Origin of the sequence: Bradyrhizobium sp. AZCC 2230, from assembly GCF_036924495.1 — a bacterium.
GTDB classification, from domain to species: domain Bacteria; phylum Pseudomonadota; class Alphaproteobacteria; order Rhizobiales; family Xanthobacteraceae; genus Bradyrhizobium; species Bradyrhizobium rifense.
The window spans coordinates 3,697,500-3,755,170 of sequence record NZ_JAZHRS010000001.1 but is presented as its reverse complement, the minus strand read 5'-3'; the positions used below and the strand labels follow the sequence as shown (position 1 = coordinate 3,755,170).

The window sequence follows — 57,671 nt, the reverse complement described above, 5'->3', positions numbered from 1 at the left end:
CACCTGGTCGAGGAGCAAGGCGTTATGGCCGGCCTCACTTCCTAGGAGCGTCAAAGCGCTTTGGCGAGCCTCGAAATTCCCTCTTCGATTGCTGCTTCCGAGAGTGCCGCAAATCCCAATAGAAGGTATCTGTCGCAATTTTCGAGGTAATCCGCGTCCCCGATATTCTGGTCGCGCAGTGTGTAGACGCCGATTTGCTGCTTCAACATCAATGCCTGCAATTTGACTGCACTCGGAAAATCCGGAGGTAACTCCCATACTAAGTGGGTGCCACAATGTACCGGGTTTATTTGGACGGATCCGATATGCTTTTGAAGCGCCAAGATTAGACAGTCGCGCCGCGCCATGTAGGTTTTGCGGATTTTTCTCAGATGCTTTTCAAAGGCACCGGTTTCGATAAAGTCGTTCAGCACCGCCTGCTCAAGCCAAGGAACACCCGTGCATGGAAAGCCGTGGTCGAGCAGTGACGCGGCGTGGACGGCAGGATTAACCAGGTGCGGCGGTAGGACCATGTAGCCCACTCTCAGCCCCGGACCAATGGAGGCCGCAAACGAGCCAACATAGACGACCCGCCCGTTGGCATCGAGGCTCTTCAGAGGCGGCGGCGGTGAGCCCTGATACCTGATCTCAGTGTCGAAATCGACTTCGACAATGTGAGAATCCGTTTGATCGGCCCAGCTCAGCAGAATGTCGCGACGGGAGGTCGACAGCATGACGCCCATCGGATACTGACGCGCCGAAGTGACAAAGGCTACGCCGTTCTGGGACTGCGGCAAGTGTCTTACAACGATCCCGCTTTGATCGACCGGAACAGGCGCAATATGCGCGCCATAGGCCCGAAAAAGGTCCGCTGTCGTCCGGCAGCCTGGCGCTTCCATTGCGACTGTCGTACCCGCGCGCACGAACAAGTGGGCGGCGACATTCAACGCCTGCTGAACGCCGGTCACGATGACGATCTGATCCGGATTGCATGAAATGCCGCGCGCAGCGCCAAGATAAGTTGCAAGCGTTTCACGCAAATCCCGAAGTCCCCTGGGCGTACCGGAATACGTCAAATTGAATTTTGACGATTGCATGCGCCAATTTGTTAGGCGGCGCCATACGCTACGCGGAAAGCAGGCCGGATCTGTGCTCTCGAGTGCAAAGTCGCAAACGATTTCACCGGGGGCTACGGATCGCTTTGCATCGTCGGCAACCGGAACGAACAAGTGAACCGGTTTATGGTAGGTGGCATTATGGTTCGTGCCGCTCGCAGCAGACAGAGAGTTGTCGGGAAGCGTCGTCGACACGTATGTTCCAGCGCCCTCCCGAGACTCCAGATAGCCTTCGGATGTCAATGTTTCATAGGCGAGTATGATCGTATTGCGCGAGACTCCGAGTTGCTCGCTGAGGGCACGGGTGCCGGGAAGACGTGCACCAGGTTTCAGGCGACCGGATACGATCAAGCCGTGGATCTGCTTGAAAACCTGGCTTTGCAGTGACGCGGCGGATAGGTCAATTTCAAGAGCTAACGGCATCGGCTGCTCCAATCGTTCGACAGTCGGTACTTAGCGAACATGCCGGTCCGCAACTGCGTCTGTCGCCTGCTCGTTGGGTCAAGGCTCGTGGGCAATTCGGGACGTGGCACTCCCGAGACGCGACGTTCGATGGTTGCCGCAAGAAGCCTACGGCCGGCCGGTGCTTGCTGCAAGCATTTCGGGAATTCTCGTGAATTTCTCCCGCGGCTTGCCAAAGGGCGTGCCGCGAGCCTTCTCGGCCCAATCGATCATTTCCCACTCCTGAAACGATACCGGTCGCATCGCCCGCTGCGCCAAGAGCAAAGCAAAGGCTTCGCGGCCCGGCTTCGGCTGGGGCATGAAGGTCGGCAAATCGGCAAGAAGGGTCGCAACCGTCGCCATACTGTCGGCCCGGTTGGTGCCGATGATGCCGGTTGGTCCACGTTTGATCCACCCGGCGACATAGACAGGGCATTCGCCGGCCGATGCCATTTCTGCGCGGCCATCCTTGTTCGGAATCGTACCGCGTGCATCATCGAAGGGAATTCCTTCCAGGGCGCGACCGCTGTAACCAACACTGCGGATCAGGAGCCCGGCTTTTATGGACAGCGTCTGCCCGGTCCCGACCGCCTCCTGGCGGCCGGCGGCGCCAATGAGTCGGGTTCGCTCAAGTACGAGTTCTTCGAGTTTATGCTCTCCCCGTGCTTCTCTTGGGCTCAGGAAGAAGTGGATCCGGCAGCACTTCGGCTTCTCCCGCTGGCGCGCGGAGAAGCTCCGGAATGTATCGAAATTTCGTGCGCGGGCCGGCTCTCGGACATCGGCCAATTCCGATTTGCACGCGTCGCTCAAGAGCAGGTCGTTGGGGTCTACAAACGGATCGCACTCAGACAGTTGACCGAGCTCGCGCAACTCTTTGGTGGTGAAGCGCGATTGAACTGGTCCTCTGCGGCCAATCAGATGGATTTCGCGAATGCGGCTTTCGGCCAAAGCATCCAACGCATGTGCTGCGATATCTGTCTTTCGCAGTTCGTCCGGCGATTTGGCCAAGATGCGGCAGACGTCGATCGCGACATTACCTTGACCAATGATAATGGCGGCGTCGCCCGACAAATCGAACACAAGATCGCGGTAATCGGGGTGTCCGTTGTACCATCCGACAAAAGAAGTCGCGGCGTGACTTCCCTGAATATCCTCGCCTGGAATACCAAGCTTCCGGTCGGTCGCTGCTCCCGTCGCAAGGATCACGGCGTGGTAACAATCGGCCAGCTCCCGTAGGGTGAAATCCTTGCCAAAGGTGATGTTGCCGATAAATGAGAGGCGGGGATCCCGAGCGATCTCCGCATAGGTGTTGGCGACGTCCTTCAAGCGCGGATGATCAGGTGCGACACCATAACGAACCAAACCATAAGGGACCGGGAGCCGTTCGAAAATATCGACCTCGGTTGTGTGTTCGGACTGCAGCAGCGCCTCGGCCGCGTAGAATCCGCTTGGTCCGCTGCCAATGATTGCTACCCGTAAGGGGTTGTCTGCTGTCCCAATTGCGTTCACGGCGACCGGCCCAATGTGCCTAGCTGGGACCGTAGCCGAGGGCGGCGCGCCGCTCCTCGGCGCCCGCCAAGGGCGTTTGCTTGCTCCGGATCACAGGTGTGCTGCCGGATTTATCAGCGTTGATTTCAATCCACATCTGCTGATCCTGCGAGAGATCCGCACTTTCGCTGATCGCGTGGACCGGGCAGGCCGGAACGCAGGCTGCACAATCGACGCACGCGATGGGATCGATGTACATGCGCTGATCGTCCCCGTGGAAGCACGCTACCGGGCAGACTAGAACGCAATCGGTAAATCTACAGTCGCTGCAGTTCGCTGTAACCACATGGGGCATGGTCGTTCCTCATTCGAACGTCGTTTTCGCGGTAGATCAGCCGCCCGTCGCGGCCATGATTCGTGAAATCTTCTCCGGCTTCTCATTGAACTCGTGGCGCTCCGGCTTTAGGCTCATGGCCGAGCGAAGCGCGTCCACGATCTCGTCGTCGCTGGCGCCGCGACGCAAGAGTGGCCCGAAAGCCAACTGCTCACGCTGACCGAGACAGAGATACATTGTCCCATCGGCGGCCAGCCGCACACGATTGCACGTGGCGCAGAAATGTTCAGACAGCGGGGTGATAAAGCCGATGCTCAATCGTGCATCTGGCGTTTTCATGTACCGGGCAGGTCCGCCGCCGGGCACCTCGGCTGCGACGAGACCGCGTTCATGCTGCAGGCGTCGCCGGACAGGTTGGAGGTCGAGGTACTGGGCATTCCGGCCTGTCGTGCCCATCGGCATCGCTTCGATCAGGCGAAGAACAAAGCCCTGCTCGATGCAGAAATCCACCATCTCATCGATTTCATCGTCATTCACGCCCCGCATCGCGACCATATTGATCTTGATGGGCGCGAAGCCGGCCTGTTTGGCGGCCTCGAGGCCGGCCAAGATCTTGGCGAGGACATCGCGCCCGCAGATTGCGGCAACACGCTCAGCACGAAGAGAATCCAAGCTGACATTGATGCGCTGCACTCCGGCCTCTCGTAGAGGGGCGGCTAGGGCCTGCAAGCGGGTGGCATTGGTGCTCAACGATAGGTCGTCGATGCCTGGTATTGCCGCAAGTCTTGCTGCTAGATTTGGCAAGTCGCGTCGAACGAGTGGCTCTCCGCCCGTAAGGCGGATACGCTTCAGTCCACGAGGTGCCATAATCGAGATCAAGCGCTCGATCTCATCGAACCGTAGCCAAGAGGTTGGTTCCTGAAATCCGCGGAATCCGCTTGGAATGCAGTAAGTGCAGCGCAAGTCGCATCGGTCTGTGACTGAAAGCCGCAAATATTCAATGCGGCGCCCGAAAGTGTCAACCAGGAGTGGTGCTTGCGATCTCATATGATGCCGCTGCGCTTTCATGTCGACACGCAATGCGCACAACCAATGTGCCCGACCAAGGATCAACCGATGATCGGCCCCCAGGCGCAGGTTGGTGAAGTACCGGTGTAAATGAAAGGTCTGAGTCCGGACGGAAGGGAAAAGGCAAGCCGGCACCAAGAGAATCGAGGCAACCGGTACTCAATTCGATTGAGTCGTTGGCCTTAACTCGGGAAGGCCGTTCTTGGCGACCGTAAGTCCCAAGCGCAGATTTCCCTTAACCGGACGGTAGAAGGAATATGCCGATGTCTGCCAGCATCCAAACAACGAAGGTGAATACCAAGGAATTCTTTGGCGGTTGCCCCCACGATTGTCCTGACACCTGCGCAATGCTTTACACCGTGGAAGGCAACAAACTGGTCAACGTCCGCGGAAATCCCAAGCACCCGATCACGCGCGGCGGATTGTGCGTCAAGCTCAACGACTACGCGGACCGGCATTACAATGCAGATCGCGTGCTCTATCCCCTGAAACGCAACGGCCCCAAGGGCAGCCGTGCCTTCGTCCGGATCAGCTGGGAACAGGCGCTCGCGGAAATCGGAGATCGCTGGACGAAGATCATTTCGAACAATGGTGCAGAAGCCATTCTGCCAGTCAGCTATCTTGGCAACGAAGGCCTGGTGCAGGGTCTTACGGTCGGCGATGCCTTCTTCAACAGACTTGGCGCGACCGTTTGCGAGAAGACCTATTGTGCCTCGGGCTCGTCCACCGCTTGGCTCCTCACGGTCGGACCCACGAATGCGCTGGATCCAGAAAGCTTCGCTCACTCAAAATATATCATTATCTGGGGCTGCAATTCCCTCAGCACCAACCTGCATCATTGGCCCTTCGTGACCGAGGCGCGTCAAAAGGGTGCGAAGGTTGTTGTTATCGATCCGTACCGGTCGCGTACTGCCAAGCAGGCCGATTGGCATATCGCGCCGAAGCCCGGTACCGATGGCGCTCTCGCCATGGCGATGATCCAAACGTTGATCGCCGAAGATCTGGTCGATCACGATTATGTCGACAAATATGTTCTGGGCTATCCGGAGCTCAAGGAACATGCGGCAACCTGCACGCCGGAGTGGGCCGAGAAGATCACAGGTATCCGCGCTGACGACATACGAAAACTGGCGCGCGAATACGCGCAATCGCGCAACGCCTCGATCCGCATCGGTGTAGCGCTCGAGCGTACTGCGGGCGGCACCCAGGCCATCCGCGCTGTCATCGCGATTCCTGCCTTGACCGGCGCCTGGAAGGATGTTGCCGGTGGCATCTATCAAGCACCGCTGTGGGAATTCCCTGTGAACTTTGGTGCGATCTGCCGCCCCGACTGGATCAAGCCCGGCACGCGCGTGGTGAATCTGCTCAAGTTGGGCGAAGCGCTGCTTGGTGAGACCAAGCTTGATCCGCCGATCAACTCGATCATGGTCTACAACACAAATCCCGTGACCCAGGCGATGGATGTCGACAAGATCGTCCGAGGGCTCCAGCGCGATGACCTATTCACCGTTGTCGCGGATCATTTCATAAGCGACACTGCGGCTTACGCAGATATCATCTTGCCGGCGACGATGGCCGCCGAACACGATGACATGATGTTCTCCTGGGGACATTACTACCTCACACTCAATCAGAAGGCCATCGATCCGCCCGGTGAGGCTTGCTCGAATGCGGAAATTTTCCGCAGGCTCGCAAAGACAATGGGATTGACCGATCCGGAGTTCCTGAAATCGGATCTCGAGTTGGCCGAAAGCACGATCGACTGGACCGCGCCGCAGGTGGCGGGCGTCGATATGGATCTTCTGCGAAAGCAGGGCTTCGCCAAGTTGAACTTGGGTCCGGCGGATACGCGAACACCTCACGCTGAGGGAAATTTCAAGACGCCGTCGGGCAAATGTGAGATCCTGCTCACCGGCGCCACAAATTTCGTAGCACCGCCGTTTCGTCAACTCTACAACGAAATGCAAAGCGGCGAGCCCATCGAACCGCTTCCCGGCTATACCAGGCCCTATGAGAGTGCGGCTGACGAACCTGAACTTGCCAAGCTTTATCCTCTGAGCATCATAGCCCCGAAAAGCCACGCATTTCTCAATACCAACTACGCCAATGAACCCAAGAAGCGGAGACTGCAAGGGGATCAGTTCGTTCTCCTTAGTCCGCAGGACGCCGCTGAGCGTATGATCGAGCACGGCGACAAGGTGAAGGTGTACAACAGGACGGGCGGCTTCCACGGCGTCGCCCATATCACCGATGACGTTCAGGCCGGGCTGGTTGTTGCGACTGTCGGCTATTGGCGGACGCATAACGAAGAAGGTACCGTCAATAGCGTATCCGCAGCTCGGTTCGGTGGGATGGGCAACTGTCCTACATTCTCGGACAATCTCGTTCAGGTGGAGCGGATCGTAGGCAGGAATGCCGCACGGAGCATGTACGAGCCTGAGCCGGTCGCGTTGGTGAGAGCCTAGCCGTCTGACAACATGCGCTTGTGGGTCCGCAGCTTGATAGTTGTGGGCCTGCTGGCGGGAATGATCAGCATGACGCCAAACCTAACACAGCGTTAGAGGAAATATCGATTGCCCAAGGCTCGCAAAATTGTCTGATCTCCGACCGCTTGGCTTGAGATCGACCAACCAGCCAATGTTCCGTTAGAAGCAACAGTGTCTTTCCAGTAACGGCTCTTCAAGTCAGTGACAACTCGCACTAGCGTGAAAGCTTCGATCTGCGTATGCGTGGCTGCTCGCGCCGCAGGTTCGTGTGAGCGTCTGGAGAGCTGCAATGCAGGAGAACGTGCCGCTAACGATCGGTGTCGATCACGTAGGCCTTACCGTAAAGGATCTTGCACTGACGCGGAAGTTCTTTTGCGATTGCCTTGGTTGGCGGGTTGTTGGAGAGAATCCAAGCTATCCAGCAGCCTTCGTATCAGATGGGAATGCCATTGTAACGTTGTGGCAAGTCGAGGATCCGGGGACGTGCGTGCCGTTCGAGCGCCACCGTAATGTCGGTCTGCATCACCTTGCGTTGAAGGTTGTGGATCACAAGGCACTTGACGCATTGCACGAGCGTGTCGCGGCATGGCCTGGTAATGAGATTGAGTTTCCGCCGGAAAGGTCGGGCAAGGGTCCGAAATTCCACTTTATGATACGAGAGCCAGGCGGCATCCGGATTGAGTTTGCCTGCGTATCTCCCGCCACCGGTTAGCCGAGTTCCGGTTGGTGAACGCCGCCCCGCCGATCGGTCAAGTGCCTCTCTAGTGATGCCCCGTTCCGTCGTGCCGAGCCCGGCGTGTCAAAAGGAAGACCTTCGTGAGTAGTCCTAAGATTTTGGTTCTTGGTGCCGGGGGTATTGGCGGCTACTTTGGCGGCCGTCTGGCCGAAAGCGGTGCCGATGTCACGTTTCTCGTCCGGGAAGGACGGCGCAAAATCCTCTCCGAGCAAGGGCTACGGCTCGAGAGCCCATTCGGGGATGCGCAGTTGGCGGTGAAGACCGTGGTCGCGTCCGAAGTGGCACCGATTTTCGACGGAGTGATTCTAACCTGCAAGGCATACGACCTCGATGCGGCCATAGCGACGATCGCGCCGGCCGTGGCACCGAGCGGCTACGTCTTGCCATTTCTGAACGGTATTGCGCATATCGACCTCCTGAACCAAAGATTCGGTCAGCGCCGCGTACTCGGGGGTACTGCCAAGATTCAAGCGACCCTCACGCCGAGCGGCGCGATCCGCCAATTCAACGATTGGCGGACGCTCACTTTTGGCGAGCAATCTGGCCAGATGACGGAACGCGTGACAACGTTGGCTGCTCTATTCGCTGCTGCGAAGGGCGTCGAGGCCTTTGCGGTAACCGACATCGTGCAACGGATGTGGGAGAAAATCGTCCACCTCTCGACGGCTGCTGCGATGACCTGCCTGATGCGCGCGAATGTCGGCGAGATTGTCCGCACTCCCTATGGCCGTGAGCTTTTCCTCGAGCAGCTTCGGAGCGGTGCCGCGGTGGCAGCCGCCGGCGGCCACGCGCCTAGCGATAGCTTTATGAAAGTGTGGGAAGAGACGTTCTCGCAGCGGGAGTCGCAATACGCGACGTCGATGCTGCGCGACGTCGAACGCGGTGGGTCGACAGAGGTCGACCACATCCTGGGCTTCATGCTCAACAAGGCGATTGACGCTAACATTGAGCATCGCACATTGATGCTTGCCTATACGCACATCAAAGCTCTCGAGCAGAGACGCGCGGCAGGCCGTCTGCCCTGATCCGCTACAATAGCGCACGTGAACTGGACTGCGAGTCAGCTGGTACGCGCCGGAACATCGCATCGCATGAATAGATCGGTGAAGCGACAAAGGACCAATCGCCTTCGGCGATAAGATGATCGCGTTTATTCGTTTGACCTTCGCGAACACGGCTGATGAAGTTCAATGAGGGCGTCTATCACTACCGACATCAGTTGAGCAATGTTCTAACGCCGGCCATCACATGCAGATCTGCTTGGATCGCACGCCGTTGGGTCTGCGCGGCGGTTGGCTCGCTCGCATGTTGTCAGAGGGGTCCGACGGCCGCTTCATTGGAGGTTACGTCTTATGTCTATGACGATGGCCGGAGAGGTCCAACTCGCCGCGAACCGGGAAGCTGTGTGGGAGAAACTGAATGATCCGGATGTTCTGAAGATGTGCATTCCGGGCTGCGAAGAACTCGTGAGGTCGGCGGACAATCAGTTTAGTGCGATTGCAAAGATGAAGGTCGGCCCAGTCTCGGCGAGATTCAAGGGACGAGTCACTCTGAGCGATCTCGTTCCCCCGAGCAGCTACCGGATTGCGGGCGAAGGTGAGGGGGGAATCGCAGGATTCGCTAAGGGCGTAGCCACGGTCGCGTTAGTGGCGAACGAGGAAGGTACGTTGCTATCCTATGGCGTAGAGGCGCAGATAGGTGGGAAGCTGGCGCAGTTGGGTCAACGCTTGATCAGCGGGTCGGCAAAGAAGATCGCCGACGAGTTCTTTTCGCGCTTCGCAGATGTAGTCAAAGGCTCACCCCGCTAACTCTTCAGCGTATCTGCGCTCCGTCGCTCCTAATGGGCCTGCGGCGATCGTAAGGGCCGCGCCGGTCATTCGACTTCGGACACGGCCTTGCGGATGGCCCTCTCGAACGCCTCCGGCGGCTGGGCTGGCGCTCACGGTTAGCGATCGCCTGCTCACGCCCGACGTTGTTTCTGCGAGCCACGTTGGCGAACGGCTCTCACTCGCCGGCGGGATGCTTGGATTGAGTTCGAAGGGATGGAAATGGATGTCGGCGGTCAGTTGCTCTTCGTCGGCACACGCATGCGCCTCCGGCCGGACGCGCATGCGGGTTCGGAGACCGGCCGGAAGCACACCACCTAAAGCGAGGCGTATTGAAGTACGCTGGAGGGACATGGCAGAAGCGATTTGATCAAAGAACGAGCAGTGCTCCAGTGCCACTTGTCGATCACGTCGATAATGGGGAGGGCGCGGCATCCCTGCTGTGTCCTCTCCGCCCGTGAGGGCGCGATCGCTAAGAAGATTGCGGTTGGCCGATGCCGGCGTATGATGGCTCTTGTATTGTCGACCCCGATCTTGCCAAGGAGCGAGATATGAGCGCGCCGCCAAGCGGAGATCGAGGCGCCGCGTACAATGGCGTGATCCATTGGCTCACGAGCGAAACGCACGATCAGCGCTTCATCGACAATATCTTCGCTGAACTGTGCGTTCGGCTGCGTCTCGCGGGAATTCCTGTCAAACGCGCGGCACTCCACGTCTTGATGCAGCACCCCCAATGGCGCGGCGCCCGGATATTTTGGGCCGACGGGATGCGGGAGGCAACAATTACGCGGGTCGACTACGATGTTAGGGAGCGGCCCGAGTATATCGGCAGCCCAGTGCAGGAAATTCATAACGGTGCTGCCGAAGTGCGCGAGAACCTTGAAGGCGATCCTTCGCGGGGCCGTAAGCATAGCGCCTATGACGGGTGGCGCTCGGAGGGCCTGACCGACTACGTGGCGTGGCCGATGTACCACACGCTCGGCAAGCGGCACGTCGCGGCCTTTGCGACCGACGGTCCCGGTGGTTTCGACCAGGCTCATATCGCAAGCCTTTCCGGACTGTTACCAATCTTGGCCCTCGTCAGTGAAATCCGCATTAAGAACCGGCTGGCGCGAACACTGCTCGAAACCTATGTCGGCACGCACGCCGGTGAACTGATCCTAGCGGGCGCCACCAGGCGCGGTAGCGGGACAACCGTCCACGCCGCCGTCATGATTTGTGATTTGCGCGATTTTACGGGGATCTCCGACAATTGGCCGCGCGATGACGTCATCGATATTCTGAACAACTATTTCGATGCGATGTCGGAGCCAATCGCGCGGCATGGCGGCGAGATCCTGAAATTCATGGGCGACGGCCTGCTCGCCATCTTTCCGCTGAGCGCGCCACAGGCCTGCACAAATCTGTTGCATGCCGTGTCCGAAGCTCGCCAGGCGATGGCCGCCCTGAACGAAAAGAACAAGGAGACCGGGCGTATGCCGCTCGACTACGGCATCGGCGTACACGTAGGAGACGTTATGTTCGGCAATATTGGTTCGCGCACGCGGCTCGATTTCACCGTCATCGGCCCTGCCGTGAACATGGCGGCGCGCCTCGAAGCACTCACCAAGCAATTGGGGAGGACAGTGCTGCTGTCCCGGTCGTTCGCCGACCTCGTTGAAAGTGACTTCGGCCTTGAACGTGTCGGGAAATATCCGGTCCGCGGGTTTAGCGACCCTATCGAGCTTTTCACTTATCACGCCAGCTAAGGCCGCCGGATACGCGAGTGTCGCGCCGATTCCGGCCATTTCCGCGACGGCATCCCAGCATCCAGAGCCAGAGAGGAAGCTTATGAAAATCACGCGCCTGCGCACCCACGTCGCCCACCTGCCTGTCGCAAAGCCCTTTTCGACGGGAAGGTACGACGTGCGGTCAATCGACTGTGTGTGCGTATTTCTGGAGACGGACGAGGGTCTCGTTGGGGAGGGAATGTGTTATGTGACGAACGGGCGCCGACTAAAGGTGCTGCGGGAGATGATCGTGAGCCTCGAACATCTTGTCGTTGGTCTCGAACTCGGCCAGAGCGGCGGCTTTGTTCTCAACGCGTTCAATGATGTTCGTGCCTTTGGGCGGCAAGGGATTTCAGCTCTGGCGATTTCTGCCGTCGAGGAGGCGCTTTGGGACCTGCGAGGCAAGCAATTTGGCGTCAACGTTTCTTACATCCTGGGCGCCTGTCGAACTACCGTGCCCAGCTACGTGAACTCATTGTGGCTATCGGCAACGATCGACGAACTTCACAAGGAAGCAGAGGGCCTCGTGTGCCAGGGCTTTCGTGCGATCAAGATGCACGTAGGATTGCCGGATCCTGGCAAAGATGTGGAGCGTGTCAGGGCGGTTCGAGAGATGTTGGGTCCCGATGTCGTATTGCTGGTCGACGCAGCGCAACTGATTGCGTCGCCTGAGGCGTCTATCAAGCTTGCGCGGCGTATCGAAGAGTTCGATGTCGGTTGGTACGAAGAGCCCATCATGGGCAGTAATCCGCATTCAGAAGCGAAGATTGCCGCCGCTATCGATATCCCGGTCGCCACAGGTGAGTACACGTATAACCACCAAGGCATTTTTGAACTGCTGCAGCTCAAGGCTGCTGATATTCTGATGCCTGATCTGCAAAGGATGGGTGGACCGACCGAGTTCCTGAAAGCCGCAGCCATTTGCGAGGCATTCGATATCCCCGTGTCGTCCCATGTCTTCCCCCAAATGAGTCTCGCGCTCATGGCGTGCCTGCCCAACGCGAGCTACCATGAATACATCAATTGGTTTGATGCGCTCTACCAAGAGCCCCTGGTGAGGGACGAAAGAGGCGCGAGCATCGTGCCTAACAGGCCGGGTTGGGGCTTCGCCATCGACCCGTCCGTATTGACGGACTGATGCTCCAGGCGTTCATCCCTCACGCGCTGGCTGCAAACAAGCTCCATCGACCGGGGATGCCTTTGAGTTCATATGCTCCCCGTTCGTCGAATTTCAGTGTGGCCTTCGCTACGAGATCCGAGACGACGCGCGATACCAGGACTTCCTCGGGCCCGGCCGCCGCGTGGACTGCGATGCCCCCGATATCGTGCCCCTGACCTCGATTTCTCCGTATGCAGACTCGAACGCAGAGGCAAGCCAATCTGCTTGGCTGCAGCCGAAAAGCCAGCGCGCAACGTACAGAACGACTTGGTCCGTCGAAGGTGGCGACAATGTCGGGTAATCTAAAGAGGAGATATGGCCATCTCGAAAAAGCGTTTGATGATGGAGCTGGTCGGCGCCTAGCGTGATGTCGTTGTAAAGGGGAATAGAATGACTGGGATCGTCCTCTATGGTTTCGACGGCAGTACGTATGTCCGGACGGTCCGGATGCTGCTCGCAGAGAAAGGCGCGCAATACGAACAGGTGGCGGTGAATGTGCTCAAGGGCGAACCGCGCCAGTCCGAGCACATGGCCCGCCATCCGTTCGGTAAAGTGCCGGTGCTGGACCACGATGGCTTCCGCATCATCGAAACGGGCGCTATCGCGCCATATTTGGACGAGGTGCTGCCTGGCCCGTCGTTGACGCCGGATACTTCAAAGGACCGAGCGCGAATGCGCATGGCTATGGGCATCGTTGATTCCTATGGTTATGGCGCGCTGATCGCTGTCGCTGGATATCACTTGTTTCCCGATTTGATCGGCGGGCCGGATGAGGAAGCGAGAAAGCATGCGATTGTTAGCAGCCGTCGTGTTCTGCAGGAGCTTATGAAAATTCGTGGCGGTAGTGCCTTTATTGCGGGTGAGCGTCCCTCACTCGGTGATCTCTATGCCGCTCCGATCTGTTGCCTCGTTTCGCTGACCCCGGATGCTAACGAAGTCTTCGCGGTGGACGGTTTCGCCAGGTGGTGGGAGCAGGTCCAAGTAATGCCGAGCTACCAGGCGACAGCGCCTCGGTTCGGTTGGGATTTGTTGTTTGCTGCAGCAGCGGCGGGTAGGGGCGTGAACTGAGGCGGGCGAGCCGACCTCAAAGGCTGCGCCGGATTTCGCGTACGCCGCGGTCGAGCTTCCGGCACAGCAGTGCTCGCAGCGTCACACCTTCAGCATGACCGACTTCAGCCGCGATCTGGTCGATGCTGGCTTAACTCGTCTTGAGCGAGTGCACGGCGCGCTCGATCCTGACGGACTCACGTGGCGATTTGCCCAGCACGACTTGCATCCGGCACGCCAGTGTGCGCTTGCTGATGGCGAGCGCCGCCGCGGCCGTACGGTGTACCGGTCAGGCGACTTCGGATACGGCCTTCCTGATGGCCTGCTCGAACGCCTCCGGCGGCTGGGCCCCTGTGATCAAGTAGCGATCGTTGACCACCACGGCCGGAACGCTGCTTATCCCCGCTCGCTGCCATTTTTCTTCGGCGTCGCGCACTTCGGGGGCGAAATGCCCTGAGGTGAGCACATCGCGCGCAGCGGTGCCATCGAGGCCAACAGACTCGGCGGCGGCGACGAGTACGCCGTAGTCAGCGGGATTCTGCATGTTGGTATGGTAGGCCGCGAGCAACGCGCGTTTCAGTTCTTCTTGTCGCCCCTCGATCTGGGCCCAGTGCAGCAGGCGGTGCGCGTCAAATGTGTTGTAGAACCGACTTTCGTCGGTGGTCACCATATCGAATCCCACTTGCGCGGCTAGAACGCGCTGGCGCTCACGGTTGGCGATAGCCTGCTCGCGCCCGACACCGTATTTGCGCGCCACGTTGTCGAAGCGGCTCTCACCCTCCGGCGGCATGGCCGGATTAAGTTCGAAGGGTTGAAAACGGATGTCGGCGGTCAGTCGTCCTTCGAAGCGCTTCATAGCCGCATCCAGGTTTCCCAGCCCAATCACGCACCAGGGGCATGACACATCAGATATGAAGTCGATCTTGATCGTTTCTGTCATGGAATTGTCGCTCACTGCTCGCGTTGTCAGGTTTGGCCGCGCGATGCGGCCCCTGAAGTCATGCGGTAGATAAGACGACTTGACCAACGGATTAACAACCGCTGGCGGGAAGACACACTTTCGCAGGTCGGTACAATCTAGCGGCACCGGCCGAACGCGATGGACGCTTGCGGGCGGACAGGAAGGCTATCAAACCGCTGATGCCAAGCGCGACCTCAAAACGTCCGACATTGCGCGCCGCGCAGGAACGCGCACACTGTTGATCTCCTGCACGGCTACGGAACAGAGCGCGAGTGTAGGATCTGATCCGCTTCCCAAGGGCATGCCAGTCTCAAATCTTGGAAAGTTTCGCCAAAGCTAAAACGCCCGCTCCGAGACGATGAGGTGCTCCGTGCCAAGCGTCATTGTAGAGTTCATGCTTGATGCAAGATGCGCTGCTCAGCTCAAATTCTCGTGGTCATCGCCGAGGAAATGGCTCGCGTAGGCGTAGAGGCCGGGACTGCCGCCCGTCATGATGAAGAGCACGTTGTCACCGGCCGCGTATTCTCCTGCGGAGATGTCCGCCAGCAAACCGGCGAACGCTTTCCCGCCGTAGACGGGATCGATCAGCAGGCCCTGGCGGCTCGCCATCAACCGTACCGCGTCGACCATTGCGGGAGTGGGAACGCCGTAGCCTTGACCTAACTGGTCTCCAGAGACCCTGACATCTTCGGGAGCCAGCGATGGGTCAAAACCCAAGAGAGCCAATGCGGCGTTGGCTTTCTCAACTGTCGCCGAATTGGCGCTCGCGGCGGACGCAAGTACCGAATGGGATCTCACCCGCGTCGTATCGAGCCTGAGCGCCCGATATCCCGCGACCAGGCCGGCCTGTGTTCCAGAACTCCCGTTGGGGACCACGATCGAGGTGAAATCGATGCCGAGATCGCTGGACTGAGCTTGGATTTCCAGGGCGCAGGCCACGTAGCCGAGGCTTCCGACCGCCGAGGACCCGCCGAGCGTAGCCACATAGGTGGTCCGACCCGTTCGACCAAGCTCCGCAGCTCGCGCGTTCGCAAAACGCGTCGAATCGCTTCCTGGAGGAAGATCGTGAATGCGGGCACCGAAAAGATCGTCGAGTAGGATGTTCCCATTCCGGTCATATTCGGGCCCCGCACGCGGGACCATGCGGGCAAGGACGACCTCGCACGCTAGGCCCAAGCGCGCCGCTGCGGCAGCAGCAAGGCGAGCGAAATTCGATTGCCGACCGCCGGTGGCAATAATCGTATCCGCGCCTTGCGCAGCAGCGTCGCCGAGCAGGAACTCAAGCTTCCGGAGCTTGTTGCCACCGCCGCCGAGCGACGTGAGGTCGTCGCGTTTGGCGTAGAGCCGAACACCTTTCAACGACGATGCCAGAGCATTTTCGATGCCGAAGAGGCGTTGAATCGGCGTCGGTCCCTCCAGCAGGTCACGGCGGGGCAAAAGACTCAGAGCTTGGGAAAGGGACATGATTACATCTCGGAAATGGCACGTCGCGCGTCGTGCAGCCTTATTTACTGAGTTCCTAGTAGCTCACCGCAAGGCCAATCGCCAGTGCGAGACAAAATCGCATCGATTTCTTTAGCTCATGTCGCCTCCGCAAGAACGTGAATGCACGCTATCCGGTGCACACTGTTTCGTTGAGCGACCGAGTGTGAGATCGACGTTGTAAGCTTGGAAGCGATAGATCTGTCCTATCATCGATTTTGCTTAGATAAAGCAGTCCATTTCCAGCTCGCTGACACGCGCGGGATGCGAGTTCGCAGGTTTTGACTTATGGCGCAGCCCGACGGTCTGCTCGCAATCTGCAGTCGAGATAGGTGCGATCTGAATTATTCGTTTTTCGGATCGACGTTGGGCCCTTACCAAGGAAACTCGGCCTTAAAAGAAGACTGGATCAACGCAGGGACACAGTCCTGAGTTCGTCAACAGTTCATCCACTTCCCGATTTTGACCGGACTAGGGAACCACCATGCGCATAGCGGTGATCGGTGCGGGAGGTTGTCGCGGTTGGGAACGCCCATGGTGCGGAGCTTCCGACGGACTATGCCGAGCGGCGTCTCGCGCTCACAGACGACGTGGCGCCCGACATGACGTCATCCATGCATGATCTGCACCGTGGCACGCCCTTGGACATCCGGGGGTTATCCGACGGGGTAGTCCATCTCGGTAATACCGTGGCAGCGGCGACGCCGCTTAACCGGGCCATTTCCGGTGTCTTCGCGCTATTTCAGGGCGGCGTGCTTGCCGCGTACGAGACAAGGTCAACGGAGAGCTCCGGTGCTACTTAATCAGGAGGCCGCGGACCGAGATATGAAGATTGCGATGATCGAGGTCATCGTAGTCGGTATCCCGTTCTCAGGGGGCAGTAAGTCAGCTGAATCGGCCTGGGGAAGAAAGAATGCCGGTAGCGCCGACTCATTGCTGGTCAAGGTAACGACCGAGGGCGGAATTATCGGCTGGGGCGAGGCGTTCGGCTTCACTGCAATTCCCGCTGTCAAAGCGGCGATAGAACAGGTTATCGCTCCCTTGTGTATCGGCCTCAGCGCGTTGAACATCGGATCGTTGATGCTCGACGTTCAGAAGCGCCTCCACATATTCGGGCGAAGCGGCGCCATCATGTTCGGGATTTCCGCGATCGATATTGCGCTATGGGATATCCTGGGAAAGGCAACCGGCCAACCCGTCCACCGGCTCTTGGGTGGCACGGCAGTATCCGAATTGACCTGCTATGCAAGTCTCGTTCGCTACACTGATCCGCAGCTTCTCGTCGCGAACGTCAACCGTGCTCTGGCCGATGGCTTCTCCCATGTGAAGCTCCATGAAATTACCGTGGATGCAGTTCGTGAGGCGCGAAAAGCTGCCGGCGATAACGTGGAAATCACGCTGGACGTCAACTGCCCATGGACCGTGCGCCAAGCCCTCGATATGAGTGCCAAGCTGCGACAGTTTAATCTGCGCTGGCTGGAAGAGCCCATTTGGCCCCCAGAGAACTTTGGTGGATTGGCTCGATTGCGTCGTGAGGGTGGAATACCCATTGCGGCAGGAGAAAATGCATCAACGTTGGTGGAGTTCCAGCAGATGCTTTCGGCTGGCGCGGTCGACTTCGTCCAACCCAGCCCGGCCAAGATGGGCGGCATCTCGGAACTTCAGAAAGTGTTCTCGCTTGCGGCGGCAAGTGCGACCACCGTGATGGTCCACTCATTCTATGACGGCCCCGGCTTGCTCGCGAGTGTACACGCAAGCGCCGCGCTAGGCTCGAAAGACGCTCTGGTGGAGTGGCGGTACTTTGACCTCGAGGCCCAGCTATATGGCGATGCAGTGCGGCCGAAGAATGGAACGATTACAGTTCCTCAAGGGCCTGGTCTGGGATTCGACCCTGATGCCGACGTAGTTCGGAGCTTCCGAGTCCGGAGTTGAGTTCTTTTCAGCGATCGATGGATAAAAACATGCTTCTCAGGCGCTACCTTGTTTACGCAGGTGTGTTGTCGCTCCTGGTACTAGCTGTCTCTGTGGGTACCAAGAATGTTTCTTCACGAGAGTTGCCGGACGCGAGTAGCGCTGATTTCGTAGAGAAGCTCTACAGGCTGGATTGCGGCCGCTCGCTTGCCAACGATGAATCGGTCTGGACGCCCGGTGAAAACCAGGGGCGCAGCATCGAGTTTTCATCGACCTGCTGGCTGGTTAAGCGCGGAAACCAGTGGTTGCTTTGGGATACTGGAGTGCCGGAGGCGACGATCAACGATCCGAACGGTTGGTCGACTTTACCGAAGCTCATCGTTTATCACCTGGACAAGACAGTAACGGGGCAGCTTGCGGAGATTGGTCTCAAGCCGTCCGACGTAACTCACGTCGCCATTTCGCACACTCACGGGGACCACATCGGCAATGTTGGCCTGTTTCCTGATGCCAGGATCCTAATGCAGCGAGCGGAGTATGAGTGGATACATGGAAGCAATGGGCCAAACGAAAACGTGAATCAGTTGATGGCGCTGGCGCGCCGCCTGCTTGGAAATCCCAAGGGTATGAGACTGATTGACGGAGATCTCGACGTATTCAATGACGGAAGTGTTACGCTCATATCCACACCGGGACATACACCCGGTAGCCAGTCGCTGCTCGTCCACCTGAGAAATTCCGGCTTCATCATGCTGTCAGGCGATGTAGTTCATTTCGAGGAGAATTTCGCCAAGAGCAGGGTTCCTTCGCTCAATACCGATAAGCGAGCATCCGTCGAATCGATGGACAAGATCAGGCAGATCATCAAGACCTACAATGCCACAATGTTCATCAATCACGACAAGAAGCAAACCGACGGCCTTAAGTTGCTGCCGGAATTCTATGACTGACTTGTTGCGAACCGCCAGCCCTTCAAACTCGCTGGCAGTTCCGCGATCGTTGATCGAAGGGTCAAAGCGTCGTTCCGCCGTCGAAGTAACGTTCACACGCACAACATGGCCGGCAGCATGCAAACGTATCGCGGGTGTGTACAGACCGGTCGTCCAGGTTTTTGGGGTGCGATTGGTCGGCCGATCCTGCCGTTGTTTCGCTTGACGGGACAGTGTCTTTCTAGCGGGAGATCTTCGAACCCGCAGCAATCGTCGTAAACTAGCGTGCTGAATCTGCGGCTGCGTCGGTACGCGCGTCGCCACTTGTCGACCCGGTGATAACATTGTCCAGGAGGAAACGAATGACGGGCAGAAAGTTCATTGCGGCTATTTCGATCGCCATCGGTGCGGCTGCCGCGGCGTCCGTTGTCGGTGCCAACGACTCGGTCGTCAAGGCTGTCGCCAATACCGATCAGTGGGCGATCGCCGGCCATGACTACGGCAATACGCGCTTCAGTCCTCTCAGTCAGATCAATGCGGACAACGCCAGCAAGCTGGCCCTGGCCTATTCGTTTTCGCTCGGTTCGCTGCGGTCGAACGAGTCGTCGCCGATCGTGATCGGAAACACGCTGTATGTCTCGACCTCATGGGGGCCGAAATATGTTTACGCGCTCGACGCCGCGACCGGCGCACGCAAGTGGACCTATGAGCCGGAGATTCCGGACGATGTGTTGCAATACGCCTGCTGCGACGTGGACAACCGCGGCGTCACCTTTGCGGATGGAAAGATTTTCGTTGGCCGGCTCGACGGCAAGTTGACGGCGCTCAACGCAGAGACAGGCAAGGAACTCTGGACGACTGAGGTCGTCGACTACAAGCAAGGCTCAGTCATCACTTCTCCTCCGCTGGTCGTGCGCGACAAGGTGATTACTGGCTTTGGTGGCGGCGAATATGGTGTTCGCGGTGCGCTTCAGGCGTTCGATTTGAACACCGGTAAGCAGGTCTGGAAAACATTCACCGTCCCGGCGCCGGGGGAGCCCGCAAGCGAAACCTGGAAAGGTGATACAGGATTGAGGGGCGGCGGAGTTCCGTGGCTGGTCGGCTCGTACGACGCCAAGACCGATACCGTCTATTGGGGTACCAGCAACGCGGGCCCGTGGAATACTAGCGTCCGTTCTACCGGCGACGGAAATTTCGGAAAACTGACAAATTTATACACGTCTTCCACGCTTGCGCTCGATCCGAATACTGGCAGGATCAAGTGGCATATTCAGAGTACACCGGCCGACGCGTGGGACTACGACGGCGTTAATGAGAATGTTCTGGCCGACCTGAGCATCGGCGGCACCACGGTTCCCGCTTTGATGAAAGCTGACCGCAACGGCTTCTTCTTCGTCGCCAATCGCGAAACCGGCAAGCTTCTTTCGGCCGAGAAGTTCGTCTTCGCCAATTGGGCGGAGAAGTGGGACGTCGCAACGTTGCGCGCTGTCGAGAATCCCGACAAACGCCCGGGGCCTGGCCATCCAGTCAAGGATATCTGCCCGAACGTGATCGGCGGCAAGAACTGGCAGCCGATGTCATTCAATCCGCAGACCGGGCTGGTCTATATTCCGTCCAACAATTTCTGCATGGACTTTTCAAACACCGATGTCTCGTATAAGCGCGGCCTGTTCTATCTGGGCGCCGATTTCCCAGCCAAAGAAGGTCCGGGAGGTTTCCTTGGTGAGTTGATGGCGTGGGACCCGGTCAACAACAAGAAGGTGTGGTCAATCAAGCAGGACCTGCCGTTCAATGGCGGTACGTTGACCACCGGTGGAAACCTGGTCTTCTACGGCAATCTGCACGGTGACTTCCACGCAATTGATGCCACAAACGGCAAAATCCTCTGGAAGAAGAACCTTGGTTCCGGCATCGGAGCTGGCCCCGTGACCTACGCTGTCGACGGCAAGCAATATGTCGCCGTCGTCGTTGGTCGTACGGCTTCCATTCCCGCATTCCTGGGAGAGATCGGAAAGAAGATGACTGCAGCTGCACCTGAAGGTGGCTCGCTCTTCGTATTTGCCGTTCAATAGCCAACCAATGGGGCATCGTCCGTCGCACCGGCGTCCTGTGTGACGGACGAAAAGGATCCTGATCGTCGAACGAGCCTGCAGAGCTGAGCTTCCGTTCCGTACATCGTGCACAACAAAGGGGAACCGTGGATGTCAGTGAACGTCACGGGCAACTTCAAGGTCTCATGCGGCAAACTCTACGTACTCCTGCGAGCGGGTCCTCTTGCGTTGATGGCTATTCTTGCGCCGGTTGGTGCGAGCTCAAGCGTCGATGCGGACGACATCAAGCCGCTACGTTTGTGCGCAGATCCGACTAATCTACCGTACTCCAGCGATGATGCTTCCGAGCCAGGATTCTACCTCGAGGTCGGTCAGGCGATTGGAAAGGCGCTGGGCCGTCCTGTGACTTACAATTGGTACAAGACCTATTTTGGCAAGCGCAGCGTGCGCGTCACCTTGCTGGGAAAGCAATGCGACGCAATGATGGGCTTGCCACTCTCCGACGACTTCATGGGGCCTGCGGTCATCTTCTCTCGAAAGATTTCAGAGCAGGCTTACGCTCTCGTCACCGCGAAAGAGCAAGTCGTCGGCAGCATTGAAGATCTGAGGGGGAAGCGGGTGGCCGTCCAGTACCAAACGACTCCACAAAACCTGCTCGCTCTTCGGGATGATATCGAAAAGGTCACCGTAATGAGCCCGGACGACGGCATGAAGGCGCTGGATCTCGGTACGGTGGAGGTCGCCTTTGTCTGGGGACCAACTGCCGGCTGGCTTGACAAGACGCAATACCAAAACCGCTACAAGATTCGCACCGTCGAAGGGAGGGGTTTATCTTGGGACGCCGCGATCGGATTTGCCAAAACCTCGGTAGAACTCCGCGATCAGGTCGATGCGGTCTTGCCGGGCCTCGATCAGACAATTGGTGATCTGGCCACAAAATATGGCCTGACAGGCGACACGTCGACCAGGCTCCTGGTATCCGAAAATTCGTCGAGCCTATTTGTCCTCCCGACAGCCGCGACAGAGGTCCCTTTTGCTGCGCACTCCCCTTCGGTCAATGTTATAGCGAAAGAATCGGAAGCGCATGCAGGTGACTCCGGCAGTACCGAGGCAGGCAGGGAAATCTTCAATTCAACGTGCGCTCATTGCCACGGGACCGACGCAGTGCAGGGCGAGCGTAGGATCGATCTCCGAAGATTGCAGCTTCGTTACGGCGAGAATGCGCGCTCGACGTTCTGGGCAACCGTCCGCGAGGGGCGTCCCGCGAAAGGCATGCCGGCCTGGAAAGACGTCTTTACCGACGAGGATCTCAACAACATATACGCCTATCTGACCACCGTGCAGGCCTCGGCCGGTTCCGCGAATTGAAGGGGTCCACCAGGAGTTCGGACCAAATTCGGTCGACCGGTGTGTTCGGCGACGGCCTGAATGAGAGATGCTTCACTAACGCGCGCGAGCGCCAGGAGATGAGCTATGCAGGATAATGTCCCGTTGACGGCCGGCGTCGATCACGTCGGACTTGCCGTAAAAGATCTAGCGCTTGCGCGTGGCTTCTTTTGTGATTGCCTTGGTTGGAGAGTTGTTGGCGAAAACCAGAATTATCCAGCGTCGTTCGTGTCGGACGGAAATGGGATCGTGACGCTCTGGCAGGTCGAAAACCCCGAGAAATGCGTCCCGTTCGACCGCCGTCGCAACATCGGTTTGCATCATCTCGCTCTGAAGGTTGTAGACCGCAGCGCGCTTGACGCATTGCACGCGCGTGTCGCGGCATGGCCCGGCATCGTGGTTGAGTTTGCGCCGGAACGATCTGGCAAGGGCCCGAAGGTGCACTTTATGGTGCGAGAGCCGGGCGGTACCCGGGTCGAGTTCGCTTGCGTTTCCCCTGCCGTCGGATAACGGGATTCGAATCGAGTCCAACGTAACGGGTCCATACGGTTGGCATATCGCTGCAACGATGATCAGGACCGGCGTCTTCCGAGGATGGTGAGCTTGATCGCCATTCTCGTGCTGTCGCGGGGCGCATTTCGTCTTCTCGGTGTCGCGTAGGAGATCGCGAGGTTGGTGGTCCGGGTAGGCGCTAGCAGTTATGGTGAGGGCCCCGACGAGTGTGAGGTTCATCGCTCGCGACAATACATACCTGCAGCGGGCAATCTGTGCCGCGCGCGACCACGGAGAAGTTTGTGACGACGCATGATAGGCGCAACATCTTGATTACCGGCGTTGGCTCCGGGTTGGGGAAAGCATTTGCAGCGGAGGCGCTTTCATCCGGACACTTGGTCGTAGGGACGGTGCGGAGCGAGGAGGCCAGGTTGGCCTTCGAGGCGACGCATCCGTCTCGAGCCCGGGCCTTGCTACTGGACGTCACCGATTTCGCGGCAATCGGTCCTGCTGTTGCGAAGGTTGAACGCGAAGTGGCTCCGATCGACATTCTCGTGAACAATGCCGGATACGGGCACGAAGGTATTCTCGAAGAGTCACCGCTGGAAGAACTTAAGCGTCAGTTCGACGTGAACGTATTCGGCGCAGTTGCGATGATGAAGGCTGTGCTGCCCTACATGCGCGAGAGGCGCCGCGGACATATCGTCAACGTCACCTCGATGGCCGGATACGTGGGTTTGGCGGGCATCGCCTATTACGCGGGCAGCAAGTTCGCCCTCGAGGGTATCTCGGAGGTGCTGGCGAAGGAAGTTCGTCACCTCGGCATCCGGGTAACTGCGATCGCGCCGGGCTCCTTCCGAACCGACTGGGCAGGGCGGTCGATGGTTCGGAGTCCGCGGAGCATAGCCGATTACGACTTACTCTTTGATCCTGTACGACAAGCCCGTGCGGAAAAGAGTGGAAAGCAATCTGGAGATCCTGCACGGGCCGCCCGAGCGCTGCTGAGGGTCGTGGAAGCCGAGGACCCGCCGGTGCATCTTCTGCTTGGTACCGATGCCCTGAAGCTGGTCCGCCAAAAGCTGGAATCGCTTCAGCACGAGATCGATGCTTGGGAATCGATAACGCGATCGACTGAGTATGCATAGGATCTTGGAGGCGACATGCTCAAGCGGCAGACCTCGCGACATATCCGTCGGCCGGTCTTCGACAGTTGGAGCCGTTATTGAACAGTCTGGTACCACTGATTTCATATCGACCGGAGCTATGGCCGTCCTTTACGTTCGAATAAAACTCACGAACAGCTGCGACTGTTGTGGTGTAGAGCCGCGCTGACGTTTGCGAGGTTTTGGATGATGCGTGGACCCAGGCTGTATGTGCGAGGTGCTACGGTCTATCTGACACCTAACGTATTCGCGTTGCGACAGTGACGCAGCGATCTGACAGTTCGTATCCGCAAGCCAATGTGCGGACTTCCGTGCGCCATCTCGCGAGAGATGCCCGGAGGTGAACAAGAGGGAGGTCCGGGCGTGCCGACAGTCGATTTGACGATCAACGGGAAGGCTGTATCTGTAGACGTTGAGGATAGAGCCCTCCTTGTCCACGTCTTGCGCGAGACCCTCAATCTGACCGGCACCCATGTCGGCTGTGATACCAGCCAGTGCGGCGCCTGTGTCGTCCATGTCGACGGCCGAGCGGTAAAATCCTGTACCATGCTGGCGGGACAGGCCGTAGGCTGCGACGTCACTACAATCGAAGGCATTGCCAAGGGCGACGAGCTGCACCCGATGCAGGCTGCCTTCCGCGACAACCACGGCCTGCAGTGCGGCTACTGCACCCCGGGCATGATCATGTCGTCAATCGACATCGTGAACCGCCATGGCGGCAAACTGGACGAGGCGACGGTCCGGCACGAGCTTGAAGGCAACATCTGCCGCTGCACCGGATACCACAATATCGTCAAATCGGTGCTGGACGCGGCCGGCCGCATGAATGTCTCGCAGGCGGCGGAATAGCTGCCGCAGACCATCGGCTTGAATTGATGACCGCTGCGTTTCCATGGAAACCGCAGAAACAATAACTCCGGTCGGGAGGGCAGGACATGGGCGTTGAGGGCATTGGCGCAAGCGTCAAACGTAAGGAAGACCGCCGTTTTATTACCGGCAAGGGCCGCTACGTTGACGACATCAAGTTGGTGGGCCTGACACACGCGCATTTCATCCGCAGTCCACACGCGCATGCCAAGGTCAAGGGCATCGCGTTATCCGAAGCGGTGAAGATGCCCGGCGTGGTCGCGGTGCTCACCGGCCAGCAGATCGTCGATGACAAGGTCGGCAATTTGATTTGCGGCTGGGCCGTCACGTCGAAAGACGGCTCGCCGATGAAGATGGGGGCGTGGCCGGCGATGGCGCCGGAGACCGTGCGCTTCGTGGGGCAGGCGGTCGCTGTTGTGATCGCCGAAACCAAGAATCAGGCCAAGGACGCCGCGGAGGCCGTCGTCGTCGATTATGAAGAGCTTGAGGCCGTGCCTGATATCCCCGCCGCCATTAAGCAGGGCGCGCCGCAGTTGCATCCGGAGGCGCCGGGTAACGTGGTCTACGACTGGCATATCGGCGATGAGGCAGCAGTAAAAGGCGCGTTTGCCAAGGCGGCGAACGTGGTGGAAATGGACCTCACCAACAACCGCCTTGCGCCGAACCCGATGGAGCCGCGCTCAGCGATCGCCGACTACGAAGCGGCCGAAGAACACTACACGCTCTACACGACTTCGCAGAATCCTCACGTCGCCCGTCTCGTTCTGTCAGCCTTCTACAACATCGCGCCTGAGCACAAGCTGCGGGTCATTGCGCCTGACGTCGGCGGGGGCTTCGGTTCCAAGATCTACATCTATCCGGAAGAGATGGTGGCGCTGTGGGCGTCGAAGAAGGTCGGCCGCCCGGTGAAGTGGACCAGTGATCGGACCGAAGCCTTCCTCACAGACCACCATGGCCGCGACCATATCTCGAAGGCGGAGATGGCGTTCGACAAGGACAACAAGATCCTGGGGCTTCGCGTCAAGACCCACGCCAATTTCGGCGCCTACATGTCGCTGTTCTCGTCAGCGGTACCGACCTATCTCTATGCAACGCTGTTGTCCGGCCAGTACATGATCCCGGCCATCTATGCCGAGGTGATGGGTGTCTACACCAACACCACGCCGGTCGATGCCTACAGAGGTGCGGGGAGACCCGAGGCGAGCTATCTTCTGGAGCGCATGATGGAAACCGCGGCGCGTCAGTTGAAGGTCGATCCGACCGAATTGCGCCGCAAGAACTTCATCACGACGTTTCCGTATCAGACGCCTGTGATCATGGCTTATGACATCGGTGATTTCGGCGCTTCGCTCGACGCTGCGATAAAAGCGATCAATTACGCTGGCTTCGCGAGCCGCAAAGCCAAAGCCAAGTCGGAAGGCAAGCTGCGCGGCATCGGCGTCTCCTGCTACATCGAGGCCTGCGGCATCGCGCCGTCAAAGGCGGTCGGCAGCCTGGGCGCCGGCGTCGGCCTGTGGGAATCGGCCGAAGTCCGCGTCAATCCGGTCGGGACCATCGAGATCCTCACGGGATCGCACAGCCACGGCCAGGGGCATGAGACGACGTTCGCACAGTTGATTTCGGAGCGCTTGGGCGTCCCGATCAGCCAGGTACAGATCATCCACGGCGACACCGACAAGGTGCAGTTCGGTATGGGCACCTACGGTTCGCGCTCGCTCGCGGTCGGTGGGGCAGCCATCATCAAGGCGATGGAGAAGGTCGAGGCCAAGGCCAAGAAGATCGCAGCCCACGCGCTGGAGGCCTCCGAGGGCGACATCGTGATCGAGAACGGCGAGTTCAAGGTTGCCGGCACCGACAAGTCGATCGCGCTGCCGATGGTGGCGCTCGCCGCTTATACTGCGCACAACCTGCCTGACGGCATGGAGCCGGGCCTGAAAGAAACCGCTTTTTACGACCCGACCAACTTCACCTTCCCGGCCGGTACCTATATCTGCGAGCTCGAGGTCGATGCCAGCACTGGAAAGACTTCGTTCATCAACTTTGTCGCGGCAGATGATTTCGGCCGATTGATCAACCCGATGATCGTCGAGGGCCAGGTCCATGGCGGGCTCGCGCAAGGTATCGGCCAAGCGCTGCTCGAGCACGCCGTCTACGATACCAACGGGCAGCCGGTGACGGCGTCATTTATGGACTACGCCATGCCGCGCGCCGACGACCTGCCGTCGTTCCAGTTGAGCCACACCACCACGCTGTGTCCCGGCAATCCGCTCGGTGTCAAGGGTTGCGGCGAGGCCGGCGCGATCGGCGCATCTGCCGCTGTGATCAATGCGATCACGGATGCCATTGGCAACAACAAACTCGAAATGCCGGCGACGCCCAATCGGGTCTGGCATGCCATTCACGGCAAAGCGCGATAGGGAGCATTGCCATGTACGAGACAACTTACCACCGCGCGTCCAGCATTGACGAAGCGGCGACGATGTTCGCGAAAGGCTCGGAATCGAAATACCTTGCTGGCGGCCATACGCTGATTCCCGTCATGAAGCAGCGTCTGGCATCGCCCTCCGACATTATCGATCTCGGAAGGATCAAGGAACTCATCGGCATCGAAGCGTCAGGTGACGCGGTGACGGTGAAGGCAGCGACGACTCATTGCGATGTGGCCACCAGCAAGACTGTGCAAACGGCGATTCCGGCGCTGGCGTATCTCGCCTCGCTGATCGGCGATCCGGCCGTGCGGCATCGTGGCACCATCGGCGGCTCGCTCGCCAACAACGATCCCGCCGCAGATTATCCGGCCGCAGTTCTGGCGATAGGCGCCACCATCAAGACCAACAAACGCTCAATTGCGGCAGATGATTTCTTCGAGGGCTTGTTCACGACCGCGCTGGAGGAGGGGGAGATCATCACTGCCGTGTCTTTCCCAATCCCGGCGAAGGCCGGCTATGCCAAATTCCCCCATCCGGCCTCGCGCTTTGCATTGGCCGGTGTGTTCGTGGCCAAGACCAAATCGGGTGAGGTTCGCGTCGCCGTGACGGGGGCTTCACAAAGCGGCGTCATGCGAGTGCCGGCGATAGAGGCGGCCCTGCAGGCGGACTGGTCGACGGCCGCACTCGACGATGTCGCGATCTCAGACGACGGCTTGTTGAACGATCTTCATGGCTCCTCGGACTATCGCGCTCACCTGATCAAGGTGATGGCGCAGCGAGCGCTGGCGGTTTGAGTAGTATGATGTCTGGTAATGGATGAACTGGCATTTCGCACCGATGCACCGGCACTTGCCGTCGATGAAGTCAAGGTGGCGACTATGCCTTGAGGTGGAGTGATTGACATTGCTCCAACACCCGTTGCCAGAATTGCCAAAGCGTTGCCCTCCATTCGGACAGTACGAAGTATTAGAAGGAGTAAGCGAATGGCTCAATCGATATGCAAGCGGCACTGAGTGTGACGCCCATCCTGACGGAAAGAGCTATGGCGGCCGCGAACGGGGAAGATCCGTTGGAGGCCGCGGTGGAATTGGTGCGTACCTATATCGTGGTCGTCAATGCGATCACGGCGAATGTCCTTAATGCCCAGGCGGGGTCTGAATGGCTGAGCGCCGAACCGCAAAATCTCGAAGAGGTCCGACGTTCGCTCAACAGCATTGCGGACGATGGCATGCGAGCAGGAGAAGCTCTCGTTCGACTTCGATTGCTCATGGAGAAGGTGTCGATCGTGGATGGAGCCCTTGGACCTTGAACTGAAACAGCTTCTCTTAGAGCACGCTTCTCACCTCAAACCACGCGTGGAGATCTGCATTGGCGACGTTCAAGGCGATCAGGATTGACAAGGCAGACAAGGGCACAGTTGCCGCGCTCACCCAGTTCGACGAAGCGGACCTGATGGATGGCGACGTCACTGTACTGGTGGAATGGTCGGCGCTGAATTACAAGGACGGTCTTGCCCTCACCGGCAAGTCGCCGGTCGTGCGGCGTTTTCCAATGATTCCGGGCATCGATCTTGCGGGCACGGTCGAGCAGTCGTTACATCCGCATTGGAGAGCCGGCGACAGGGTGATCTGTAACGGCTGGGGGTTGGGTGAGACCCATCTGGGTGCCTATGCTGAGAAAGCTCGCGTCAAGGGCGATTGGCTGGTGCGTGTTCCTGACGGTATGTCCACGCGCGACGCGATGGCGATCGGCACCGCCGGCTATACGGCTATGCTGGCAGTACTTGCGTTGGAGCAGCATGGCATCACCCCGGCGAGCGGTCCGATTGTAGTGACCGGCGCGGCAGGCGGTGTCGGCTCGGTGGCCATCTCGGTGTTGTCCAAGCGTGGCTACCAGGTGATCGCATCGACCGGACGAATGTCGGAGGCCGACTATCTGCAACACCTCGGTGCGTCCGAGGTGATCGATCGCAATGAGCTCGCCGGTCCGGCCAAGCCGCTGGCCAGGGAGCGCTGGGCAGGTGGGATCGATAGCGTCGGCTCAACCACGCTGGCTAATCTCGTGTCGATGACGAAATACCGGGGTGCAGTCGCAGCTTGCGGCCTTGCAGGTGGCATGGATCTGCCGACCTCGGTGGCGCCATTTATTTTGCGGGGTGTCTGTCTGTTGGGTATCGATTCTGTGATGTGCCCAATTGAGCTGCGAAAGGTCGCATGGAGCAGTTTGGTCAATGACCTGGATTCCAGGAAGTTATCCGAAATCACTCACGAGATTGGGCTTGATCAAGTGTTCGATAGAGGCTCCGAAATCCTCGAGGGCCGGGTTCGGGGCCGAATCGTTGTAAAAATTGCCTGAGAGATTGAGTATTCGTCCCGTGCGCGACAGCGAGGTGTCCCGCCCCATTCTGGCCGCTCTCGTTTACAACGAGCAGGCCTATCCGGACGACATCTTGAAGGAAGTAGTCGATCGCTGTCGCGCGCGGGGCCTCCGTTTGGCGGGCGTCGTTCAGCATAGGTCACGTGAGGCCGGTCATCGCTGTGACATGCTGCTTGAGGATCTGGCAACCGGGCAGCAGGCTTCGATTTTCGCCGCCCGAGGCCGCGGCGCCAAGGGGTGCCAACTGGACCAAGATGCCATGCTGCAGGTCGTGTCGCAGATTGAGCGGGAGCTGAAGGACGACCTAAAACTCTTGATATTGAACAAGTTTGGCAAAGTCGAAGCCGAAGGCGCGGGTATGCGCGATCTGATCGCGAAAGCGGCCTGGATGGGTATTCCGGCGATCGTTGGTGTTCCTGTATGCAATCTCCACGCTTGGAGGGAGTTTGCGGGAGAATTGTCAGCCGAACTGCACGATTCGCGCGACGTCGAGGGGTGGCTGGTTCGGACGGTAAGCGGTGCACCTTTGGAAAAGGCAACGATGACGGACCTGCCTCCTTAGCCCTCGCGGTTGGGACGTTGTACGCCGAAGCACAACGCCGTTACCTGAAGTCGGTCTCTCCTAATGCGAGGCGCCTGTTCCATCAGATGGCAGTCCCGCATGTCGATGCAGTCGACGGCTTGCTTGACAGCTTCACTGCTGGAATAGATCTGCATAGTGTGCTCTGGCAGCTTGGAGACATTTTATTGGACGGCGGGTCAGATAGCTCCCGGCCAGTTTCAGGGCGGGCAGATTGCGATCCGGGATAGTTGCCTCCCGGTTCACTACCGAATATGGCGTCCCTTCACTGGCAATGCTCCTGCGGCCTTGTAGGTGCGCATCGCAAAGCTTGATCGAATGTCGCGCACGGAAGGCAGCGACAGAAGGCGGCGCAGCACCGTGCTCTCGTAGGTCGCCATGTCAGGCACGACCACCTCGATCAGGAAATCAACATCGCCCGATACCAGGTGGCAGGAGACCACATCTGGCATCGCGACAACCGCGTCGACAAAGGCGTTGGCACTCTCGTGCGAATGACGCTCGACCTTGATGCCTGCGAAAACGGTGAGGCCGAGATCGACCGCTGCCCGGTTGAGAATCGTGCGGTAGCCCTCGATCGCGCCGCTCTCTTCAAGCAGCTTAACTCGCCTTGAACAGGGAGACGGTGACAAGCCGACACGGTCGGCCAATGTGATGTTGGGCAGTCTCGCGTCCGCTTGCAGCTCCTCTAGAATCTTCAGGTCGATCGCATCCAGCGTGATTTTGGCAGGATCACTCACTCTTCGCCCTCGCGCTTTCAATTGTGCCAATCAGTGACTTAAAGAATAGCGAGTTTAGCACCAATGAACGCCGATTTGTGGCACAAATCTCCAAATAATTGGTCTTTCGGAGTGAATCGATGCAAGTGAGCCGTCGCAACCGTGGCTTTGCTACCCGCGCCATCCATGATGGCTACGATCCGCTCGACTATCATGGCGCGCTCAATCCACCGGTTTTCCTGACCTCGACCTACGCGTTCGATCGATCGGCGACTGGCAGCGACCGGTTCGCAGGGGCGGCCCAAGGATACGTCTACAGCCGTGTCGGCAACCCGACGGTTAGTATTCTAGAGAGCCGCCTCGCGAATCTCGAGGAAGGTGAAGCCTCACTCGCCACGTCATCGGGAATGGGCGCGCTGACGGCGGTGATCTGGACGCTCCTCAAGGCCGGCGACGAGATCGTTGCGGATAAGACGCTCTACGGCTGCACCTTCGGGCTGTTGCATCACCAGATCGAGCGCTTCGGCATTGTGACGCGGTTTGCCGACCTCACCGATCCAGAAAACCTCAAAGCCGTCCTCACGACGAAAACCCGGATGGTGATTACCGAGACGCCGTCCAATCCTAACATGCGCGTGATCGACATCACCGGGATCGCTCAAGTCTGCCGCCGCGCGGGTGTTTTGCTCGTCGTCGACAACACTTACTGCACGCCTTACCTGCAAAAGCCGATTACGCTTGGGGCGGACATCGTTTTGCATTCGGCGACGAAGTATCTGGGCGGGCATGGCGATCTGCTCGCCGGGGCCGTTATTGCGCGTAAGGAGCATATCGATCAATTCCGGTTCGTCGGAATCAAGGAGATGAACGGCGCTTGTATCTCGGCCTTCGACGCGTTCCTGATCCTGCGCGGACTGAAGACGCTGACCTTGCGCATGGACCGTCATTGCGAAACGGCCCTGAAGCTCGCCCACGACCTCGAGGCCCATCCGTCTGTGGAGCGGGTCTATTTTCCTGGTCTCGATAGCCATCCCCAGAAGATGTTGGCAAGCCGCCAGATGAGCTCATTCGGCGGCATGATCGCCATGGAGCTGAAGGGCGGCCTCGCCGCTGGACGCACCTTCATGGATGCAGTGCAAGTCGCCACCTGTGCCGTAAGTCTCGGCGACGCCGAGACGTTGGTGCAGCATCCAGCCTCCATGACCCACGCAACCTATTCCGCGGAGGAGAGAACTAAGCACGGGTTTACAGACGGCCTGATCCGTCTGTCTGTAGGTCTCGAAGACTACGATGATATCAAAGGCGATCTGATCGACGCGCTGGATCACCTGGGTCGCTGAAGACCGCCCATCCGAGTCAAACTCACCTTCAAACCCATTGGCGAACACCATGCCGCTGGCCGATGGCGGCGGATCACCCTTTAGAAAGAATGCGAATGCTCAATACGTCTTGAGAGTCCTCAAGGCGCCTCCGTCCGCGAGATTCTTTGACGTGAGCAGCGATTTTGGGGATCGAGAATGCCGTTGCGTCCATCACGCCCACGCGCTGGCATGCCCGAGGATACGATCGCGTGTCTGCTGCGCGATGCCGTCGCAGTCAAGCCAATCAGCCATGAGCTGACGTGTGCTGTATAGCGTCAAGTCGGCAGGCTCAAGGCCTGAGCGAACGGTCCCGCAAGGTGATCTTTGGTCACTCGACGAAGACCAACGTTTCGGACGGTTGGCGACTTTGACTAGAGGATTGGTCAGTTGTCTCCAAGGCAGGCCGAATGGGATGTTCGTGGCTTGTCATGGCGGTGGGCTCAATCAGTTCCGGGTGGCCTTGGCGTCGCGATCGCCGAACCAAGCGTCCCTGCCCAGCGGCGCCCTCTAGCCGCCCGGCGCTCAGGTGTGTTGACACTTGAGCAACGAAGTCGAACAAAGACTGCTATTGCTCGAACGGATGGCAGGCCTATTCTTTGTCCGCTGCCATCTACTGCGGAGCTGGGTTTCGCCGCAGCTTGACGCCGCCAAGCAAGCCTCATTCAGTCAAAAAGCCTGTTTGATCAGACCGAGTCGCTTGCTGGCGGTCGTTGTCCTATCTCAAGCCGCCCAGCAGGAGGCGATCCTTGAAGACACGCCTCGTCGGACTTGGCCCGCACAGCACGCAAACGAGTTCTCCCGGCGGAGTAGGACATGACCAACACGCGCCAGAGCAAACGCGAGACTTGCGAGACGCCAAGAACAGCGTCAAGGCCATGGGCCGTCGCAGACGACGATCAATTACAGGAGCTGGCCGTCTCCGGCGCATCCTTCCTGACAATGGTTGAGCGGCTCGATCGAACCGAAGCTGCCATTCGCGCGAGGGCATATTTCCTCGATATTCCACTTCGTCGTGTCGGCGTACGACGGCGCGCCACGTTCAAGTAGTCGCGACAGGGGCGTTCTAGGCCGTCACCGTGGATGCTGTGGCGAGATGGAGCGGGGCGGGGAGGGGCTCTGTTCTGCACTGTGAGACAAGCAGCTGGATCATCAAGATGGCGCCCGCTTCAATTTCTTTCCCGAGGCCGGGTGCGGACTGCGGTCTCGTTCTGTGAACGATACCGCGCCTTTTTTCTCGGTAACGAACCTTGGCACCGATGGCTCGGACAAAGACCATGATGCAGGCACTCGTTAGTATCACCGCGGAGGGCGAGGCGGGATCATGCACGTCATGACGATGATCTTGTCAATTGGGGCAATAACCCGAGAGGCGCGGGCTTGTTAAGCCATGTCGACTATTCCGCAGATCGATAGTCGGGCGCCGAACAGTTTTTCAATGAAGGTGGCGCTTGTTGCTCGGTTTGCCCAGCACGGGCCTACCGTCGTCAATCTGAGGACCTGCGAACGCTCGGAATGGTTGTTGGTTGCCATCGACCAGGCCCGGATCAAGATCGAGGTCCTGTCGGGCTATCTTTCGCTTTTCGGCCATAATCTCGATATGGTCGTCAGTGTCCACGAGAACGCTTACCTGACCGATGCCGAGCAGGTCAGGATCCAGGTCTTGAGCGAGGCGGGAGCCGACGTGATCGTCTCGCTCTTTCCAGGGGGCACGTTTAGCATTTCGGAGATCGCTCGCGTCTCGACGATAATGCGCGAAACCGGCTGACCGGGCTTTGACAGGTGCTTGTCGTGGCAGGCGTCGACGGAGGCGGCATCAAAGCCGGCTACTTGCCCTGCGTAATGCCGAACGAGGCAAGCCGGTTTCGCATATTGCTCAATAGCTGCGCTGCCGCGGGCGACAATGGCCGGGCACGGCGTGTAATCAGCCGTAGCTTGGCCTTGGCACAAATGGCGTGATCAATATCCAGCATGACGACCTCACCGCGCGCGACTTCGGGGGCGGCGGCTACGCCGGAGCCGATGATCGCGACGCCTTGCGTCGCCCTGACATAGCGCCGCAGGGCTACCACTGAGCTGCTGATGAAGGTCGGCCGAAGCTTGACGTGCTCGGAATATTCTAGCGCATCGATCAACTGGCTGACGCCATAACCCCGCGGCATCGATGCGAACGGGAATTCCGCCAACTGGTTCACGGTGATCGGACGGCGGTGCCGCGCGAGCGGATGGTCGACGCGGACCAGCAGTCGGGCTGGCGCAGGCACGCTTGCGATAAACTGGATGCGGGGATCGGCCTGCGGATTATACGCCAGCCCAATATGGGCGGCGTCCTCTCCGACCTGATTCATGATATCCAGGACGGGTAGCGGGTCGATCGCAATCGACAACTTCGGGTGCTGCGCACAGAAGGGGCCTACGATGTGCTCGATCAGATGATCGACATAGCCTTCGCTCAACACGATCCTGACATGGCCCTCGTCCAGTCTGTCGATGGCCTCCAGCCGCTCCGTCAACTGCTGGCGATGGGCCTGACAGCTGCGCCAATATTCCAGCACATGGGCTGCCGCATCATTCGGCTTCATGCCGCGCGCCTGCCGCTCGAACAGTTTTAGCCCGAGCTCTTTCTCGAGCAGCACGATCTGGCGGGTGATGACTGAGGGCGCCGTGTTCAATTGGTCGGCGGCACCACGGATGGTGCCGTGCCGGCAGACGGCCTCGAAATAGCGCAGGCGGCTTTGACTTGGTTCTCGCATGATCGGCCTCTGTTGCTGTTTGGGCAACGAACCAGAGCAAAGATTGCTGTTGCTCGAACGCAGGTCAAGCCTATTCTCCACACGTCCAGCCGGTGCGGATTTCAATCGGCAACGACAGCGTAGGTCGGAAGGCCGGCCGTCCATCGAAATTGCGAGCCAGACCAGCACGCCCACAGCCTCCGTGCGGCAGGCAGTGAGCCCGCGCGCGGTCAACAAGGAAGAGGAAGCTCCGTTGAAGATTCTTGTCGCCGGCTTTCAACATGAAACCAACACGTTCGCGCCGTCCAAGGCCACCTACGAGAGCTTCGTCCAGGGCGAGGACTTTCCGAGCCTCGTGAGAGGCGAGGATGTCTTGAGCCTGCTGGACGTGAACATTCCGATCGGCGGCTTCATCAAGCATGTCCAGGCGGATGGGCACGAGGTGTTGCCGGTGATCTGGGCAGGTGCTGGCGCGTCAGCTCACACCACTGAGGACGCCTACGAGCGGATCGCGGGCGAAATTCTCGAGGCGGTCAAGCGCAAGAATTACGATGCGATCTATCTCGACCTGCACGGTGCACAGGTGACCGAGCATCTCGATGACGGGGAGGGCGAGTTGTTGGCGCGGGTTCGCGCGATCGTCGGGCGCGACATCAAGATCTCTGTGTCTCTCGACTCGCACGCCAACGTCACCGATCAGATGCTTGAGTTGGCCGACGCGGTCGTTGCCTACCGCACCTATCCGCACGTTGACATGGCCGACACCGGACGGCGCGCCGCCGAGCTGCTGCTTCATCTGGTGTCGTCGCGCGCGCCGCTTCACCGCGCAGCTAGGCGTATCCCCTTCCTGATCCCAGTCAACGCGATGTCGACCATGCTGCAGCCGGCGCGCGGTGTTTACGACTTGCTGGAGCAGCAGGAGGGGGCTGTGACCTCGCTGTCGTTCGCACCGGGCTTTTCCGCGGCCGACTTTCCCGAATGCGGCGCCACCGTCTGGGGTTATGCCAGCGACCGCGACGCGATCGAACGTGCCGTGGGACGGATCTACCAGCACATCGTCGATGCCGAGCAGGCATGGCGCATCGAGTTTGAAGATGCAGACAATGCCGTGGTGCGCGCCATTGCGATCGCACGGACCGCGAAGCTTCCCGTCATCCTTGCCGATACACAGGACAATCCGGGCGTCGGTGGCAACTCCAACACAACGGGCCTGTTGAAGGCGCTGATCCGGCACGGTGCCAAGGATGCGGCGATTGGCCTAATCTGCGACGCCAAGGCCGCTGCAGCCGCCCATGCCGCCGGTGTCGGCGCCGAGATCTCTATCGATCTCGGCGGATGCGCCGAGGTCCCGGGCGACAGCCCGTTGACCGCCCGCTTCCAGGTCGAAACGCTGTCCGACGGCAAGCTCATCTATGGCGGGCCGATGATGAATGGCAAGCAGGCCAATCTTGGCCCGACCGCCTGTCTGAAAATCGACGACATCCGCATCGTCGTGACCTCGGCGAAAGCCCAGTTGCTCGATCGCAACATGTATCGGACCGTCGGTATCGATCCGGAAAAGATGAAGATCCTGGTCAACAAGAGCTCGGTGCATTTCCGTGCCGACTTCGCGGCCATCTCCGAGGAGATCATCGTGGTGGCCTCGCCCGGACCGTTCCTGGCCGATCCGACCGCGCTGCCGTGGAAGCATCTGCGTGACGGCATTCGGCTCGGTCCGAACGGTCCCGTGTTCAAGGCTGCAACCCACGCAGCACCTGCCAAACTCTCGGCGTAGAGCCTCGATCACCTCGTCAGCCTTCCTGGTGCGAGCCACGATGGAGAAGGACAAGATGAGCATCTATCAACGTCTTCAGGCCATGGACATCGTGCTGCCGTCGATCACGGCGCCGGCGGCGTCCTACGCGCCCCGTCTGCGTACGGGCCAAACCCTGTATTTGTCCGGTCACCTCGCCAGGCGCAATGGTGCGGTCTGGACCGGCCGGCTCGGCGATGACATCGCGCTGGAGGAGGGCCGGTCGGCGGCGCGCACCACCGCGATCGACCTGCTTGCGACGCTTCAGCATGCGACCGGCAATCTCGACTCCATCGCACGCATTGCCAAGCTGACCGTCATGGTCGCCTCCATGCTGGATTTCTTCGAGCAGCATCTGGTTGCCAACGGCGCGAGCGAGCTGTTCGGCGAGGTGTTTCCAGACATGGGACCGCATGCGCGAAGCGCGTTCGGTGTCGTCCAGCTTCCGCTGCGCGCCTGTGTCGAGATCGAGCTGATCGCTGAACTTGGCTCTCCAGGGGCCGCCTAGCCGCACTCGACATTCAACCATTCGAACAAAGCAATAGGAGGGGGTCAAATGACGGATAGGCGTTCATTTCTGGCGATGACTGGCGGCCTCGTACTTGCAGCCGCAGCGCCGCGGAAAAGCTTTGCCGCGGGACCGAAGGTCCTGCGCGTCGTGCCGCAGTCCGATCTGAAGATTCTCGATCCGATCTGGACGACTGCGATCATCACGCGCAATCACGGCTATGCCATCTACGACACGCTGTTCGGTGTGGACGGCCAGGGCCAGGTCAAGCCTCAGATGGTCTCCGAATACAGCCAGAGCGACGATGGCAAGGTGTGGACCTTCACGCTCCGCAAGGGCCTCAAGTTCCATGATGGCGCCCCAGTGACGTCGGCGGACGTCATCCAGTCGCTCAAGCGCTGGGGTGCGCGCGACAATCTCGGCCAAAGATTGCTGGCGGCAACCGCCTCGCTGGATGCCAAGAGCGGCGACACATTCATCCTCACGCTCAAGCAGCGTTTTGGACTGGTCTTGGAAGCGCTGTCGAAGCCGGCGTCGGTGCCTCCGTTCATCATGCCCAAGCGGGTCGCGGAAACTCCCCCGGATCAACAGATCACCAGCCAGATCGGTTCCGGACCGTTCGTCTTCAAGACGGACGAATATCGGCCAGGCGAACGGGTCGTCTATGTCAAGAACACGGACTACGTGCCCCGGAACGAGCCGGCGTCGGGAACAGCGGGCGGCAAGGTGGTCAATGTCGACCGCATGGAATGGATCATTCTGACCGACGGCCAAACCCAGACCAATGCCATCATCAACGGCGAAGTCGACCTGATCGAATGGGTGCCGGCCGATCAATATGTGGCGCTGAGGAATAACCCGAAGATCGCGTTTGCGGATCTCGTGCCGAAGGGATCCTTCGCACTCCATCTCAACCATCTGTACCCGCCATTCAACAACCCGAAGATCGCGCAGGCGGCCTATATGGCGATCAGCCAGGATGCGCTGATGAAGGCGCAGATGGTCCACCCCGATCTGTACAACACCAATGCGTCGCTTTATCCGACGGGCACAGTCTACCATTCCGAAAAGACCTCCTACTACACGGGCAAGCCGCAATTTGCCCGCGCCCGCGCACTTCTCAAGGAGGCAGGCTACAACAACGAGCCGGTCGTGCTGATGTATCCGGCGAGTTTCGCGATCCTCAACAAATTCCCGCCCGTGATGGCGGCATTGTTGAAGCAGGCCGGCTTCAACGTCGATATGCAGTCGATGGATTGGCCGACACTAGTCGCGCGGCGTGCCCTGAAGACGCCTCCTGCTCAAGGCGGCTGGGGTGCCTTCATCACGGGCTGGAACATCCCGGACAACATCAACCCGCTGTTCTACGCACCGCTCACCGGCAACGGCGAAAACGGCTGGTTCGGCTGGCCAACCGACGCAAAGCTCGAGGCGCTCAAGGACGAGTTCTTGTTGGCGACAACCAACGAGCAGCGCAAGTCGCTGGCCGATCAGATCCAGGAGCGGAACTACGATGCGGCAATCGTCGCGCCGATTGGCGAGTACAAGACCATCACGGCAGCGCGCAAGGACGTGATCACCGGCACCGTCAGCTCACCGGTGTGTGTGTATTGGGGCATCCAGAAGGGTTGATCTCCGATGGCCATATTCCTTGTCAGGCGGCTGATCGCCACGATTCCAGTTTTGTTGGTCGTGGCTGTCATCATTTTCCTCATGACGCGACTTGCGCCAGGGGATCCTGCGGCTGCGATCGTGGGCAATGATGCCAGCGCTGCGGCACTTGAGGCGGTGCGGGCGCAGCTCGGATTGAAGGACCCGCTGCTGCTGCAATTCGGACGCTGGCTGCTCGGCGTGCTGCACGGCGACCTCGGCCAATCGTTCTTCATGAAGCAGCCTGTGTCGAAGCTGATCGGACAGCGCATCGAACCGACCATTGCGCTGTCCACGCTCACGATCATCGTCACGGTCCTGCTCGCCGTCCCGCTCGGGGTCTTGGCGGCATGGCGGCACGGTGGCTGGCTCGATCGTGGCTTGATGACGTTCTCGGCGCTCGGCTTCTCCGTGCCCGTGTTCGTGACAGGTTATGTCCTGATCTGGATATTTGCGCTCCGCCTGCAACTGCTGCCCGTGCAGGGCTATAACCGGATCGCCGACGGCGTGCTGCCCTGGTTGCGCAATTTGATCCTGCCGGCAGCGACCCTGTCGATCGTCTACCTGGCCCTGATCGCGAGGGTCACCCGCGCCTCTGTCGCCGAAGCACTGACCGAGGACTTCATCCGAACCGCTCGCGCCAAGGGTATCTCCGAACTGCGCGTCCTCATTCATCACGCCTTGCGCAATGCGGCCATTCCGATCGTCACGGTTATCGGCATCGGCATTGCGCTGTTGATCGGTGGCGTCGTGATCACGGAATCAGTGTTTGCCATCCCAGGATTGGGATCGTTGACGGTCGATGCGGTGCTGTCGCGGGATTTTCCACTGATCCAGGGCATCACGCTGCTGTTCGCGGCGATCTATGTCGGGATCAATCTGCTGGTCGATCTCAGCTATCTGTTGCTGGACCCTCGCATCCGCCAATAAGGAGGCTCGCGTGACTGAGGCAACCATTGAAACGCTCGCTGCGGCATCGCCCGAGGCCAGCGCATTGCGTCGCCGGTCGATCTCGGCGCGACTGTCCAGCAATTGGTCGGTGCGGATATCGGGCCTGGTGCTCCTCGTTCTGGTGCTGATGGCGATTTTTGCGCCCTGGCTCGGCACGCTGGACCCGACTGCGATCGATCCATCGATCAGCAATGCGCTCCCGGGGACACACGCCGATTTTACGACGCTTGACGGCAATGTCATCCCGCATTGGTTTTTGATGGGAACGGACAGCCTCGGACGCGACATCTGGAGCCGGACGCTCTATGGCGGCCGCGTGTCGATCGTCGTGGGGCTTTCGGTTGCGGTCTTCGCGGTCACGCTCGGCGTGGCACTCGGATTGATGGCCGGCTATTTCAAGTGGCTTGATAGTATTGTCATGCGGATCATGGACGGCGTCATGGCCATTCCGGGGATCCTGCTTGCCGTCACCCTGATCGCACTGTTCGGCGGGACGCTGACCAGCGTGGTGATCGCGATCGCTCTGCCGGAGGTGCCTCGCGTGGCACGACTGGTTCGCTCGCTGGTTTTGAGCATTCGCGAGGAACCTTATGTCGAGGCCGCAGTCGCGCTCGCAACTCCCACCTGGAAGATATTGGTCCGGCACGTGCTTCCCAATTCCTTTGCCCCGCTGATCATTCAGGCAACCTATGTCTGCGCATCGTCGATTCTGGTGGAGGCCATTCTGTCCTTCCTCGGCATCGGTTTGCCAGCGGATCTGCCGAGCTGGGGAAACGTCATGGCGGAAGGACGCTCCCAGTTCAATCAATTCCCACACAACGTGCTGTTTCCGGGAATCTTCCTCGCGCTCACCGTTCTTGCAGTCAACATGCTGGGCGATGGCTTGAGAGATACGCTCGATCCCAAGTTCAACAAGCGTGGAGAGTGACATGACGACGACGCCAATCATGCCACGTAACGAACCCGTGCTTGCGGTCAACGAACTGACGATTCCGTTGCCGCCGAGGGCGGATCGCCCATACGCGGTCGAGAACGCGTCCTTTCAGGTCGATAAAGGCGAGACGCTCTGTCTGCTTGGAGAGTCCGGCTCCGGCAAATCGATGATCGCGAGCGCGATCATGGGGCTGTTACCATCCGGGCTGCGTCCATCGGTCGGATCGATCAAGATCGACGGCCGCGAATTGGTCGGATTGGGCGAGAGTGCGCTGCGGGGCTTGCGCGGGCCGTCCATGGCCATGGTGTTCCAGGAACCGATGACCGCGCTCAATCCGGTGGTGACCTGCGGCGAGCAGATCGACGAGATGCTGCGCCAGCACGTCCGGATGAGTGCCGGCGCGCGCTTTCAGACAATCCTTCAGATGATGGCACGCGTCAATCTCCCAGACCCCGAGCGGCTCTATCGTTCCTATCCGCATCAGCTCTCGGGCGGACAGCGGCAGCGGATCGTCATCGCGATCGCGTTGGTACTGAAGCCCGCGCTATTGATCTGCGACGAGCCGACGACTGCGCTCGACGTGACAACACAGGCCGAAGTTCTCAAGCTGATCCGCGAGCTGCAGGCCGCGAACGGCACGGCGGTCCTGTTCATCACCCACGATTTCGGTGTGGTCGCCGATATTGCCGATCGCGTGGTGGTGTTGCGCCTGGGACACGTGGTCGAGGCCGGGCGCAAGGAAGACGTGCTGAGGCGACCTCAGCATCCCTATACACGATCGTTGATGGCGGCTGTTCCTCAACTGAATCCCAAGACACGTCCTGCACGCGCTGATGCTGCTACGCTGTTGTCCGCAACGGATGTCTCGAAGAGCTTCGTTCGAGGCCAGTGGCCTGCGCGCAAGACGACGGTTGCAGCGGTCAAGCAGGTGTCGCTCTCGGTGGCGGCCGGCGAGACGGTCGGTATCGTCGGTGAATCCGGTTCGGGCAAGTCGACATTTGCTCGCTGTGTCGCCCGACTGGCCGAGCCGTCCGGCGGAACGATTGTCATCAACTCCCGCAACGTCACCCATCTCAAGACCCGTCAACTGGTGCCGGTCAGGCACGACGTGCAGGTGATTTTCCAGGATCCCTATCGCTCGCTCAACCCTCGTCAGACGGTCGGCGCCTCGATCGTGGAAGGCCCGTTGAATTTTGGTGTATCCGCTGACGTAGCCTGGCAGCGTGCGGAAGAATTGATGAAGCTGGTCCGCCTGCAGCCCGACGCGCTTCGTCGTTATCCAAAGGAGTTCTCGGGCGGACAACGGCAACGTATCGCCATCGCGCGCGCGCTTGCCTGCCAGCCGCGCCTGATTATCGCCGACGAGCCGGTGTCCGCGCTCGACGTGTCCGTTCAGGCGCAGATTCTCCAGCTCCTGGAAGACATTCAGTCCCAGACCGGCGTCGGTATCCTGTTCATCACGCACGATCTGCGTGTCGCCAGTCAGTTGTGCGACCGGATCGTTGTGATGAGAAACGGGCAGGTGGTGGAGCAGGGGACGACCCTCGAGGTCTTTGGTAGTCCGAAAGAAGATTATACCCGTCGACTATTCGCGGCTGCACCCGGCCAAGGCTTTGCTTTCGGCGGCGATTTGCCGTCGCAGAATGTCGAGGTCGTCGCCTAAACCGCCGATGCTACATGAGCTTACAAGCGCGGCTCATGCGGACACAGCCAAGATACAAGCGCACCTCACGATAGAATCGGGAATTCCCGTTAACTGGAGAGAAGATATGGAAGACGTAGATCCCAAGCGACGTTTGCTGGTTGCCGCGGCGGGCATCGCCGCCGCGCTGCCATTCACCCGGATCAGCGCTGCAACTGCGCAAGCCGCCAGCCAGTCCACGCCGGACACGATCCGCGGCACCCACACGTCGTTCGGTACAATCAAGCAGATCGACGCGGGTGATCTGAACATTGGCTATGCCGATGTTGGTCCAGCGGATGGCAAGCCGGTCGTGCTGCTGCATGGCTGGCCCTATGACATCCATTGCTACGTCGATGTCGCGCCGCAGCTCGCCAAGGCAGGCTATCGCGTCATCGTTCCTTATGTGCGTGGGTATGGATCCACCAAATTCCTTTCGGATTCAACGATGCGCAACGGCCAGCAAGGGGCTGTTGCCGCAGACGTGATCGCATTGATGGATGCGCTCAAGATCAAGAGTGCCGTTTTCGGCGGCTGCGATTGGGGGGCACGCTCGGCGGCCATCGTCGCAGCGCTTTGGCCCGAGCGCTGCGAAGCCTTAGTGGCGGTCTCCGGTTATCTGATTGGCAGTCAGGCGCTCAACAAGGCGCCGCTGCCGCCCAAGGCCGAATTGCTCTGGTGGTATCAATATTACTTCGCGACCGAACGGGGCCTGCTTGGATATCAGAAGTACACTAAGGACTTCGCTCGGTTGGTCTGGGAACAAGCTTCACCAAAGTGGGCGTTTGACGACGCGACCTTCGAGCGTTCTGCGACTGCCTTTGCCAATCCCGACCACGTTGCAGTCTCTGTTCACAATTATCGCTGGCGCCTCGGACTTGCCGAAGGTGAAGCAAAATATGATGACATCGAGAAGAAGCTCGCGAGCTTCCCGAACATAAACGTTCCGAGCATCACTTTGGAAGGTGACGCAAACGGCGCTCCTCATCCCGAACCAAGCGTCTACGCGAAAAAGTTCAGCGGTAGATATCAACACAGGGCGCTGACCGGCGGAATCGGTCACAATCTTCCGCAAGAGGCGCCGCTGGCATTCTCTCAAGCGGTCATTGACGCGGACAATCTTAAGTAATGGGATAGGTAAGCAAAATAGCCGACCTGCGACCGACTTTCATGCCAGTCGCAGGTCGATCATACGGACAGCGGGCATAAAGCCCATTGAAACTCCTTCGCAGAGGAGGGAATTGACTTCCAATAGGCGCGACGCTGACGCCATTGCAAGCGGCCGCCTCAAGTAGCAATTTGAGCTGACTGCATGTCCCGGATTTGAACCTACCGTTCAACAGGCTTCCGAGCTTAGGCGGACGATCGGAGGAAATATCGTAGATGTGCGTCGTGTGGGGAAAGGCGGTAGTGGTCTCGTGTCTCAACCCCCGACACTGCGTCTCTTTGGCTCGTCGCAGCTGCCGGACTAACGAGGCTCGATCACAGATGCAATGCAGGTTTACCCGTACGTTTGGCGGAACGGGCGAATGGGGGTTGAGTTTCTAAGAGTATACGCTTCCTAATCAGCAGCTCCGCCAGACCACCATCCAACCGATGAGTGAGCGACGATTGCATCGCTAATGGACAAACTCCACCCCGATGAAGGCATCGCGATGCCATACGAGGCGGCAGGCGAAGCTCGTTCGAAATTCGTCGAAGGACAGGTCGAATTCCGTCGGCGGGATCGGAGTATTTTCAAGAAGTATGCCGGCGCCAAGAACTGAAAGGTTTCGCATTGCGCAGGGCGTGACGGCTTCATCCCTTGAGAGTGAGAGCATGACTATCTGGTCAACCGTCTTGCGTGTGACGCGTCGCCGCTCAACGCCCTTCCATTCAACAGACACGTTCAGTCCCCTCAGGTAAGCAGCATCACATGGCGGGGTCGCCGACCAAAGGGATCGGCGACCCCTCGCCGCGAAGGCGCCGGTACGCGAGACGAGGACGACTTCGCGACTACATCGAGCATCGGCGCCGGCCACGGCCGGCGCAAGAACGTCTGTGCGTTAGCGTTACTTGGGCTGCTTAACGACGCCTGACGGCTTCGCAGATCGGCTCCGCGAGACGATCGCTTCAACACTTCGCAACGTCCGCACGAACTCATGCTTCAGATGTTGCTCGTGCGCCGCATCGATTGGCTCTGACAAAAACGCAATCTTCACGAGGAAGCGGTTCAATCGCGATGTGACGAGAAGATTGTCAGAGTGTTGCGAGCGCAAGTTCGCGACCTGTCGTCGCATCTCAATAAGATCGAAACGGTCATCGTCTAGCTTATTCGCCAAATCAAACTCATACCGTTGCAGCGGACAAACGAAGCCGCCGCGCCGAGTATCTTGGCGCGACGACCTCGCCATGGCAGAGCCGGACGGGGCAATGTCCGGTGCAGAGAGGCTAGCGTTCCGCAGCCCCCGTGCAATCGAAGACGCGGATTAAGCTTGATGTCGTCGCGGAAAGTTAAATCTGGTACAAGCGCTGCTGTCGCCGGAGCCGCCAGCGCGCCTAGTTCGGTACCCTTGTCCGGCGACGCGGTCCAGATCGGGGCCTAGCGCCTTGGCGCGGGTTGCGTCGGGGCGGATGGAGCGCTTCGGCGTTCCGGTCTTGGCCGACGTATCGGCGGTAAAGGACGCAACGGCAACTTGGCCGTTGCGTTGCCTCGTTCCATTGCACGACTAGCTGCACGTGCGCCAACGGCCTGACCCATTGCCCGCTTCATAAGCCGCCTTTCGCTTCGCGATCAGCTTCGCCCGCTGGGCTGGTTGCCTCTTAATCAGCCGGTCCAGCGCGATTCCCCGCTCGGGGTGGTCGCAATCGGCATGAGACGCGGAGAGGCAGCTTGGCTCACCGCGTGAACGCCCTCATGCGGAAGACTGAATAATATATCGCAGCTCCGACGGGTGTGGGGAAAGGCGGTAGCGCTCTCCTGACTCGAACCCCCGACGCTAGTCGTCGACGCCACCTGCGTTAAGGCGGGTTAGTAGTGCGACGAGTATGTGGGACAGGTGGACGCGCGAAGGCGGCTAATGACTTCATGCCTTCATGGTGCCGCCAACCACAGCCCCGAGGCTTGCCCGGTTAGCTGACCACCGATTGACCACCGAAACGCCGTGAACAAACAGCAATAAAGGTGGTCAACCAGGAGCGAAGTTTACTGTTTTTGTTGAACTTTTCGGTTGCTACTTACGTTCGGGACGTAGGGCTGCGGGTCGGCAATGGGAGCTGAAACGCTCCTATAAGGTTGATATGAACCTCTGGTTCTTCATCGTTGGGATAAGCGATTGAAATCGCAGCAAATGCGAACGCCCTCCGAGCGCACCATAAACCCACGTTTGCCAGTCGCCTGTATCCGCATCCGCGACAAACAGAGCCGCGTGAGTTGATAGCCTCATTCATATCCTGCGACCGGCTTTCAACCTTTTGCGGACGCCTGACGGCAGTCAACCCGAAGCCATTTTGCGGCCCTTGGCCGACCTTCGCATCCGACGCTGTTGATGACGGATATCGAACCGTTAGCGGACGATCGAGGGTCAACGCGGCGAAGCCCGCTTGTGACCCTATTGTATGGTCCGGCCGTGCGTTGCAAGCGGTTCGTCGATCTGGTGGTAAGCGGTCTTGCATCAATGTATCCGGCCTTTGATTGGAGCATTTGCTCCGGGCCATCATGGATATCAGCGCGCGTGCGTTCTGATTAGCGGACAGGCCTCGATTGGACCATTTGGGTCACCAGTGTTCGCACGCGCTCGGAAGACCGAACCTCCATCTCGTCTCATCCTCTCGCAGACCTCGGCTGGAAGCTGTTGATAGGGTTACGTCATCGCTTGCTCCTCACATCGCGCAGTTCCTTTGTTCGAGCCAAGGGCCGTTCCTTCGTCCCGGCCCGCAGAACGTCGATTGCGTCGCGCGCAGGGGCGGTCAAGGCCGGCCGTCGCGCTTGGCTTGCGGCCGGCTCCGGTGTTGCCACGCTGTGCCTTGACCGCGCCGAGCACGACGCGAGGATCAAACGGGTCGGACGCCTGCATCGTCGGTCCTCGTCAGCTCGAAGGCGCGTCCTTTAGCCAACACCGCCCAGGCGATGCGGGCAAGCTTGTTGGCAAGCGCGATCGCGAGCACGTTGTGGTGCAACCGCCTCTTGGCGGCTTCGATCCAGGATTTGAGCCCGTAACGTTCCCAGTCCTTTATCCTGACCAGCACAACCCATGCCGCCTGCACGAACAGAACGCGCAGGTAGCGATTGCCGCGCCTCGAGATTTTGCCGAGGATCGTGCGGTCTCCCGTCGAGATCTGCTTGGGTACCAGTCCGAGCCAGGCGCCGAAGTCGCGGCCTTTGGAGAATACGTCGCCAGTGCCGATCGCGGCCACCATGGCGCTCGAAATGATCGGCCCGATGCCAGGCACCGTCATCAGGCGCGAACATGCCTGATCTTGACGGGCCAGTGCTTCGATCTCGCCGGATAGGCCATCGATGCGCTGATCCAGCCGGCGCCAGTCGCCTGCCAACTCCTCGATGACACGCAACATGCGTGGCGACAGGGCATCGGTGCGCGTCGCAAGGACGGTGGGCAGTTCCGTGCGCAGGAAGCGGATACCCTGACGCACGGCGATCCCGCGTTCCAGCATGAAGGCACGAATCTGATTTATAATGCCGGTGCGTTGCGGACACCAGCCGCTCGCGCACCCGATGCAGCGCCTGCAGATCCAGTTGCTCCGCGGTCTTGGTCGCCACGAACTTCATCGTCGGGCGCTGCACGGCTTCGGCAATCGCTTCGGCATCATTGAAGTCGTTCTTCTGTCCCTTGCTATAGGGGCGGACATATTTGGCCGGCATCAACCTGGCATCGTGACCAAGCGATGCGAGTTTGCGGCTCAGGTGATGTGCGCCAACGCAGGCTTCCATGCCGATCAGGCAGGGCGGTATATTGGCGAGCCGCGCTTCCACTTGGCCACGCGACCACTTCTGCCGCAGCACGATGGCGCCGCGCGCATCGTGGCCCACGACGTGGAACGGGTTCTTGCCGATGTCGATGCCGATCACGGCGATTGCGCTCTCGAACTTCTGGGACATGGCGTGCTCCTTGTTTTTGGCGTCCCTTGCCAGCTTCGCTTGCTGGCGGGGCAGGAGCACGGCCGGGACCATCCCATTAGCGGACAAGCTACTTGTAGAATAACCATGTCCGAACTGCGCCACGACCGCATCTCAGACTCGTATCCAGGCCACGGGTATTTGGAGGAGCAACAACGTGAAGCAACACATCTTCGAAGAACTGTCCACCAGCTCGATCGATTGGGATGCCTCGATCATCATGGGCCACATGATGCCGCCCCGAGATCCTGATGAAGATGAAGAAGACGATGAGGACGAAGAGGACGAAGGAGAGGAAGAGCCACCGATCGTGCGCGAGCCAGACGAAGACTAGACTAGCCAGGAATTGATAGCCGGCGTTATAGTATCTCCATGAGCTGGGATGACAGAGACCTGGCGCTGCTGAAAGAACTCTGGTCCTTCGGACACAGCGCCACGCAGATTGCGCGCCGTCTCGGGTGTAGTCGTAACGCGGTTTGCGGGCGGCTGACTCGTTTGGGCCTGAAACGTGGTCACTAGCCATCAACTGCAAAACCCCAGGTAAGGGCGGCACCTAAGCGAAGGCCGCCGTTGTCCGCCGCTTGTGCCCGCGCTGTAGGTAAGAAGGTGTCGAAACCACTGGAGAAGCGGCAGCCCAAAGTGCTCAGCAAGCGCCAGCTTTACGCCATGCTAGCTGAGGCGGTCAGGAATACGGGCTAAGAGCCAGCCCGCGACGCCGTTGCGGCATCTCCTTACCTGGTTCAGTTCGAACGGGCTCGCTATTGCAGACATACCCGAACGATCCCCGCGGAACGGTGCGAAGCGGCTCTTCGGACCCGCCGGCGACCTGGCGCGATTGCCCAAAGGAGGCCGTCAATTGGCCGCGAACCCAAAAAGAGAGCTATGGGCGATTCTGTCGTCGCCTCAGATGAAGCGTCTTACGTAACAGGTTCGATATTTTTGGTGGCCGGCCAGTTCAGGAAGTGAGCCCATGGCAGGCGCGTCAAAGCTAGTACTTGATTTCCTGATGCGACGGGCGACAATGACGCCGCGCCAGCTTCCGGTACCGAACTTCATATAAGACGGGGAAAACCCGCTTGGCCACGGCAAGACCGTCGCTGCGCGGGAGGGACCGTTATGACGGTAGGGTTCAAGCGCTGCCTGCGGCGCCGACACGATCCAGGCCGCCGGTCGTATCGCCGTTGCGATTGGCAACGATGTAATCGCGCCGCTGCTCCGCGAAGAACCCACCCTGGTTCGCGGCGAACTCGCCACCCCGGCGCTGCAAGTGGAACACCACCAAATGATCATCGAGCCAACGTATTGCGCATGTTGTCGCGTGCGCATGCGTTGAGCAACGGAGGCGCGATAGACTGAAAGGCACTCCAGGCCGGCGTTAGACTGGCCAAAGGGCATTAGCTCCGACACACCGAGGGAGGAATGCATGACGACGGTAACCCGACGTAACGTCCTCAAGGGCGGTACCGCGCTTGCGGGCGGCATGGCCGGCATCCTGGCGGTTGGTAGGGCGCCCGCCTATGCGCAAGCCACCACGGTGCACTGGCTGCGCTGGACCGACTTCGTTCCGGCGTCAGATCAGCTGCTGCGCAACGAAATCGCCAAGGAGTGCGAGAAGGCGCTCGGCATAAAGCTCAATATCGAGACCATCAATGCCAACGACATCCAAGCCCGCGTCACCTCGGCGATCCAGTCCGGGTCCGGCCCCGACGTCGTCTGCGTCCTCAATAATTGGGGGCAACTTTACGGCGAAAGCGTCGTAGACGTCAGCGACATCGCTGAAGCACTCGGCAAGAGCCAGGGCGGCTTCTACGAAACATCCCGCGCTGTCGCCAATGACGGCAAAAAGTGGATCGCAGTGCCGTGGTGCATCGTCGGCCTGCAGATCGCGTACCGAAAGTCCTGGTTTGCCGAGATCGGCTACACGGACGGAAAATTCCCCCAGACGTGGGAGGAGTATCGCGAGGCCGGCAAGAAGCTGAAGGCAAAGGGACGGCCAATCGGCCAAACGCTGGGTCACACCTTCGGCGATGCGCCCGCCTTCGCCTACCCCTACCTGTGGTCCTGGGGCGGCAAGGAGGTCGAGGCTGACGGCAAGACGGTTGCGCTGAATAGCCCGGCAACGGTCGAGGCGGTTAAATTCATGGTGGCCTTCTGGAAGGACGCCCACGATGAAGGCGGGCTCGCCTGGGACGATTCCAACAACAACCGCGCTTTTCTGTCCGGGACATGCAGCGCCACGCTCAATGGCGCCTCGATCTACATCGAGACTCTGCGCAAGCCGGATACTTACAAGACCGAGTCAGGCGGGCAACTGAAGGACGACATCCTGCACGCCGCGCTCCCCAAGGGCCCCGGTGGGCAATTCAGCTATCACGTCCCGTTCTCGAACCTCCTGATGGGTTATTCGAAGAACCAGGATGCGGCGAAGAAATTCCTTGGCTGGATTCACTCCAAGGGCGTCTACGACAAGTGGTTCGTCTCGCAGAAGGGCTTCTCGGTCGGCCCGACCACGGATTGGGAAAAGCACAAGCTGTGGGGCGACGACCCGATCATGCTGCCCTACAAGCAAGCCGCTCGCACAGGGCGCTTCGCTGGTTACGAGGGACCCTCTACGCGCAGGGCAGCCGAGGTCGTAACCAAGTACGTCATCGTTGATATGTACGCAAAGGCTGTCCAAGGCATGCGCCCCGAGGATGCCGTGAAATGGGCAGAGGCTGAGCTCAAGAAGGTCTACGTCTGAGGATAAGCCGCCCCCCCTCCCATTTTTCGAGGGGCGGCGGAATCTTCCGGCCGACGAGGATCGAACATGGCGATAAGCGCGGTCTCCGACACCACGCTCCGCGAGGCGCCCCCTCCCCGGCGACAGCGTTTGCTCGAGGACGAGCGCTGGCTGGCGTTCGTGCTGCTGGTGCCGACCATCGTACTGCTCGGCCTGTTCATCGCCTATCCCTTCATGCGAGGGATATTGCTGTCGGTCACCAGCTCGCGCGTCGGTGTTCCCGGCGACTTCGTCGGCCTCGCCAACTTCTACAAGATCTTCAACGACGGGATCTTTCGCACCGCCGTTTACAATACCTTCCTCTATACGGGCGTGACCACCGTCTTCAAGCTGGCGCTCGGGCTGTGGCTGGCCATGCTGCTCAACCGTAATTTCCGCGGCAAGGCTTTTACCCGTGCTTTCATCCTGCTGCCGTTCATTATTCCGACCGTACTCTCGACTTTCGCCTGGAAGTGGATGTTCGACCCGACGTTCAGCGTTCTCAATTGGCTCCTCTACCATCTCGGTTTGATCACCGGGCGGATCAATTGGCTGGGCGATCCGGACCTCGCCATGATCTCGATTATCATCGTCAACATCTGGCGCGGGGTGCCGTTCTTCGCCATCAGCCTGCTCGCCGGCCTGCAAACCATCAGTCCCGAACTCAACGAGGCCGCCGCCATCGACGGCGCCAAGCCGTGGCAGCGGTTCTGGCACATCACCTGGCCGCTGCTGTTGCCCGTGACCATGGTCGTGATGCTGTTCTCGGTGATTCAGACGTTCGCCGATTTCCAGATTGTCTATGTGATGACGGGCGGCGGGCCGGCCAACGCAACGCACCTATTCGCCACCTACGCCTATCAGATCGGCGTCGGCACAGGCCTCCTGAGCGAGGGCGCCGCCATCTCGCTCGCAATGTTTCCGGTCCTGTTTCTGGTCGTCGTCCTCCAGCTTCTCTACATCCGCCGCGTGGAGGTCCGCTGAGCCATGATCGAGGGCGCAAGGTGGCGAAAGTGGGTGTTCTTTTACGTCCCGATGGCGCTGTTCCTGCTTTTCCTGCTGTTCCCGTTCTACTGGATGGTGATCACTTCGGTGCGGCCGGACGGCGAGCTTTACCGGCCCTGGAATTCGAGCAACTACAATCCGTTCTGGACCTGGAAACCGACCTGGGACCATGTCAGGTACCTGTTCGAGGAGACGCTGTTCGCTTCGTGGCTGTGGAACACGACGTTCATCGCGCTCGCTTCAACCGCCATCTCGCTCGTGTGCGGCGTATTCGCCGGCTATGCCCTGTCGCGGCTGAACTTTCCATTTGCCGGCAGCCTGGGCACCGCCATCTTCATTACCTATCTGGTGCCTCAGACGCTGCTGTTCATTCCGCTGGCAGAGATCATACGCAACTATCGGCTCGGCGACACGCCTTGGTCACTGATTCTGACCTATCCGACCTTTCTGATTCCGTTCTGCACCTGGATCATGATGGGTTACTTCAAGGCGGTACCCAAGGAGCTCGAGGAATGCGCGCGCATTGACGGCGCCTCGCGCTGGCAAGCGATGCTCTACATCGTCATCCCAGTGGCGATCCCCGGCATCCTCTCGGCCGGCATCTTCGCTTTCACGCTGTCGTGGAACGAGTTCATCTATGCGCTCGTCTTCCTGTCCTCGCCTGAGCAGAAGACCGTGCCGGTCGGCGTCACATCGGAGCTGATCCGCGGCGATGTATTCTACTGGGGGCCGCTGATGGCTGGGGCCCTGCTTGGATCGATACCGGTTGCTATCGCCTATTCGTTTTTCGTCGAACACTACGTCGCGGGATTGACCGGATCAGTGAAGGGCTGACAGCACCGCGGATCGCGGGGATTCGAAAGCGCGCATACTGACAGCGCATAAGCCGCTGGGAGGCAGGTGGAAGCGAATGGGCCAGGTCGTCCTCAAGGGGATCAACAAGTTCTTTGACAACGTGCACGCTGTCAAAGACGTCAATCTACAGATCCGCGACAAGGAGTTCATGGTGTTCGTCGGCCCTTCCGGCTGTGGCAAGACGACGACACTCAGGATGATCGCCGGGCTCGAAGCGATCAGTTCCGGCGACATTTCCATAGACGGCAACGTGGTCAATCAATTGGCACCCATGGACCGCGACATTGCCATGGTGTTCCAGAACTACGCTCTGTATCCACACATGAGCGTGTACGACAACATGGCGTTCGGCCTGAAGATGCGCAAATTCGAAAAGCCCGAGATTGACAAGCGCGTGCTGGAGGCGGCTGAGATCCTCGGCATCGGCGAATTGCTACAGCGCAGGCCACGCCAGCTCTCGGGCGGCCAGCGTCAGCGCGTGGCGTTGGGCCGTGCTATCGTGCGCCACCCCCGCGTGTTCCTGTTCGACGAGCCGCTGTCGAACCTCGATGCCAAGCTGCGGGTGCAGATGCGCGTTGAGCTGAAGAAGCTGCATCTGCGTCTCGGCACTACAGCCATTTACGTTACCCACGATCAGGTCGAAGCCATGACGCTGGGTGACCGGGTCGTCGTCATGAAAGACGGCGTGGTGCAGCAGGTGGGGGAGCCGCTCGAGCTATACAATCAGCCTGCCAATAAGTTCGTGGCCGGCTTCATCGGCTCCCCGGCCATGAATTTCGCCGCCGTTACGGTGACCGAGGCGAACGGATCGCTGATCGCCGAGAACACCGGACTGCGCATCAAGCTGCCGGACGAGACCGCGCAGCGGCTGCGCGGCCATATCGGACGCGAGGTCATGCTCGGCGTGCGGCCGGAGGACCTCACCGTGGCGGGTAGCGCTGATCTCGGTCACCCATGCTTCGATGCTGTGATTGAGGTGGTCGAGCAACTCGGCTCGGAAATCCTGCTCGATATGAAGGTCGGCGAGAGCATCATGGTGGCGAGCGTCGAGCCGACCGCGAGGGTGAGGGTGGGCGACAAGCTGCGCGTTGCCATGCGGCCCTCCAGGCTTCATGTTTTCGACGGGCAGACCGAGGCGGCCATCTAACGGCGGCAGTTGGCCAATTCCACTGGCGAGGGGAATTCTCTCAGAACCGGTGACCTCCCTGTCACCAGCTTGGATGACGCCCGGAGAGTGCGAAGGCACTTGGCCTAACCATTCACGAGCCCTTTTTGCTGCGCGCCGACAAGGCAAGGCGGACATTGCGCTGGCGAGTGCGAAGACCCGGAAATAGCATGGGGCTCGCAATCCGCGAGCCCCGCTGTGCACTCGGCAATTCAGGCCTTGTGATGGACAGTCTGCAGGCCGTAGACCGGCGTCGGGATGCTCTCGTAGCGCGCCTTCAACTGTAGGGAAAGGAATTGCGAGTAATGTCGCGACTGATGCAGATTGCCGCCGTGGAACCATAGGCCTTCCTGCTGCGTCGGCTTCCACATGTTGCGCTGCTCACCTTCCCATGGGCCGGGGTCCTTTGTCGTATTCGAGCCGAGGCCCCAGACCTTGCCGACTTTGTCGGCCATTTCCGGATTCACGAGATCGGCGACAAAGCCGTTCATCGAGCTGTAGCCGGTGGCATAGACGATCACGTCCGCTGGCAATTCCTTGCCGTTGTCGAGCCTGACGCCGTTGGGCGTGATTTCCTCGACCTGTCCAGCGAACAGTTTGATTTTTCCGTCAATGATAAGTTGTGAGGCGCCGACGTCGATATAATAGCCCGAGCCGCGGCGCAGATATTTCATGAATAGCCCGGAATCGTCGTCACCGAAGTCGAGCCTGAAGCCGGCCTTCTCCAGCCCAGCATAGAAAGCGGCGTCGTCCTGGCGGATTTTGTCGTAGACCGGCTTTTGGAACTGATTCAAGATCCGGTAGGGCAGTGAAGCGAAGATCAGATCGGCCTTTGCCGTCGTCGTTCCGCCGCGGACGGCGCGTTCGGAATAAAGATCGGCGATACTCTCCATCAGCGAATCCGAGCGCACAATGTGGGTCGTTGAGCGCTGTACCATCGTTACGTCGACGCCGGCCTCGTACAGCGCAGCGCAGATGTCATGGGCCGAATTGTTCGAGCCGATCACCACCACCTTCCTGCCTTTGTAGCCGCCGGAGCCGGGATGGCGTGAGGAATGGTGTTGCTCGCCCTTAAACGCTTCCATGCCTTTGATTTTCGGCATGTTCGGCTTGGCCGACATGCCGGTCGCGAACACAAGCTGCTTGGGCCGCAGAGTAATCTCCTTGCCATCGCGTTCGACGATGACGGTCCACTCCTTCCTGGTGTCGTCCCAACTGGCGCGTTTGGCCACGGTGTTCGTCCAATAGTTCAGCTCCATGACCTTGGTGTACATTTCCAGCCAATCGCCGATCTTGTCCTTGGGCGAGAACACAGGCCAGTTCTTGGGGAAATCGATGTAGGGCAAGTGATCGTACCAGACGGGGTCGTGCAGGCAGAGCGACTTGTAGCGGTTGCGCCAGGAATCGCCGGCGCGTGCGTTCTTTTCGACGATGATCGTCGGCACACCGAGTTGGCGCAGCCGCGCCCCGAGCGCAATGCCTCCCTGTCCGCCGCCGATGACAAGCACGTAGGGCTGGGTCTTGAAGCCAAGTTGCTCGACCTCCTCGTCACGCAGTTCCTTCCAGGTCTTGGCGCCGGGATTGACGCCGTGCCTGGCGCCGAGCGGTCGGCTGAAGCCAGCCTTTTCCTCATGGGCCTTCAGTTCGGCCATGGTCGTCAAGAGCGTCCAGATCTGACCATTCTGCAGGCGGATGAGTCCATATCCGCGCGCGACCTCGGTTTCGAACGTGATCCAAGATTCGGTCACGCCGCCGGCCTCGGTTGGCGGTTCACCCTCGGCGGTTTTCCAGTTGCGCGGCTTCACACGCGCGAGGCAATGCGCGAGCATGTCGCGGACCTGATCGCGGCCTTCCATGGTCTTGATGTTCCAGGTGAAGGCAACGAGGTCGCGCCAGTAGCATTCCGGAGCGAACATTCCTACGGCAGCGTCGAGATCGCCCGCCGCAAGCGCGGCTTCAAACTTGTCGAGGAAAACCTGGACGCGCGCGCTAAGCGTGGTGTCGAGCATCACTTCCTCCCGGATGTCGTTTGCAATTCTTTTGCGCAGGCAGCGTAACCTTACCCCAACCATCGCGGGAATCCAGACTCGCGCGGCAGGGTTCCCGGTCGGCTTCAGCGCCTCTCAGCGCTCGCCTGCAACAACGCCGCTTTGCCCACCGACGATGGGGTAGACTAAGAGCTCTTTTTGCTGCGGTGCATACGTCCGGAATTGGCCCATCGCGTCAGTTAGTCCGATGCAGCGGTTTGTCTGGAGTTGCGGGTAAAGCGGACCTGCCGGCTGAGCGCCCGGACTTCTCAGTTTGACCCTGAACGGTCGGAACGTGTGGAGTACTTGAAACGTGGCCTTCACGAGCGCCCCGCCGAATTGCCTACTGCCATCTTGCGTTCGGCCCAGCTCTTGATATCGCCGACCGTCATCGCCTTGAGGAACGGATTGGCGTTGACCAGCTTTTTGCGCGTGGTCCGACCCGTCGCGTCAGCAGCGGCCATAAGGGAAGCAGCATCGGCACTTTCTGCGCCGGCCAATAGCGCCACGGCGCCCGCCGGTCCCGCGAAATGGGCAAGGTAGAGAGAACCGGGTGTGATCGGCAGACTGCGCTTGTTCAGCATCGCGGCATATTCCTCGACCAGCCGTGCGGCGATCTCTCGCGCAAGCTCGGCATCTCGCCGCAAGTCCAACACTTGCTTGTCGGTGCGGCCCTGGATCAGATCGCGTCGGTGCCTTCGAACGGCTTCGAGCCACGTGTCATCGAGAAACTGGGCGGCGCCAGTCGCGCTCGACCGCTTGTTCCTTGCATTCGGGTCACCATTGGACTCGGCTATGATAATGCGCTCGACCAACGCCTTGGCGGCCGTCCTGTCGATCGATTTTCCGTTCAAATGCGCGTCGCGAAACAGGACGAAACTTACGACGAAAGCCACGCCGATCGCCACTCCAAGAACGAGCGTGATGGTTTCCGCCGACAGCCAGTCCCGCGCGGCGACAACGGATCCGCGCTCATCGGGGCGAGGCGGCCGGATTTCGTCGGCACGGCTTGTTTGCTCTGACGAACGCGCGAGGAGCCGCGGATTGCCGTCGGCTATCTCGCCGATGAAGGGAAATCGTTGGGCTAGGTCTGGCATCCCGCTGACAGGTTCAATGCTTTGAATAGGCCTTCGAAGGCACCTGACCGGCAGGGCTTGACCTCCGCGACCGATTTGGCGCGATTGGCATTCGCAGTTGCCTTGGAAGTTTCCTGCCGAGGCCGAGGTCGAGGTCTGGGCAGCATGACTGCGCATTTTCCTTCGCTTGCGCTGCGCTTGTGTTGCTCGATGATCTTCGAAGGCTCTTGCGCAACAATCGCTGTTAGATGCGGCGGAGGCATCGGCTCGCTCGAGGGCTGCAGCGCTTCAAATTGCATGTGCGGGATTTCGAGCCGGTCTGCCGTCGTCAGTGTATCGTGTGAGGCGCGTAACCCGACGGTTGCCTGAGCGGGCGGCTCGTTCACAGGCTTTGTGGTGCGCGGTGGTGTCTCGAGCTCCATCACCGCGAGTGTACCGAGGCCAACAAGGATGAGAGCCACTCTCATCTGATTTCACGCTTTCCGAACGAGAAGCCTCGCTCAAAGCCTGCCGGAAATAAGCTCCCGAAAATCGGAGAACAATTGCAAACATCCAATAAGGCGGCTTAGCGGCAGAAGTGAACCTGCAGGCGCGGTTACTGAGAAGATCAGAGACAGGGTTAACGCAGGTCGAACTGGCCGGCTTGACAAGACCGTACTCGGGATCGATCGATGGGTGACCGATACGGCTGTAGAACTAGCCATCTTGCGATGAACGTCTGCCAATGCCTGACTGACGAACACATCGATCTTGCGTAGGAGGTCGGAGGCCGGAACGCGCTCCTCCAAATGGAAAGAGTAGGAGAACTGGGCCTGACCCGCCCGCTGGCGCCCCATCACCTCATCAACTCAACTGACTTCTTCAACAGCATCGGCCCAGAGCCGAACGGCGCTCTAACTCTCACGATGTCGGCTGTCTAAGCTGGTCCGGACATGAGGGGCGCTTGTCTCGACCGCCGCCTTGACCCCATCGTACTGGGTCGGGTTCTTGTCCGCCTTCAGGACTAAAGCAGAAAATCGCCGCCGCCCCACCTGCGCACGATTTCAGAGTCGGATGCCTATTCTTCGAAACGTCATCCCGTCACCCCAGGACGCATTGACAGCTGCAATACGCAATCGCAATCTCGTTTCTGGCGTCTTTGGCGCAGCCTGCGTCAACCGCGCCGAGAGAATTCACCAGGAGTTCCGACAGTGAACAGATCAATCCTGCTCGCCGGCGTCTGCGCTACGGCGCTCGCGGTGGCCTCGACCGCGTCCGCCAAAACCTTGA

49 protein-coding genes and 1 pseudogene (1 of these 50 only partly in view) are annotated in these 57,671 nt (G+C 59.5%); 37 read left to right on the top strand and 13 right to left on the bottom strand.

All coding sequences use genetic code 11. The features are described 5' to 3' along the window. Positions 1 to 50: 50 nt before the first annotated feature. The 4 genes from pdxR to moaA all read right to left on the bottom strand — a co-directional run bounded on the left by pdxR (position 51) and on the right by moaA (position 4,404). The gene (pdxR, locus tag V1280_RS18010) at positions 51 to 1,517 is read right to left on the bottom strand and encodes a MocR-like pyridoxine biosynthesis transcription factor PdxR (protein WP_334526651.1); all 1,467 of its coding nucleotides are present in this window, start codon (positions 1,515 to 1,517) and stop codon (positions 51 to 53) included. Positions 1,518 to 1,664: 147 nt separating this feature from the next. Further along, positions 1,665 to 3,044, bottom strand: coding sequence for an FAD-dependent oxidoreductase (locus tag V1280_RS18005; protein ID WP_334526649.1), 1,380 nt, complete (start codon positions 3,042 to 3,044; stop codon positions 1,665 to 1,667). Between the two features lie 19 nt (positions 3,045 to 3,063). Further along, positions 3,064 to 3,282 (bottom strand): 4Fe-4S binding protein, encoded by a 219-nt coding sequence (locus tag V1280_RS18000; protein ID WP_334526646.1) that lies wholly within the window; start codon positions 3,280 to 3,282, stop codon positions 3,064 to 3,066. Positions 3,283 to 3,414: 132 nt separating this feature from the next. Next, on the bottom strand, positions 3,415 to 4,404 hold the full coding sequence (moaA, locus tag V1280_RS17995; protein WP_334538345.1) for a GTP 3',8-cyclase MoaA: 990 nt from the start codon (positions 4,402 to 4,404) through the stop codon (positions 3,415 to 3,417). A 284-nt stretch (positions 4,405 to 4,688) separates the two neighbouring features. On the opposite strand from moaA, the gene V1280_RS17990 reads away from it, so the two are divergent. From V1280_RS17990 to V1280_RS17960, 7 genes are all read left to right on the top strand, one after another. Then, the gene (locus tag V1280_RS17990; RefSeq protein ID WP_334526643.1) at positions 4,689 to 6,890 is read left to right on the top strand and encodes a molybdopterin-containing oxidoreductase family protein; all 2,202 of its coding nucleotides are present in this window, start codon (positions 4,689 to 4,691) and stop codon (positions 6,888 to 6,890) included. Between the two features lie 310 nt (positions 6,891 to 7,200). Beyond that, positions 7,201 to 7,623: a VOC family protein gene (locus V1280_RS17985; RefSeq protein ID WP_334526641.1), complete on the top strand. Its 423-nt coding sequence runs from the start codon at positions 7,201 to 7,203 to the stop codon at positions 7,621 to 7,623. 104 nt (positions 7,624 to 7,727) lie between these two features. Continuing rightward, positions 7,728 to 8,672, top strand: a complete 945-nt coding sequence (locus V1280_RS17980; protein ID WP_334526638.1) for a 2-dehydropantoate 2-reductase — start codon at positions 7,728 to 7,730, stop codon at positions 8,670 to 8,672. Between the two features lie 327 nt (positions 8,673 to 8,999). Beyond that, positions 9,000 to 9,455 carry an SRPBCC family protein gene (locus V1280_RS17975; RefSeq protein ID WP_334526635.1) on the top strand — a complete coding sequence of 152 codons (456 nt, stop codon included), beginning with the start codon at positions 9,000 to 9,002 and terminating at the stop codon, positions 9,453 to 9,455. 569 nt (positions 9,456 to 10,024) lie between these two features. Continuing rightward, positions 10,025 to 11,221, top strand: a complete 1,197-nt coding sequence (locus tag V1280_RS17970; RefSeq protein ID WP_334526632.1) for an adenylate/guanylate cyclase domain-containing protein — start codon at positions 10,025 to 10,027, stop codon at positions 11,219 to 11,221. Between the two features lie 82 nt (positions 11,222 to 11,303). Further along, on the top strand, positions 11,304 to 12,380 hold the full coding sequence (locus V1280_RS17965; RefSeq protein ID WP_334526629.1) for a mandelate racemase/muconate lactonizing enzyme family protein: 1,077 nt from the start codon (positions 11,304 to 11,306) through the stop codon (positions 12,378 to 12,380). A gap of 411 nt (positions 12,381 to 12,791) precedes the next feature. After that, entirely contained in the window at positions 12,792 to 13,469 is a 678-nt protein-coding gene (locus V1280_RS17960; protein WP_334526626.1) for a glutathione S-transferase family protein, read from the top strand. A gap of 268 nt (positions 13,470 to 13,737) precedes the next feature. On the opposite strand, the gene V1280_RS17955 is transcribed toward V1280_RS17960, so the two are convergent. Together V1280_RS17955 and V1280_RS17950 are read right to left on the bottom strand one after the other, a co-directional pair. Then, positions 13,738 to 14,388, bottom strand: a complete 651-nt coding sequence (locus V1280_RS17955; RefSeq protein ID WP_334526624.1) for a DsbA family oxidoreductase — start codon at positions 14,386 to 14,388, stop codon at positions 13,738 to 13,740. 438 nt (positions 14,389 to 14,826) lie between these two features. Next, positions 14,827 to 15,873: a D-cysteine desulfhydrase family protein gene (locus V1280_RS17950; protein WP_334526622.1), complete on the bottom strand. Its 1,047-nt coding sequence runs from the start codon at positions 15,871 to 15,873 to the stop codon at positions 14,827 to 14,829. A gap of 521 nt (positions 15,874 to 16,394) precedes the next feature. Between V1280_RS17950 and V1280_RS46820 the strand changes: the two genes are divergently transcribed. The 13 genes from V1280_RS46820 to V1280_RS17890 all read left to right on the top strand — a co-directional run bounded on the left by V1280_RS46820 (position 16,395) and on the right by V1280_RS17890 (position 30,057). After that, positions 16,395 to 16,694 (top strand): ketopantoate reductase family protein, encoded by a 300-nt coding sequence (locus tag V1280_RS46820; RefSeq protein WP_442895139.1) that lies wholly within the window; start codon positions 16,395 to 16,397, stop codon positions 16,692 to 16,694. Between the two features lie 34 nt (positions 16,695 to 16,728). Beyond that, the gene (locus V1280_RS17945) at positions 16,729 to 17,823 is read left to right on the top strand and encodes a mandelate racemase/muconate lactonizing enzyme family protein (protein WP_334526620.1); all 1,095 of its coding nucleotides are present in this window, start codon (positions 16,729 to 16,731) and stop codon (positions 17,821 to 17,823) included. Positions 17,824 to 17,852: 29 nt separating this feature from the next. Further along, complete coding sequence (locus V1280_RS17940) at positions 17,853 to 18,752, top strand: N-acyl homoserine lactonase family protein (RefSeq protein ID WP_334526617.1); 900 nt, start codon at positions 17,853 to 17,855, stop codon at positions 18,750 to 18,752. A 341-nt stretch (positions 18,753 to 19,093) separates the two neighbouring features. Further along, a complete protein-coding gene (locus tag V1280_RS17935; protein WP_334526613.1) occupies positions 19,094 to 20,803 on the top strand; it encodes a PQQ-dependent dehydrogenase, methanol/ethanol family in 1,710 nt (569 codons plus the stop codon). Positions 20,804 to 20,932: 129 nt separating this feature from the next. Then, positions 20,933 to 22,150 (top strand): c-type cytochrome, encoded by a 1,218-nt coding sequence (locus V1280_RS17930; protein WP_334526611.1) that lies wholly within the window; start codon positions 20,933 to 20,935, stop codon positions 22,148 to 22,150. A 105-nt stretch (positions 22,151 to 22,255) separates the two neighbouring features. Continuing rightward, positions 22,256 to 22,678: a VOC family protein gene (locus V1280_RS17925; protein ID WP_334526608.1), complete on the top strand. Its 423-nt coding sequence runs from the start codon at positions 22,256 to 22,258 to the stop codon at positions 22,676 to 22,678. A gap of 284 nt (positions 22,679 to 22,962) precedes the next feature. Further along, a complete protein-coding gene (locus V1280_RS17920; RefSeq protein WP_334526606.1) occupies positions 22,963 to 23,805 on the top strand; it encodes an oxidoreductase in 843 nt (280 codons plus the stop codon). 381 nt (positions 23,806 to 24,186) lie between these two features. Further along, positions 24,187 to 24,672: a (2Fe-2S)-binding protein gene (locus tag V1280_RS17915; RefSeq protein ID WP_148776591.1), complete on the top strand. Its 486-nt coding sequence runs from the start codon at positions 24,187 to 24,189 to the stop codon at positions 24,670 to 24,672. Between the two features lie 86 nt (positions 24,673 to 24,758). Further along, on the top strand, positions 24,759 to 27,107 hold the full coding sequence (locus tag V1280_RS17910) for a xanthine dehydrogenase family protein molybdopterin-binding subunit (protein WP_334526602.1): 2,349 nt from the start codon (positions 24,759 to 24,761) through the stop codon (positions 27,105 to 27,107). An 11-nt stretch (positions 27,108 to 27,118) separates the two neighbouring features. After that, complete coding sequence (locus tag V1280_RS17905) at positions 27,119 to 27,913, top strand: FAD binding domain-containing protein (RefSeq protein WP_334526599.1); 795 nt, start codon at positions 27,119 to 27,121, stop codon at positions 27,911 to 27,913. Positions 27,914 to 28,161: 248 nt separating this feature from the next. After that, entirely contained in the window at positions 28,162 to 28,428 is a 267-nt protein-coding gene (locus tag V1280_RS17900; protein WP_334526597.1) for a hypothetical protein, read from the top strand. Between the two features lie 59 nt (positions 28,429 to 28,487). Beyond that, the gene (gene acuI, locus V1280_RS17895; protein WP_334526595.1) at positions 28,488 to 29,474 is read left to right on the top strand and encodes an acrylyl-CoA reductase (NADPH); all 987 of its coding nucleotides are present in this window, start codon (positions 28,488 to 28,490) and stop codon (positions 29,472 to 29,474) included. Between the two features lie 19 nt (positions 29,475 to 29,493). Continuing rightward, complete coding sequence (locus tag V1280_RS17890; protein ID WP_334526592.1) at positions 29,494 to 30,057, top strand: DUF2478 domain-containing protein; 564 nt, start codon at positions 29,494 to 29,496, stop codon at positions 30,055 to 30,057. Between the two features lie 263 nt (positions 30,058 to 30,320). On the opposite strand, the gene V1280_RS17885 is transcribed toward V1280_RS17890, so the two are convergent. Next, positions 30,321 to 30,815 carry an Lrp/AsnC family transcriptional regulator gene (locus V1280_RS17885; RefSeq protein ID WP_334526589.1) on the bottom strand — a complete coding sequence of 165 codons (495 nt, stop codon included), beginning with the start codon at positions 30,813 to 30,815 and terminating at the stop codon, positions 30,321 to 30,323. A 119-nt stretch (positions 30,816 to 30,934) separates the two neighbouring features. On the opposite strand from V1280_RS17885, the gene megL reads away from it, so the two are divergent. The 3 genes from megL to V1280_RS17870 all read left to right on the top strand — a co-directional run bounded on the left by megL (position 30,935) and on the right by V1280_RS17870 (position 33,920). Further along, positions 30,935 to 32,134, top strand: a complete 1,200-nt coding sequence (gene megL, locus V1280_RS17880) for a methionine gamma-lyase (protein WP_334526586.1) — start codon at positions 30,935 to 30,937, stop codon at positions 32,132 to 32,134. 834 nt (positions 32,135 to 32,968) lie between these two features. Next, positions 32,969 to 33,202, top strand: coding sequence for a hypothetical protein (locus V1280_RS17875; protein ID WP_334526584.1), 234 nt, complete (start codon positions 32,969 to 32,971; stop codon positions 33,200 to 33,202). 340 nt (positions 33,203 to 33,542) lie between these two features. Then, positions 33,543 to 33,920, top strand: a complete 378-nt coding sequence (locus tag V1280_RS17870; protein WP_334526582.1) for a helix-turn-helix domain-containing protein — start codon at positions 33,543 to 33,545, stop codon at positions 33,918 to 33,920. Positions 33,921 to 33,978: 58 nt separating this feature from the next. Here V1280_RS17870 and V1280_RS17865 read toward each other — a convergent pair whose 3' ends face one another. Beyond that, the gene (locus tag V1280_RS17865; protein WP_334526579.1) at positions 33,979 to 35,079 is read right to left on the bottom strand and encodes a LysR family transcriptional regulator; all 1,101 of its coding nucleotides are present in this window, start codon (positions 35,077 to 35,079) and stop codon (positions 33,979 to 33,981) included. A 58-nt stretch (positions 35,080 to 35,137) separates the two neighbouring features. Between V1280_RS17865 and V1280_RS17860 the strand changes: the two genes are divergently transcribed. From V1280_RS17860 to V1280_RS17830, 7 genes are all read left to right on the top strand, one after another. Then, complete coding sequence (locus tag V1280_RS17860) at positions 35,138 to 36,658, top strand: M81 family metallopeptidase (RefSeq protein ID WP_334526576.1); 1,521 nt, start codon at positions 35,138 to 35,140, stop codon at positions 36,656 to 36,658. 55 nt (positions 36,659 to 36,713) lie between these two features. Next, a complete protein-coding gene (locus V1280_RS17855) occupies positions 36,714 to 37,184 on the top strand; it encodes a RidA family protein (RefSeq protein ID WP_334526573.1) in 471 nt (156 codons plus the stop codon). 48 nt (positions 37,185 to 37,232) lie between these two features. Beyond that, complete coding sequence (locus V1280_RS17850) at positions 37,233 to 38,816, top strand: ABC transporter substrate-binding protein (protein ID WP_334526570.1); 1,584 nt, start codon at positions 37,233 to 37,235, stop codon at positions 38,814 to 38,816. 6 nt (positions 38,817 to 38,822) lie between these two features. Next, positions 38,823 to 39,764: an ABC transporter permease gene (locus V1280_RS17845; protein WP_249758453.1), complete on the top strand. Its 942-nt coding sequence runs from the start codon at positions 38,823 to 38,825 to the stop codon at positions 39,762 to 39,764. A 10-nt stretch (positions 39,765 to 39,774) separates the two neighbouring features. Beyond that, the gene (locus V1280_RS17840) at positions 39,775 to 40,713 is read left to right on the top strand and encodes an ABC transporter permease (protein ID WP_334526563.1); all 939 of its coding nucleotides are present in this window, start codon (positions 39,775 to 39,777) and stop codon (positions 40,711 to 40,713) included. A gap of 1 nt (position 40,714) precedes the next feature. Continuing rightward, positions 40,715 to 42,382 (top strand): ABC transporter ATP-binding protein, encoded by a 1,668-nt coding sequence (locus V1280_RS17835; protein WP_334526560.1) that lies wholly within the window; start codon positions 40,715 to 40,717, stop codon positions 42,380 to 42,382. Positions 42,383 to 42,488: 106 nt separating this feature from the next. Then, entirely contained in the window at positions 42,489 to 43,529 is a 1,041-nt protein-coding gene (locus V1280_RS17830; protein ID WP_334526557.1) for an alpha/beta fold hydrolase, read from the top strand. A gap of 490 nt (positions 43,530 to 44,019) precedes the next feature. Here V1280_RS17830 and V1280_RS17825 read toward each other — a convergent pair whose 3' ends face one another. Both V1280_RS17825 and V1280_RS17820 read right to left on the bottom strand, forming a co-directional pair. After that, complete coding sequence (locus V1280_RS17825) at positions 44,020 to 44,286, bottom strand: PilZ domain-containing protein (protein ID WP_334526554.1); 267 nt, start codon at positions 44,284 to 44,286, stop codon at positions 44,020 to 44,022. A 2,146-nt stretch (positions 44,287 to 46,432) separates the two neighbouring features. Further along, positions 46,433 to 47,498, bottom strand: a pseudogene (locus tag V1280_RS17820) (IS110 family transposase). Positions 47,499 to 47,673: 175 nt separating this feature from the next. Here V1280_RS17820 and V1280_RS17815 point away from each other — a divergent pair. Continuing rightward, positions 47,674 to 47,850 carry a hypothetical protein gene (locus V1280_RS17815; protein ID WP_334526551.1) on the top strand — a complete coding sequence of 59 codons (177 nt, stop codon included), beginning with the start codon at positions 47,674 to 47,676 and terminating at the stop codon, positions 47,848 to 47,850. A gap of 38 nt (positions 47,851 to 47,888) precedes the next feature. Next, positions 47,889 to 48,035: a GcrA family cell cycle regulator gene (locus V1280_RS17810; RefSeq protein WP_334526548.1), complete on the top strand. Its 147-nt coding sequence runs from the start codon at positions 47,889 to 47,891 to the stop codon at positions 48,033 to 48,035. 610 nt (positions 48,036 to 48,645) lie between these two features. On the opposite strand, the gene V1280_RS17805 is transcribed toward V1280_RS17810, so the two are convergent. Beyond that, on the bottom strand, positions 48,646 to 48,798 hold the full coding sequence (locus V1280_RS17805) for a hypothetical protein (RefSeq protein ID WP_334526544.1): 153 nt from the start codon (positions 48,796 to 48,798) through the stop codon (positions 48,646 to 48,648). A 141-nt stretch (positions 48,799 to 48,939) separates the two neighbouring features. On the opposite strand from V1280_RS17805, the gene V1280_RS17800 reads away from it, so the two are divergent. From V1280_RS17800 to V1280_RS17785, 4 genes are all read left to right on the top strand, one after another. Then, entirely contained in the window at positions 48,940 to 50,256 is a 1,317-nt protein-coding gene (locus V1280_RS17800) for an ABC transporter substrate-binding protein (RefSeq protein WP_334526541.1), read from the top strand. A 66-nt stretch (positions 50,257 to 50,322) separates the two neighbouring features. Then, positions 50,323 to 51,258 carry a carbohydrate ABC transporter permease gene (locus V1280_RS17795; RefSeq protein WP_334526538.1) on the top strand — a complete coding sequence of 312 codons (936 nt, stop codon included), beginning with the start codon at positions 50,323 to 50,325 and terminating at the stop codon, positions 51,256 to 51,258. A gap of 33 nt (positions 51,259 to 51,291) precedes the next feature. After that, the gene (locus V1280_RS17790; protein ID WP_334526535.1) at positions 51,292 to 52,113 is read left to right on the top strand and encodes a carbohydrate ABC transporter permease; all 822 of its coding nucleotides are present in this window, start codon (positions 51,292 to 51,294) and stop codon (positions 52,111 to 52,113) included. A 76-nt stretch (positions 52,114 to 52,189) separates the two neighbouring features. Continuing rightward, on the top strand, positions 52,190 to 53,281 hold the full coding sequence (locus V1280_RS17785) for an ABC transporter ATP-binding protein (RefSeq protein WP_334526532.1): 1,092 nt from the start codon (positions 52,190 to 52,192) through the stop codon (positions 53,279 to 53,281). Positions 53,282 to 53,511: 230 nt separating this feature from the next. Here V1280_RS17785 and V1280_RS17780 read toward each other — a convergent pair whose 3' ends face one another. Both V1280_RS17780 and V1280_RS17775 read right to left on the bottom strand, forming a co-directional pair. After that, positions 53,512 to 55,308, bottom strand: coding sequence for a flavin-containing monooxygenase (locus tag V1280_RS17780; RefSeq protein ID WP_334526530.1), 1,797 nt, complete (start codon positions 55,306 to 55,308; stop codon positions 53,512 to 53,514). A 338-nt stretch (positions 55,309 to 55,646) separates the two neighbouring features. Next, on the bottom strand, positions 55,647 to 56,579 hold the full coding sequence (locus tag V1280_RS17775; RefSeq protein ID WP_334526528.1) for a lytic transglycosylase domain-containing protein: 933 nt from the start codon (positions 56,577 to 56,579) through the stop codon (positions 55,647 to 55,649). A gap of 1,013 nt (positions 56,580 to 57,592) precedes the next feature. On the opposite strand from V1280_RS17775, the gene V1280_RS17770 reads away from it, so the two are divergent. After that, on the top strand, positions 57,593 to 57,671 hold the 5' end (the start) of the coding sequence (locus V1280_RS17770) for an ABC transporter substrate-binding protein (RefSeq protein ID WP_334526526.1). It continues 1,523 nt past the right edge of the window; only the first 79 of its 1,602 coding nucleotides appear in the window; its start codon is at positions 57,593 to 57,595; the stop codon falls past the right edge of the window.

Excerpts from the sequence above, each read along its gene's own strand:
- V1280_RS17990 (WP_334526643.1), top strand. The coding sequence starts at position 4,689 with ATGTCTGCCAGCATCCAAACAACGAAGGTGAATACCAAGGAATTCTTT.
- V1280_RS17855 (WP_334526573.1), top strand. The coding sequence starts at position 36,714 with ATGAGCATCTATCAACGTCTTCAGGCCATGGACATCGTGCTGCCGTCG.
- V1280_RS17870 (WP_334526582.1), top strand. The coding sequence starts at position 33,543 with ATGTCGACTATTCCGCAGATCGATAGTCGGGCGCCGAACAGTTTTTCA.
- V1280_RS17845 (WP_249758453.1), top strand. The coding sequence starts at position 38,823 with ATGGCCATATTCCTTGTCAGGCGGCTGATCGCCACGATTCCAGTTTTG.
- V1280_RS17950 (WP_334526622.1), bottom strand. The coding sequence starts at position 15,873 with ATGTCCCTTTCCCAAGCTCTGAGTCTTTTGCCCCGCCGTGACCTGCTG.
- V1280_RS17810 (WP_334526548.1), top strand. The coding sequence starts at position 47,889 with ATGAGCTGGGATGACAGAGACCTGGCGCTGCTGAAAGAACTCTGGTCC.
- V1280_RS17910 (WP_334526602.1), top strand. The coding sequence starts at position 24,759 with ATGGGCGTTGAGGGCATTGGCGCAAGCGTCAAACGTAAGGAAGACCGC.
- megL (WP_334526586.1), top strand. The coding sequence starts at position 30,935 with ATGCAAGTGAGCCGTCGCAACCGTGGCTTTGCTACCCGCGCCATCCAT.
- V1280_RS17935 (WP_334526613.1), top strand. The coding sequence starts at position 19,094 with ATGACGGGCAGAAAGTTCATTGCGGCTATTTCGATCGCCATCGGTGCG.
- V1280_RS17795 (WP_334526538.1), top strand. The coding sequence starts at position 50,323 with ATGGCGATAAGCGCGGTCTCCGACACCACGCTCCGCGAGGCGCCCCCT.
- V1280_RS17905 (WP_334526599.1), top strand. The coding sequence starts at position 27,119 with ATGTACGAGACAACTTACCACCGCGCGTCCAGCATTGACGAAGCGGCG.
- moaA (WP_334538345.1), bottom strand. The coding sequence starts at position 4,404 with ATGAGATCGCAAGCACCACTCCTGGTTGACACTTTCGGGCGCCGCATT.
- V1280_RS17985 (WP_334526641.1), top strand. The coding sequence starts at position 7,201 with ATGCAGGAGAACGTGCCGCTAACGATCGGTGTCGATCACGTAGGCCTT.
- V1280_RS17875 (WP_334526584.1), top strand. The coding sequence starts at position 32,969 with ATGACCAACACGCGCCAGAGCAAACGCGAGACTTGCGAGACGCCAAGA.
- V1280_RS17775 (WP_334526528.1), bottom strand. The coding sequence starts at position 56,579 with ATGCGCAGTCATGCTGCCCAGACCTCGACCTCGGCCTCGGCAGGAAAC.
- V1280_RS17780 (WP_334526530.1), bottom strand. The coding sequence starts at position 55,308 with ATGCTCGACACCACGCTTAGCGCGCGCGTCCAGGTTTTCCTCGACAAG.
- V1280_RS18000 (WP_334526646.1), bottom strand. The coding sequence starts at position 3,282 with ATGTACATCGATCCCATCGCGTGCGTCGATTGTGCAGCCTGCGTTCCG.
- V1280_RS17925 (WP_334526608.1), top strand. The coding sequence starts at position 22,256 with ATGCAGGATAATGTCCCGTTGACGGCCGGCGTCGATCACGTCGGACTT.
- V1280_RS17965 (WP_334526629.1), top strand. The coding sequence starts at position 11,304 with ATGAAAATCACGCGCCTGCGCACCCACGTCGCCCACCTGCCTGTCGCA.
- pdxR (WP_334526651.1), bottom strand. The coding sequence starts at position 1,517 with ATGCCGTTAGCTCTTGAAATTGACCTATCCGCCGCGTCACTGCAAAGC.
- V1280_RS17955 (WP_334526624.1), bottom strand. The coding sequence starts at position 14,388 with ATGACAGAAACGATCAAGATCGACTTCATATCTGATGTGTCATGCCCC.
- V1280_RS17800 (WP_334526541.1), top strand. The coding sequence starts at position 48,940 with ATGACGACGGTAACCCGACGTAACGTCCTCAAGGGCGGTACCGCGCTT.
- V1280_RS17850 (WP_334526570.1), top strand. The coding sequence starts at position 37,233 with ATGACGGATAGGCGTTCATTTCTGGCGATGACTGGCGGCCTCGTACTT.
- V1280_RS17785 (WP_334526532.1), top strand. The coding sequence starts at position 52,190 with ATGGGCCAGGTCGTCCTCAAGGGGATCAACAAGTTCTTTGACAACGTG.
- V1280_RS17940 (WP_334526617.1), top strand. The coding sequence starts at position 17,853 with ATGCTTCTCAGGCGCTACCTTGTTTACGCAGGTGTGTTGTCGCTCCTG.
- V1280_RS17900 (WP_334526597.1), top strand. The coding sequence starts at position 28,162 with ATGGCGGCCGCGAACGGGGAAGATCCGTTGGAGGCCGCGGTGGAATTG.
- V1280_RS17945 (WP_334526620.1), top strand. The coding sequence starts at position 16,729 with ATGATCGAGGTCATCGTAGTCGGTATCCCGTTCTCAGGGGGCAGTAAG.
- V1280_RS17930 (WP_334526611.1), top strand. The coding sequence starts at position 20,933 with ATGTCAGTGAACGTCACGGGCAACTTCAAGGTCTCATGCGGCAAACTC.
- V1280_RS17970 (WP_334526632.1), top strand. The coding sequence starts at position 10,025 with ATGAGCGCGCCGCCAAGCGGAGATCGAGGCGCCGCGTACAATGGCGTG.
- V1280_RS17830 (WP_334526557.1), top strand. The coding sequence starts at position 42,489 with ATGGAAGACGTAGATCCCAAGCGACGTTTGCTGGTTGCCGCGGCGGGC.
- V1280_RS17975 (WP_334526635.1), top strand. The coding sequence starts at position 9,000 with ATGTCTATGACGATGGCCGGAGAGGTCCAACTCGCCGCGAACCGGGAA.
- V1280_RS17960 (WP_334526626.1), top strand. The coding sequence starts at position 12,792 with ATGACTGGGATCGTCCTCTATGGTTTCGACGGCAGTACGTATGTCCGG.
- V1280_RS17835 (WP_334526560.1), top strand. The coding sequence starts at position 40,715 with ATGACGACGACGCCAATCATGCCACGTAACGAACCCGTGCTTGCGGTC.